Source organism: Nonomuraea cavernae (genome assembly GCF_040655715.1).
Classification (GTDB): domain Bacteria; phylum Actinomycetota; class Actinomycetes; order Streptosporangiales; family Streptosporangiaceae; genus Nonomuraea; species Nonomuraea cavernae_A.
The window spans coordinates 452,534-508,663 of record NZ_JBFAKL010000001.1; the positions used below are offsets into that span (position 1 = coordinate 452,534).

General features: G+C 69.7%; 55 protein-coding genes and 2 riboswitches (2 of these 57 only partly in view). Of the genes, 20 read left to right on the forward strand and 35 right to left on the reverse strand.

Going from position 1 to position 56,130, the window contains the following annotated elements:
* The 4 genes from AB0I38_RS02075 to AB0I38_RS02090 form a co-directional block, all read left to right on the forward strand.
* On the forward strand, positions 1–694 hold the 3' portion of the coding sequence (locus AB0I38_RS02075; protein WP_358460397.1) for a dienelactone hydrolase family protein. The gene continues 11 nt to the left of window position 1, outside the view; the window shows 694 of its 705 coding nt (coding positions 12–705); its start codon lies off the left edge, out of view; it ends in the stop codon at positions 692–694.
* Positions 691–1,284, forward strand: a complete 594-nt coding sequence (locus tag AB0I38_RS02080) for a VanZ family protein (RefSeq protein WP_358460400.1) — start codon at positions 691–693, stop codon at positions 1,282–1,284. Before AB0I38_RS02075 ends, AB0I38_RS02080 begins: the two co-directional genes overlap by 4 nt.
* Positions 1,285–1,435: 151 nt before the next feature.
* Positions 1,436–2,188, forward strand: a complete 753-nt coding sequence (locus AB0I38_RS02085; protein WP_358460403.1) for a GntR family transcriptional regulator — start codon at positions 1,436–1,438, stop codon at positions 2,186–2,188.
* A gap of 139 nt (positions 2,189–2,327) precedes the next feature.
* Positions 2,328–2,576 (forward strand): hypothetical protein, encoded by a 249-nt coding sequence (locus AB0I38_RS02090; protein ID WP_358460406.1) that lies wholly within the window; start codon positions 2,328–2,330, stop codon positions 2,574–2,576.
* 247 nt (positions 2,577–2,823) lie between these two features.
* On the opposite strand, the gene AB0I38_RS02095 is transcribed toward AB0I38_RS02090, so the two are convergent.
* Positions 2,824–4,086 carry a hypothetical protein gene (locus AB0I38_RS02095; protein ID WP_358460409.1) on the reverse strand — a complete coding sequence of 421 codons (1,263 nt, stop codon included), beginning with the start codon at positions 4,084–4,086 and terminating at the stop codon, positions 2,824–2,826.
* Positions 4,087–4,224: 138 nt separating this feature from the next.
* On the opposite strand from AB0I38_RS02095, the gene AB0I38_RS02100 reads away from it, so the two are divergent.
* Positions 4,225–4,755 carry a gamma carbonic anhydrase family protein gene (locus tag AB0I38_RS02100; RefSeq protein ID WP_436838702.1) on the forward strand — a complete coding sequence of 177 codons (531 nt, stop codon included), beginning with the start codon at positions 4,225–4,227 and terminating at the stop codon, positions 4,753–4,755.
* Here the strand turns inward: AB0I38_RS02100 and AB0I38_RS02105 are convergent.
* Entirely contained in the window at positions 4,727–5,617 is an 891-nt protein-coding gene (locus AB0I38_RS02105) for a hypothetical protein (protein ID WP_358460415.1), read from the reverse strand. The genes AB0I38_RS02100 and AB0I38_RS02105 overlap by 29 nt on opposite strands.
* A 66-nt stretch (positions 5,618–5,683) precedes the next feature.
* Between AB0I38_RS02105 and AB0I38_RS02110 the strand changes: the two genes are divergently transcribed.
* Positions 5,684–7,090: a hypothetical protein gene (locus AB0I38_RS02110; protein WP_436838703.1), complete on the forward strand. Its 1,407-nt coding sequence runs from the start codon at positions 5,684–5,686 to the stop codon at positions 7,088–7,090.
* Between the two features lie 482 nt (positions 7,091–7,572).
* On the opposite strand, the gene AB0I38_RS02115 is transcribed toward AB0I38_RS02110, so the two are convergent.
* The 6 genes from AB0I38_RS02115 to AB0I38_RS02140 all read right to left on the reverse strand — a co-directional run bounded on the left by AB0I38_RS02115 (position 7,573) and on the right by AB0I38_RS02140 (position 13,594).
* On the reverse strand, positions 7,573–7,854 hold the full coding sequence (locus AB0I38_RS02115; RefSeq protein WP_189122168.1) for a metal-sensitive transcriptional regulator: 282 nt from the start codon (positions 7,852–7,854) through the stop codon (positions 7,573–7,575).
* 29 nt (positions 7,855–7,883) lie between these two features.
* Entirely contained in the window at positions 7,884–8,954 is a 1,071-nt protein-coding gene (locus AB0I38_RS02120) for a glycosyltransferase (protein WP_358460422.1), read from the reverse strand.
* Positions 8,951–9,706: a hypothetical protein gene (locus AB0I38_RS02125; protein ID WP_358460424.1), complete on the reverse strand. Its 756-nt coding sequence runs from the start codon at positions 9,704–9,706 to the stop codon at positions 8,951–8,953. The genes AB0I38_RS02120 and AB0I38_RS02125 overlap by 4 nt, the downstream gene beginning before the upstream one ends.
* A 191-nt stretch (positions 9,707–9,897) precedes the next feature.
* The gene (locus AB0I38_RS02130; protein WP_358460427.1) at positions 9,898–12,021 is read right to left on the reverse strand and encodes a (Fe-S)-binding protein; all 2,124 of its coding nucleotides are present in this window, start codon (positions 12,019–12,021) and stop codon (positions 9,898–9,900) included.
* Positions 12,022–12,171: 150 nt separating this feature from the next.
* Complete coding sequence (locus tag AB0I38_RS02135; RefSeq protein WP_358460430.1) at positions 12,172–12,756, reverse strand: TetR family transcriptional regulator; 585 nt, start codon at positions 12,754–12,756, stop codon at positions 12,172–12,174.
* Positions 12,757–12,784: 28 nt separating this feature from the next.
* Entirely contained in the window at positions 12,785–13,594 is an 810-nt protein-coding gene (locus AB0I38_RS02140) for a sugar phosphate isomerase/epimerase family protein (RefSeq protein WP_358460433.1), read from the reverse strand.
* Between the two features lie 56 nt (positions 13,595–13,650).
* Here AB0I38_RS02140 and AB0I38_RS02145 point away from each other — a divergent pair, with 56 nt between their 5' ends.
* The 6 genes from AB0I38_RS02145 (at position 13,651) to disA (ending at position 19,995) form a co-directional block, all read left to right on the forward strand.
* Positions 13,651–14,439: a class I SAM-dependent methyltransferase gene (locus AB0I38_RS02145; protein WP_358460436.1), complete on the forward strand. Its 789-nt coding sequence runs from the start codon at positions 13,651–13,653 to the stop codon at positions 14,437–14,439.
* Between the two features lie 34 nt (positions 14,440–14,473).
* On the forward strand, positions 14,474–14,848 hold the full coding sequence (locus tag AB0I38_RS02150; RefSeq protein WP_358460439.1) for a MerR family transcriptional regulator: 375 nt from the start codon (positions 14,474–14,476) through the stop codon (positions 14,846–14,848).
* Positions 14,845–15,150, forward strand: a complete 306-nt coding sequence (trxA, locus tag AB0I38_RS02155; protein ID WP_358460442.1) for a thioredoxin — start codon at positions 14,845–14,847, stop codon at positions 15,148–15,150. The genes AB0I38_RS02150 and trxA overlap by 4 nt, the downstream gene beginning before the upstream one ends.
* 103 nt (positions 15,151–15,253) lie before the next feature.
* Entirely contained in the window at positions 15,254–17,407 is a 2,154-nt protein-coding gene (locus AB0I38_RS02160; protein WP_358460446.1) for a M20/M25/M40 family metallo-hydrolase, read from the forward strand.
* A gap of 57 nt (positions 17,408–17,464) precedes the next feature.
* Entirely contained in the window at positions 17,465–18,871 is a 1,407-nt protein-coding gene (radA, locus tag AB0I38_RS02165; RefSeq protein WP_358460449.1) for a DNA repair protein RadA, read from the forward strand.
* Between the two features lie 41 nt (positions 18,872–18,912).
* A complete protein-coding gene (gene disA / locus AB0I38_RS02170; RefSeq protein ID WP_358460452.1) occupies positions 18,913–19,995 on the forward strand; it encodes a DNA integrity scanning diadenylate cyclase DisA in 1,083 nt (360 codons plus the stop codon).
* Positions 19,996–20,070: 75 nt separating this feature from the next.
* On the opposite strand, the gene AB0I38_RS02175 is transcribed toward disA, so the two are convergent.
* Positions 20,071–20,757 (reverse strand): hypothetical protein, encoded by a 687-nt coding sequence (locus AB0I38_RS02175; protein WP_358460455.1) that lies wholly within the window; start codon positions 20,755–20,757, stop codon positions 20,071–20,073.
* A 78-nt stretch (positions 20,758–20,835) separates the two neighbouring features.
* On the opposite strand from AB0I38_RS02175, the gene AB0I38_RS02180 reads away from it, so the two are divergent.
* Positions 20,836–21,711, forward strand: coding sequence for an A/G-specific adenine glycosylase (locus AB0I38_RS02180; RefSeq protein WP_358460458.1), 876 nt, complete (start codon positions 20,836–20,838; stop codon positions 21,709–21,711).
* On the opposite strand, the gene AB0I38_RS02185 is transcribed toward AB0I38_RS02180, so the two are convergent.
* Positions 21,705–22,121, reverse strand: coding sequence for a cupin domain-containing protein (locus AB0I38_RS02185; protein ID WP_358460460.1), 417 nt, complete (start codon positions 22,119–22,121; stop codon positions 21,705–21,707). The two genes, AB0I38_RS02180 and AB0I38_RS02185, sit on opposite strands and share 7 nt — an antisense overlap.
* Before the next feature lie 59 nt (positions 22,122–22,180).
* On the opposite strand from AB0I38_RS02185, the gene AB0I38_RS02190 reads away from it, so the two are divergent.
* Positions 22,181–22,651, forward strand: a complete 471-nt coding sequence (locus AB0I38_RS02190; protein WP_358460463.1) for a MarR family winged helix-turn-helix transcriptional regulator — start codon at positions 22,181–22,183, stop codon at positions 22,649–22,651.
* Between the two features lie 167 nt (positions 22,652–22,818).
* Here AB0I38_RS02190 and AB0I38_RS02195 read toward each other — a convergent pair whose 3' ends face one another.
* The 5 genes from AB0I38_RS02195 to AB0I38_RS02215 all read right to left on the reverse strand — a co-directional run bounded on the left by AB0I38_RS02195 (position 22,819) and on the right by AB0I38_RS02215 (position 29,645).
* Positions 22,819–23,751, reverse strand: coding sequence for a TIM barrel protein (locus AB0I38_RS02195; RefSeq protein WP_358460466.1), 933 nt, complete (start codon positions 23,749–23,751; stop codon positions 22,819–22,821).
* A 335-nt stretch (positions 23,752–24,086) separates the two neighbouring features.
* Positions 24,087–26,591, reverse strand: coding sequence for an ATP-dependent Clp protease ATP-binding subunit (locus AB0I38_RS02200; RefSeq protein WP_358460472.1), 2,505 nt, complete (start codon positions 26,589–26,591; stop codon positions 24,087–24,089).
* Positions 26,592–27,345: 754 nt separating this feature from the next.
* A complete protein-coding gene (locus tag AB0I38_RS02205) occupies positions 27,346–27,678 on the reverse strand; it encodes a histone-like nucleoid-structuring protein Lsr2 (RefSeq protein ID WP_358460475.1) in 333 nt (110 codons plus the stop codon).
* Positions 27,679–28,195: 517 nt separating this feature from the next.
* Positions 28,196–28,681, reverse strand: coding sequence for an RDD family protein (locus AB0I38_RS02210; protein WP_358460478.1), 486 nt, complete (start codon positions 28,679–28,681; stop codon positions 28,196–28,198).
* A gap of 439 nt (positions 28,682–29,120) precedes the next feature.
* Positions 29,121–29,645: an RDD family protein gene (locus AB0I38_RS02215; RefSeq protein ID WP_358460481.1), complete on the reverse strand. Its 525-nt coding sequence runs from the start codon at positions 29,643–29,645 to the stop codon at positions 29,121–29,123.
* A 63-nt stretch (positions 29,646–29,708) separates the two neighbouring features.
* On the opposite strand from AB0I38_RS02215, the gene AB0I38_RS02220 reads away from it, so the two are divergent.
* Entirely contained in the window at positions 29,709–30,626 is a 918-nt protein-coding gene (locus AB0I38_RS02220; protein ID WP_358460484.1) for a hypothetical protein, read from the forward strand.
* 22 nt (positions 30,627–30,648) lie between these two features.
* On the opposite strand, the gene AB0I38_RS02225 is transcribed toward AB0I38_RS02220, so the two are convergent.
* Positions 30,649–31,206 carry an amino-acid N-acetyltransferase gene (locus tag AB0I38_RS02225; protein WP_358460487.1) on the reverse strand — a complete coding sequence of 186 codons (558 nt, stop codon included), beginning with the start codon at positions 31,204–31,206 and terminating at the stop codon, positions 30,649–30,651.
* A 258-nt stretch (positions 31,207–31,464) separates the two neighbouring features.
* Positions 31,465–31,613: riboswitch (cyclic di-AMP (ydaO/yuaA leader) on the forward strand.
* A gap of 5 nt (positions 31,614–31,618) precedes the next feature.
* Between AB0I38_RS02225 and AB0I38_RS02230 the strand changes: the two genes are divergently transcribed.
* Positions 31,619–32,659 (forward strand): C40 family peptidase, encoded by a 1,041-nt coding sequence (locus tag AB0I38_RS02230; protein WP_358460490.1) that lies wholly within the window; start codon positions 31,619–31,621, stop codon positions 32,657–32,659.
* 40 nt (positions 32,660–32,699) lie between these two features.
* Here the strand turns inward: AB0I38_RS02230 and AB0I38_RS02235 are convergent, their stop codons facing one another.
* Entirely contained in the window at positions 32,700–32,912 is a 213-nt protein-coding gene (locus tag AB0I38_RS02235) for a LuxR C-terminal-related transcriptional regulator (protein WP_043615366.1), read from the reverse strand.
* A 205-nt stretch (positions 32,913–33,117) separates the two neighbouring features.
* Here AB0I38_RS02235 and AB0I38_RS02240 point away from each other — a divergent pair, with 205 nt between their 5' ends.
* On the forward strand, positions 33,118–34,278 hold the full coding sequence (locus AB0I38_RS02240) for a cytochrome P450 (RefSeq protein WP_358460493.1): 1,161 nt from the start codon (positions 33,118–33,120) through the stop codon (positions 34,276–34,278).
* A gap of 72 nt (positions 34,279–34,350) precedes the next feature.
* Here AB0I38_RS02240 and lysX read toward each other — a convergent pair whose 3' ends face one another.
* The 5 genes from lysX to AB0I38_RS02265 form a co-directional block, all read right to left on the reverse strand.
* A complete protein-coding gene (gene lysX, locus AB0I38_RS02245) occupies positions 34,351–35,832 on the reverse strand; it encodes a bifunctional lysylphosphatidylglycerol synthetase/lysine--tRNA ligase LysX (protein WP_358460496.1) in 1,482 nt (493 codons plus the stop codon).
* Between the two features lie 136 nt (positions 35,833–35,968).
* Complete coding sequence (locus tag AB0I38_RS02250) at positions 35,969–36,751, reverse strand: type III pantothenate kinase (protein ID WP_358460499.1); 783 nt, start codon at positions 36,749–36,751, stop codon at positions 35,969–35,971.
* A gap of 3 nt (positions 36,752–36,754) precedes the next feature.
* Positions 36,755–39,268, reverse strand: coding sequence for an L-aspartate oxidase (locus AB0I38_RS02255; RefSeq protein WP_358460502.1), 2,514 nt, complete (start codon positions 39,266–39,268; stop codon positions 36,755–36,757).
* A gap of 72 nt (positions 39,269–39,340) precedes the next feature.
* Positions 39,341–40,174 (reverse strand): pantoate--beta-alanine ligase, encoded by an 834-nt coding sequence (panC, locus tag AB0I38_RS02260; protein ID WP_358460505.1) that lies wholly within the window; start codon positions 40,172–40,174, stop codon positions 39,341–39,343.
* Positions 40,175–40,222: 48 nt separating this feature from the next.
* A complete protein-coding gene (locus tag AB0I38_RS02265) occupies positions 40,223–41,113 on the reverse strand; it encodes a Rossmann-like and DUF2520 domain-containing protein (protein ID WP_358460508.1) in 891 nt (296 codons plus the stop codon).
* 403 nt (positions 41,114–41,516) lie between these two features.
* On the opposite strand from AB0I38_RS02265, the gene AB0I38_RS02270 reads away from it, so the two are divergent.
* On the forward strand, positions 41,517–42,518 hold the full coding sequence (locus AB0I38_RS02270) for an SAM-dependent methyltransferase (protein WP_358460511.1): 1,002 nt from the start codon (positions 41,517–41,519) through the stop codon (positions 42,516–42,518).
* Positions 42,519–42,583: 65 nt separating this feature from the next.
* Here AB0I38_RS02270 and AB0I38_RS02275 read toward each other — a convergent pair whose 3' ends face one another.
* Together AB0I38_RS02275 and AB0I38_RS02280 are read right to left on the reverse strand one after the other, a co-directional pair.
* Complete coding sequence (locus AB0I38_RS02275; protein ID WP_358460514.1) at positions 42,584–43,771, reverse strand: cytochrome P450; 1,188 nt, start codon at positions 43,769–43,771, stop codon at positions 42,584–42,586.
* Positions 43,771–44,511, reverse strand: coding sequence for a TerC family protein (locus tag AB0I38_RS02280; RefSeq protein ID WP_358460517.1), 741 nt, complete (start codon positions 44,509–44,511; stop codon positions 43,771–43,773). Before AB0I38_RS02280 ends, AB0I38_RS02275 begins: the two co-directional genes overlap by 1 nt.
* Positions 44,512–44,620: 109 nt before the next feature.
* Positions 44,621–44,736: riboswitch (SAM riboswitch) on the forward strand.
* A 43-nt stretch (positions 44,737–44,779) separates the two neighbouring features.
* Here AB0I38_RS02280 and AB0I38_RS02285 point away from each other — a divergent pair.
* A complete protein-coding gene (locus tag AB0I38_RS02285; protein WP_436838704.1) occupies positions 44,780–46,138 on the forward strand; it encodes an aminotransferase class V-fold PLP-dependent enzyme in 1,359 nt (452 codons plus the stop codon).
* 5 nt (positions 46,139–46,143) lie between these two features.
* On the opposite strand, the gene AB0I38_RS02290 is transcribed toward AB0I38_RS02285, so the two are convergent.
* The gene (locus AB0I38_RS02290; RefSeq protein WP_358460520.1) at positions 46,144–46,833 is read right to left on the reverse strand and encodes a DoxX family protein; all 690 of its coding nucleotides are present in this window, start codon (positions 46,831–46,833) and stop codon (positions 46,144–46,146) included.
* Between the two features lie 105 nt (positions 46,834–46,938).
* Between AB0I38_RS02290 and AB0I38_RS02295 the strand changes: the two genes are divergently transcribed.
* Positions 46,939–48,084: an NADH-quinone oxidoreductase subunit D gene (locus AB0I38_RS02295; protein WP_358460523.1), complete on the forward strand. Its 1,146-nt coding sequence runs from the start codon at positions 46,939–46,941 to the stop codon at positions 48,082–48,084.
* 43 nt (positions 48,085–48,127) lie between these two features.
* On the opposite strand, the gene AB0I38_RS02300 is transcribed toward AB0I38_RS02295, so the two are convergent.
* From AB0I38_RS02300 to AB0I38_RS02345, 10 genes are all read right to left on the reverse strand, one after another.
* On the reverse strand, positions 48,128–48,562 hold the full coding sequence (locus AB0I38_RS02300; protein WP_358460525.1) for a DUF3180 domain-containing protein: 435 nt from the start codon (positions 48,560–48,562) through the stop codon (positions 48,128–48,130).
* Positions 48,563–48,579: 17 nt separating this feature from the next.
* Positions 48,580–49,092 carry a 2-amino-4-hydroxy-6-hydroxymethyldihydropteridine diphosphokinase gene (gene folK / locus AB0I38_RS02305; RefSeq protein WP_358460528.1) on the reverse strand — a complete coding sequence of 171 codons (513 nt, stop codon included), beginning with the start codon at positions 49,090–49,092 and terminating at the stop codon, positions 48,580–48,582.
* A complete protein-coding gene (gene folB, locus AB0I38_RS02310; protein WP_358460531.1) occupies positions 49,089–49,454 on the reverse strand; it encodes a dihydroneopterin aldolase in 366 nt (121 codons plus the stop codon). The genes folK and folB overlap by 4 nt, the downstream gene beginning before the upstream one ends.
* Positions 49,444–49,890: a nuclear transport factor 2 family protein gene (locus tag AB0I38_RS02315; protein WP_189122206.1), complete on the reverse strand. Its 447-nt coding sequence runs from the start codon at positions 49,888–49,890 to the stop codon at positions 49,444–49,446. Before AB0I38_RS02315 ends, folB begins: the two co-directional genes overlap by 11 nt.
* Positions 49,887–50,750 (reverse strand): dihydropteroate synthase, encoded by an 864-nt coding sequence (gene folP / locus AB0I38_RS02320; protein WP_436838705.1) that lies wholly within the window; start codon positions 50,748–50,750, stop codon positions 49,887–49,889. The genes AB0I38_RS02315 and folP overlap by 4 nt, the downstream gene beginning before the upstream one ends.
* 104 nt (positions 50,751–50,854) lie before the next feature.
* Positions 50,855–51,436, reverse strand: coding sequence for a GTP cyclohydrolase I FolE (folE, locus tag AB0I38_RS02325; RefSeq protein ID WP_358460534.1), 582 nt, complete (start codon positions 51,434–51,436; stop codon positions 50,855–50,857).
* Entirely contained in the window at positions 51,433–53,427 is a 1,995-nt protein-coding gene (gene ftsH / locus AB0I38_RS02330) for an ATP-dependent zinc metalloprotease FtsH (protein ID WP_358460537.1), read from the reverse strand. Before ftsH ends, folE begins: the two co-directional genes overlap by 4 nt.
* A gap of 237 nt (positions 53,428–53,664) precedes the next feature.
* A complete protein-coding gene (hpt, locus tag AB0I38_RS02335) occupies positions 53,665–54,204 on the reverse strand; it encodes a hypoxanthine phosphoribosyltransferase (RefSeq protein WP_436838707.1) in 540 nt (179 codons plus the stop codon).
* A gap of 25 nt (positions 54,205–54,229) precedes the next feature.
* Entirely contained in the window at positions 54,230–55,231 is a 1,002-nt protein-coding gene (gene tilS, locus AB0I38_RS02340; protein ID WP_358460543.1) for a tRNA lysidine(34) synthetase TilS, read from the reverse strand.
* Between the two features lie 37 nt (positions 55,232–55,268).
* Positions 55,269–56,130, reverse strand: the 3' portion of a protein-coding gene (locus tag AB0I38_RS02345; protein ID WP_358460793.1) for a zinc-dependent metalloprotease. The gene runs 215 nt beyond the window's last position; only the last 862 of its 1,077 coding nucleotides appear in the window; its start codon lies beyond the right edge, outside the window; it ends in the stop codon at positions 55,269–55,271.

Below are 56,130 nucleotides of genomic sequence, written 5' to 3' on the forward strand. Positions count from 1 at the left end.
CATCGATCAGGTCACCGCCCATGACGGCTCCTTCGACGTCCATGTCTGGCTGCCTCCCGGCGGCAGCGGCCCCGGCATCCTGCTGATCCAGGAGATCTACGGCGTCGGCCCGTACATCACGAAGGTGGCCGAGCAGCTCGCGGCTCGCGGCTACGTCGTCGCCGCGCCCGACCTGTTCTGGCGCCTTCAGCGCGACTGGGTCGGCGAGCACACCCCGGAGGGCACGGCGGCCTCGCTCGAACTGGCCCACGGCTTCGAGTTCGCGCAGGGCGTGGCCGACTGCGCGCTGACCCTCGGCCACCTGCGCCGGCTGCCCGAGGTGACCGGCGGCGCCGGCGTGCTCGGGTTCTGCCTGGGCGGCTCGCTCAGCTTCATGCTCGCCACCCAGACCGAGCTGGACGCGGTGCTGTCCTTCTACGGCTCGGCCGTGCCCGATGCGGCCGGGCTGGTGGAGCGCATCGGCTCTCCCCTGCTGCTGGTCTTCGGCGGCAGTGACGCCTTCATCCCGCGCGAGCAGGTGGCCAAGGTCGAGCAGGCCGTCGAGGGCAGGCCCAACGTGCGCCTGCACGTGGACGAGGAGGCCGGGCACGCCTTCCACAACAGCGAGGCGCCGATGTTCCACCAGCCGGAGGCGGCCGGCCGCGCCTGGCGGATCGCCCTGGACTTCCTCGGGGAGCACCTGCCCGTACGGTGAACCACCCTGTCCGCGAGGACACCTTCCCGTACCTCATCATGGTGCGCGTGACGCGAACCTGGGAGTTATGGGGCGGAGTGATCGTCGCCGCGGTTCTGGCGATTCCGCTGTCCGTCGCGGTGATTTCGCTGCTCGCGCGCCGCCGTGCCCGCGCCGGTCACCCGGCTCCGGTGCGCACCGCCCTGGCCGACGTGGGCATCGTGACCGGCACGCTGCCCTGGCTGTGGATGATCCTGACCCCGTCGAGTGGCCCGACAGGGATCGGCCTGGTCCCGTTCGGTGACCTGGCGACGCTCGCGAACGCGCCGTGGAGCGTGGTGTTGACGCAGGTGGGCGGCAACCTGCTGGTCTTCGCGGCGCTCGGCGCGCTGCTGCCGGTGCGCACCCCGCACCTCGCCTCCGCCGCCCGCGTCGCCGCCGTCGCGGCCACCGCCTCGGTCACCGTCGAGGCCCTTCAGTACGGCTTACGGCTGGGCAGGTTCGCCTCGATCGACGATGTGCTCGTCAACACCCTGGGGGCGGTACTGGCCGCACTGGTTACTCGCCGCTCGTGGGCCCGCCGAACAGCGGACAGGGCCGTTTCACCATAACGGCCGACCGAAACCCATCACCTATCACCACATAGGCCCGATCTGCTGAAAAGAAGCTCGGGACCAACCTCCGTATCTGTGCGATCGTGGACAAGACGGGGCAAGTTCTCTGGAGACGCCAAACCCGGTTGGTGACAGAGGGTGGTCAAACGTGTCTGAATCCCCGGTACCCCACGATCCCCCAATCTACCGACGCATCGCCGACGGCCTCCGCGCCCGGATCCTGTCCGGCGAACTGCGCGACGGGGACCGACTACCGGGCGAGAACACACTCATGGCCGACCACGCGATCGCCCGCGCCACAGCGAGGCAGGCGCTCGCCGTACTCATCAACGAAGGGCTGGCGGTGCCCAAGCGAGGTTCGGGGGTCTACGTGAGGCTGTTCAAACCGATCCGCAGGCACGGCTCCCGCCGCCTGTCACGCGAGCAATGGGGCGGCGGACGGGCCATCTGGGACGCCGACGCCCGCGGCCGGCCGTTCAGCGTGGACGAGGTGGAGGTGGTGCGCGAGGAGGCGTCCGAGGAGATCGCCGGGCTGCTCGCGACCGGTGACGCGTGGGTCCGGCGCCGCCGCTACTCGGTCGACGACCGCCCGGTGCAGCTGGCGACCTCCTACTTTCCCGCCCCTTTGGTCGACGGCAGCCCCATCACGCTGCCCGACACCGGCCCCGGCGGGGTCTACGCCCGGCTGCGCGACCTCGGACTGTCGCCCGCGCACTTCACCGAGGAGGTACGCGCCCGGATGCCGGCCCCGCGCGAGACCCGGTTACTCGGCCTGCCGGGCGGCACGCCGGTGATCGTGATCACCCGCACCGCCTACACCTCGGAGGGGCGGCCCGTGGAGCACAACGAGATGGTGCTCGACTCCGCCGCCTACGTACTCCAGTACGACTTCGATGCCTAGTTCACTTCAGCCTCTAGTTCAAGGGGATATGTCAAGCGATAGGTTGACCTGTCCTTCCCGATCATAGATTTCTCTAGAGAGGTGACGGATCCTTCAGAGAGACGGAACCTCGTAAAGGGGGCCCCGGAAGGATGACCAGATGTCCTTTGACCGGCATCTCGCCGAAATCGCCCGGGAGTTCCCGCAGTGGACCATCTGGCGTAGCGACGCCGGACGCTGGTGGGCCACCAGGCACCACCCGCTCAGCGCCGGGCAACGCGATGCCGGATGCGCGATGACCATCGACGCCGACGACCCGGACGACCTGCGCGAGCAGCTCCGGGACCAGGAGAGCAGGGCGGCGGCGCGGGAGGGACCGCGACGCCGCACCGGCCCCGCTCCGCCCTAGCGCGGGCCGCCGGCCGTCACGAGACGGCCGGCGGCAGGCGCACACGAACAGCCCGGTGCCGGGTCCAGCGTCTCGGCGGCCCCGGTACCGGGCCCCCAGGGGGCCGCACACGCGGAAGCCTCCGACCCAATCGGGGGCGGAGGCTTCCGCTCACGGAACGTCCACCCGGGGAGGCTGTCCCGGGTTCTCTCCTGGGAGGCTTTTCCAGGGACGTGTTCTCGTCAGGAGACCGTCCCGGGGACGCGTCCTACTTACGGATGTCGGACAGGTGGCCGAGGTTCACGTCGGTGTCATCGGAGACCGCGGGCCGGACCCGTGCCTCCTCGTCCTCCCCGACGATGACGCGGACGTCGTCCTGCGCGTTCGCCGGCAGCGTCAGGTCGCGCGTCTGAGGCTCCTCGTAGGGGGCCTCCCCCGGCTGAGGGTCCAGCGACTCCGAGCGGGGCTCGACCAACGTGACGTCCTCGGTCCGCGACTCGTCGTAGCGGGCGTTCTCGGTCGGCCGCTCGTCGTAGCGGGCCTCCTCGGTCCGCGACTCGTCGTAGCGGGCCTCCTCGGCCGGCCCTTCGTCGTAGCGGGTGTCCTTGGCCGGCCCTTCGTCGTAGCGGGCGTCCTTGGTCGGCTGCTCGTCGAGGCCGGCTTCAAGGGACCGGACCTCCTGCGGCTGCCCGAGCTGCGGCACGGGCGCCTGCTCGACCAGCAGCGGGCCTGCCGCCTTCTCGGCGTGCATGAGGTCGCCGAGCACCGAGCTGATCTCGGTCAGCCGGCGCACGACCTCGGTGTGGGTGTTGCCCAGGTATTCGACCCGCCGGCCCGCGTGCTCGTCGAGCGCGGCCACGCGCTGCTGCGCCGCCGCGAGGGTCGACTCCGCCTCCTCCCGGGCGGCGGCCAGCCCCCGCGCGGCCTCGGCCTGGGCGCTCTCGACCAGCCGCTCGGCCTCGGCCTGGGCGGAGGCGACCAACTGCTCGGCCTCCTCGCGCGCCTCAAGCCGGGTGGCCTCGGCCTCCATGCTGGAACTGGTCAGCTTCTCGTCGGCGTCGGCGCCCGCCTGCGCCAGCATCCGCTCGGCCGCCGCCGTGGCCTCGCTCACCCGCCGCTCGGCCTCCGACTGGGCGGAGGTGAGGATGCTGTCGGCCGTCTCGCGGGCCGAGGTGACCAGCCGCTCGGCCTCCGACTTGGCCGCGTCACGCACGCTGATGGCCTCGGCCTCGGCGTCCTCCTTCTTGGAGGCGGCCTCCTCCTCACCCAGCTTGAGAATCTGCGCGAGCCTGGGGCTGAGGTCCTCGTAGCTCTGTGGCGCCTCGACCATGCGCCGCCTGGCCTCGGCGAGCTCCAGCCGGCCCTGCTCGGCCTGGTCGATCGCCCGGACCAGCCGTTCCTCCAGATCGCGGATCTGGTTGCGGGTGCGGTTGACGTAGTCGTTGACCTGGGCACGGTTGTAGCCGCGGAGCGCGACCTCGAAGGTGTCCTCTTGCATCAGATCGGGAAAGCTCTCGTGCTGGTTTGTCATGGGGGTTACCTAAGGGTTTGCGTGAGGCGGGGGAAAACTGCGGCTTGTTAGGGTCTGGCGACGAGACGTCAGGAAACGACTTTCCTGCCATCTGCCCACGTCCGCAACCGGAACACCAGACCTCGGGCGGGAATTACGATGAGACGGGTGTACATCGCTGCATTGAACAACGGAGCAGTCCCGGACATTCATCCCGAGGCGTACATCGCCCCTGGCGCCGTCGTAGTCGGGCGAGTACGAGTGGGCCGGGCGTCCAGCATCTGGTACGGCTCCGTTCTCCGGGGAGACGACGAGCGGATCGAGATCGGGGAGGAGTGCAACGTACAGGATCTCTGTTGCCTGCACTCCGATCCGGGCGAGCCGGCGATCCTGGAGTCGAGGGTAAGCCTGGGCCACAAGGCGATGGTGCACGGCGCCCACGTCGAGACGGGCGCGCTGATCGGCATCGGCGCGATCGTGCTCGGCGGGGCCCGCGTCGGCGCGGGCACGCTGGTGGCGGCCGGGGCGCTCGTCGGGCCCGGCAAGAAGATCCCGGCCGGCGTGCTGGTCGCGGGAGTGCCCGGCCGGGTCGTGCGCGAGCTCACCGACGACGACCGCGAGTCCTTCGCCCGCACGCCCGACAACTACATGGCCAAGGCGATCAGGCACGGGCAGGCGTCAGTGATTTGATCAGCACCGGGTCCGGCACCGAGGCTGGGTTGAGCGGGTCGGCGTAGTCAGGCAGCTCCGGACGCAGAAACCTGACGAAGTCCAAGGTCAGCTTCACGTCCGGCACCCCCTTGACCTGTTTGGCGTTGCCCTTCGTGGCGTCCTTCTTCAGCGTGCTGTAGCTGTCCCAGTCGGTGTAGGCCGTGATGCCCCACTGCAGCACCTCGGGAAGGTTCGACTCCCAGCGCTTGCCCACCTTCCAAGTGCCGCCGTCCTCCTTGTAGAGGGCCACGGCGGCGCGGCCGACCCTGGCCAGGACGAGGTCGACCCAGCCGCTCTTCACCGCCAGCTCCTGCGGCTTGGAGCTGCCCTCCTTGGTGTACTTCACCTCGACCTGGCTGCTCTTGTCAGCCGTGCCGGTGGTGACCGACACCCAGTTGGGGACGGCGTACGAGCCGGGCTGGCGGGCCATCAGGCCGCCGAGCGAGAACTTCCGCTTGGGCGCGCCGCCGGCCTTGCCCTCGACCTTGACCCGGGCGTGCATGACGATGTCTCCGGCCAGCTCCTGGAAGACGAACGGGCCGCGGAAGCCGTCGAACCAGGCAGAGGTCCTGGGCTCCAGGTACATCGCGCCCTTCGCGGTCTTGTTGACGTCGAGCTTGGCGATGCGGTCGAGGTCCTTCTCGACCTCGCTCAGCTTCGTCCACATCGCCAGGTCGGTGGCCGTGGCGAACTCGGTGGAGGCCGCGCCCACCTCGCCTCCCGGCGTGGGCGGGGTGGCCGCCTCTAAGGTGAGCAGGCCCGGTCCTGTGGACGAAGGTTGCGCCGACGTCGCCGTCCCGCAACCGGCGAGCATGCCCGCGACCGCCACGATTGCTGCCATCTTCGCCCTCATAGTGGACATTCTGCCGTGTCATGGTCACTGCTGATTTCGGACTCGGACAGTACGATGGCCGCCGTGCGCACCTGGGACGCGTTCGCCGCGGCGGAGGCCGAGGTCCGGGCGTTGGTCGCCGACCACCGCTGGCCCGGCCTTCCGATGCCGGCGCGCGCCCACGCGATCGCGGCGCGCACCCTCGGGACACCCGGCGGCGACCGGTGGCTGTTCGGCGCGCACGCGCGATGGCACCTGCACGACCCGGCCGACGGCCGCTGGCATCTGTCCCCGCCGCCGGGAGGTATGCGGGCCCGGCGGGCCGGGCATGCCGCCGCGGTGCTGCCCTCCTGGATGATCCCCCACGGCCCCGACTTCGCCGCCGAGCCCGGCTCCACTCAGGCGTTCATCGGTCCCGACGTGCCGGCCGCGCTGACCGACCAGGTCCGGGTGCTGCTGCGGGCCCAGGGCCGCAAGTCCGAGCACGACTTCCCGCTGACCGCCTTCGGCGAGATCTTCGCGTCCGACGTGCCCGGCACGGTCGCCGCCGTCTGGGGGACGGTGATGTGGTGCGCCTACGCGCCCGCGTTCGACGGCAACGAGGGCCTGATCACGATCTTCGGCGAGTACCTGCGACGGCCGCTGCCGGGTGACGAGTGGGTGCGCTGGCTGCCGGCGCCGCCGCTGCTCGACCTCGTCACGCTCGTCGCCGAGCGGGTGCGCTCTGGCCGCTCGCGCGAGGCGCTCCGCCTGACCGCCGTGATGGCCGACACCGCCCAGGTCCTGCTCGCCGACTCCCGCTTCCGGCCGCGCGCGCTCGCCCTGCTGACGATGGTGGAGCCCGCCCTCGACCGGCCGGGCCTCGACGACCGCGCGGCGCTGCGCGACGACGAGACCGTACGACAGGCATGGCTGGAGCGCTGCCCCGCCCGGCTGGCCAGGGCGGTGCTGGCGGAGACCGATCCCTCGGCGCACTTCTGCCACACCGTCTACGAGCTGTCCGAGGCGCTGGCCTTCACCCGCGACCCGGCCCACGCGGCAGCGACGCTGCTGGCCGATCTGTCCGATTCCAGGGGCATGCTGCCCGGCCGGCTCGACCACCGGCTCAGGCGGGCCTACGGCGAGCTGGCCCGTGCGGGCCTCACCGGCACCTCGGCCGCCGAGTCGACGGAGCCCGACGGGTTCCCGGTGCTGGGGCCGGCCCAGCCGCTGCCCGCCGACCCGCACGGGCGTCATGGGCAGGTGGCGCGGGAGGGCGAGGGGTGGCACGTGCTCGTCCGGGCACCGGGTCAGCACGTGGTGTCCGGGTTCGAGATCGAGCCGCCCGACCGGGCGAGCGCGGCGGCGGTGCTGGGATCCGCGTACGCCGCCGGGCTGGCGTGGGCTCGGGTGAGCGGGGCCAGGGTGCCGGAGCGCGGGTTCGCGGGGCAATCGGCGCTCGTGCGACGGGTGGCCCACGAACGCGACGATGTTCCCTCTTAACCCACTAATACCGTTATTAACCCTTGCTCCTTCCGTATCGTTCCAGCACTTCAGGTAACAGATAATTCGCTGAATTGTGATCTCGGTTTCGGGAAACGATCCTGAAGGGGCCCGAGTGACGCCGAAAGGAATGACTCCGATGGGCCATGTCGCCGGAAGGTCCTCAGCCGTAACCTCGTAGAGGGTGTGGGCTGCGGAAGGAAGGACGACGCGGTGGGGCACGATGACCTGGACTCTCGGGTCCACGACCGTGTCGCGTTGGACGAGATTGCGCTCTACGCCGAGGTGCTTACCGCTGTCGCAGTCAGTGAGCGGCGGCTGACCTTGGACGAGCTCGACGACGCGCTCGGATTGCGGACTTCGGCGAGCCGCTGAAGGACCATCACTGGACCTGGTCCCGGACTCCTCAGGGGTCCGGGACAGTCATTTTGGGGGGTGTGCCGCTTCCCACAATATGACTAGTCAGTCAAGCCGCTGATCTCCTACGAACGGACGAGACGCGCGATCGCGGCCGACGCCTCCTTGACCTTCGCCTCGGCTTCGGGGCCGCCGGTGTTGATCGCGTCGGCCACGCAGTGGGAGATGTGGTCCTCCAGCAGCCCGAGCGCCACCGCCTGAAGCGCCCGCGTCGCCGCGGAGACCTGCGTGAGCACATCGATGCAGTAGGAGTCATCATCGACCATCCGCTGCAGGCCCCTGATCTGGCCCTCGATCCGCCTCAGCCGGGTCAGATAGGCCTGCTTGTCTCCGCTGTACCCATGCATGACTCCACGATACCCGTATCAGGTATCTCTCAGCGGAGGCCGGAAATCAGCGTCTCCCACTGCTGGGCCATCTCGTCGGCCGAATGGCGGACCGCCGTCTCCAGCGCTCCCGCCGCCAGCGAACGCCGCCTGCGCTCATCGTCGATCAGCGCCAGCAACGCCGCGGCGAACAGCTCCAGCTCGTCCTGGACCTCGGGCACCAGCACGCCGTTGTAGCCGGTCGCCACGAACTCCATCGGCCCCCTGGCGCCCTCGACCGCCACCACGGGCACCCCGCAGCCCATGGCCTCCAGCACGGTCATGCCCAGGTCGCCGGTGTGCGAGGTGTTGGCCACGATCGACGCCTTGGCGAACTCACCGGGCAGGTCGGGCGTGGTGCCCATGAAGTAGACGTGGTTGTGCAGGTCGAGCTCGCGCACCAGGGCACGCAGCCGCCTCTCCTCGGGCCCGCCGCCGTAGAGCCGCAGCCGCCAGTCGGGCCGCTTGTCCGCGACGACGGCGAACGACCTGATCAGCCGGTCGTACCCCTTGACGGGCACCCACCGGCCGCCCGCCGCCACGATGCGGTTGTCCATCCGGGAGCGCGGCCACGGCCCGTGGGGCAGCGCGTCGGCCACGGTGTGCACGACGGGCCCCTCGTCCTCCAGCAGCTCGGACCACTCCGCCTCGGCCGTCTCGGTGGCCGTGACGACCGCGTTGAGCCGCGGGTAGAACCGCTGCACCGGGCCGGGAACGGCGGGCCGGCTCCACTCACGGGCGATCTTGAGCATGCCGCGTGGCGCGTGCTTGGCCACCTGGACCCCGAGCCCGGGCCGGGTGGTGATGATCACGTCGGACCTGAGGCCGCGGAGCAGTCGCCACAGCGCGACCTCGGCGCGTACCTGGCCACGCGGGAACAACCGCCTGCTCCCCGGCCGGGCGTCGATCACCGAGCGCATCGTCACTCCGGACGCGACGGGGAAGAACGGTTTCTCCTTCGGCCGCCGGACGCTGATCACCTCGACCTCGTGCCGCTCCGCCAGCGCGTTGGCCAGGTTGAGGGTGGAGCGGACGTCGCCGCGCATGCCGTACGCGGAGGGGAGGACCAGGGCGATCTTCACCCGCCCACCTCGATCCGCAGCTCGTCGTCGGCGGTGTAGCAGGGGCGGATCGGCACCCCGTCGATGCGGGCCGACGGATAGTGCAGACGGCGGCGTTTGCCGTCGATGTCGTCGAGGCGCGAGCCGAGCTTCATCGTCGTCGGCACACCCTCGACCTTCAGCGACGGCTCCCAGGTGCCGGCCCCGTCGGGGTCGGCCGCGAGCACGTCGACCAGCGAGAACGCGGCGTGGAACCGGACTCCCTGCACGGTGGCGGAGGTGCGGGTCATGAAGTCCTCGGACTGCCTGCGGTGCAGCGCCAGCCGGGCCTCGTGGCGGCAGTCGTCGTCGTCCAGCCCGGTGAACGCGAGCAGGCCGGTCACCTCGAACCGGCCCTCGCGGAACCAGATCGCGCGCACCTCGGCGGACGGCGAGGCGTCGTCGATCTTCAGGGCCAGGAACCCGTTGCGGGTCCGGTAGGACCGGTAGGCCAGAGTGCGCCTGCACAGCGCGTAGGCGTCGAGATGGTCGAGCGAGAAGCCCGGGTCGACGCTCCGCAGCCGCATGCGCTTGCCATCGTGGCGCAGGTAGGCGTCCCAGCGCCCGGCGGTGAGCACGAGCGGCGCCAGCGAGACCGCCAGTGTGGCCTCGCTGGCCCTGGCGCCCGGCGTGCCGAGCAGCACACCTCGTTCGACCCCCGTCGCGCGATGCCGGAGCACCAGCTCCGTGCCGTCCACCAATGGCTCCTCGATGGCGAGTCGCAGGGAGAGCACGTCTGCGAGCGTGACTTCCGCGTCTGTGACAACGACGCGCATCGCGAGCCCCCTCCCCGTCGAATGAAGCCATGCGACGTTGAGGTTACCGTGATTTTCCCGTTATGTGGATGGCAGATTTCCGGCGAGAAGCGCTCCTGACAAGCGGAACTCCCCCACAGAAATCCGTGGAGGAGTCCGACTTTATCCGGTCAAGATGCGCTTTTAACCGATTTGATCAAGAGCTGTGCGACGTCCACGACCTCCAGCGACTCCTTGGCCTCGCCGCTGTTCTTCTTCTCGTTGATGGCGTCGCCGAGCATCACCATGCAGAAAGGACAGGCGGTGGAGACGGTGTCGGGATTCGTGGTGAGGGCCTCGTCGACGCGCTCGGTGTTGATGCGCTTGCCGATGCGCTCCTCCATCCACATGCGCGCGCCGCCGGCGCCGCAGCAGAAACCGCGGTCCTTGTGGCGGTGCATCTCCTGGGTCTGCACGCCCGGCACCTTCGACATGATGTCGCGGGGCTGGGAGTAGACCTTGTTGTGGCGGCCGAGGAAGCACGGGTCGTGGTAAGTGATCTTCTCCTCGATCGGCGTGATCGGGGTGAGCAGCCCCTCGTCGACCAGCTTGGCCAGCAGCTGCGTGTGGTGGACGACCTCGTACGTGCCACCGAGCTGCGGATACTCGTTGGCCAGCGTGTTGAAGCAGTGGGGGCAGGTCGCGACGATCTTCTTGACGCCGGCCTCGTTCAGCGTCTCGATGTTCTGCTGGGCCAGCATGTTGAACAGGTACTCCATGCCGAGCCGGCGGGCCGGGTCACCGGTGCACGCCTCCATCGGGCCGAGCACGGCGAACTTCACGCCCGCGATGTGCAGCAGCTCCGCGACGGCCTTGGTGGTCTTCTTCGCCCGGTCCTCCAGGGCTCCCGCGCAGCCGACCCAGAAGAGGTACTCGGTGTCCTCGGGCATCTTCTCGTCGACGACCTCGACCTCGAAGTCCAGCTCCTCGATCCAGTCGGCCCGCTTCATCTCGGACATGCCCCACGGGTTGCCCTTGTTCTCCAGGTTCTTCACCATCACCCCCGCCTCGGACGGGAACGACGACTCCACCATCACCTGGTAGCGGCGCATGTCGAGGATGTGGTCGATGTGCTCGATGTCCACCGGGCACTGCTCGACGCAGGCGCCGCAGTTGGTGCACGCCCAGAGCACGTCGGGGTGGATCACACCCTCCTCGCCGACCAGCGGCTTCTCCAGGAGGGCCAGCACATCGGTGTCGGCGTGGGGGTTGGCCTCGGCCGTCGAGCCGCCGTTGGCGGCCGCCATCAGGTACGGGGCCACCTTGAACGCGTGGTCACGCTGGTCGAGGATGAGCATCTTCGGCGACAGCGGCTTGTCGGTGTTCCATGCCGGGCACTGCGACTGGCAGCGACCGCACTCGGTGCACGAGTAGAAGTCGAGGAAGCCCTTCCACGTGGTGTCGGCGATCTTGCCGCGGCCCAGCCGTTCGGCGTCGAGGTCCTCGTCCTCGAAGTTGACCAGCTTGCCGTCGATGCGCAGCTCGGAGGCGGCGCCGAGGCCGTCGGGGCGGCGCGAGAAGAGCACGTTCAGCGGCGCGGTGAAGATGTGCAGGTGCTTGGAGTGCACCACGATGACCAGGAACACCAGCATGAAGCCGATGTGCAGGAGCAGCGCGATCTCCTCCAGCAGGGTGCTCTGCGGCAGCACGTCGCCCAGCGGGATCGACACGAAGGCGCCCGCCGAATAGGGCAGGTTGCCGTTGGCCGACGCCGCGCCGCGCGCCAGGAAGAGCGTCCAGATGATGTTGAAGATCATGAACAGGACGAGCCACGCGCCGCCGAGATGCGAGCCGGAGAAGCGCGACTTGCGGCCCAGCGTCTTGGGTGAGTTCTTGACCCGGATGGCGGCGAACGCGACCAGGCCCAGGAGACAGGCGACGGCGATGAAGTCCTGCAGGAAGCCGAGGATCGGCCAGGTCCCGACGAGCGGGATGTGGAAGTCGGGGGTGCCGGTGATCGCGCCCTGGATGATCGCGCCGTACGCCTCGATGTAGACGGTCAGCAGGATGAAGAACGCCCACATGACGAAGAAGTGCGCGACGCCGGACGGTGTCCACTTGAGCAGCTTCTTCTGCCCGAGCACCTCGACGAGTTGCGCCTTGAGCTCGTCACCCGCGTTGTCCTTGGCGTACTCGATGCGCTCGGGCGCGGGTGGGCCCACCGTCGCGAGCTTGAAGAGGAAGAGCGCCCTGCGGCCCGCGACGGCCACCGCCAGGACGGTCATGACGAGCCCGATGATGGCTACCCAGAGCACGGGGTCCTCCCACAGACGACGTTGGCTGCCAGCGTACGGTCGCCGGTCATCCACGTAATGACCAGGTGTCCTCTAAATCCTACCTATCGGTAACATCGCCGAGGTTACGCGACCTTACCCTATGGTCAGGACTCATTCTAGAACAATGCTCTACTCGGTGAAGTATCGCTGCAGGGTCGGAGCCAGCAGTTCGACGAGTTCCTCCGGGTCGGCGCTGGCCATCGGTTCGAGTTTGAGCACGTAACGAGCCATCAGCACGCCGAACATCTGGCTGAACGCGGCCTCGATCCGCAGGTGGGGGACGCTGAGCGCGTCCGCGACCCGGTAGAGGAGAGCATTGGTGACGAAGTCCCTGAACATCGACGCGGCATGGTCATGCGTCATGGCCGAACGGATCAGGGCGAGCATCGGCTCCCGGGTCTCGGCAGCCGCCGTCACTGTCAGGATCAACCGTACCAACCGCTCTCCGATGCCCTCGCGCGGGCCCTCCAGCAGCGTCGACACGACGAGCTCGGGATTGAGCGGCAGTCGCAGAGCCTCCGCGAAGATGCCCTCCTTGGTGTCGAAGTAGTGGTGCACGAGAGCGGGGTCGACCTGGGCCTCCCTGGCGATGCCCCGCACCGTGGCCTTGTCGAACCCCATCTCGGCGAAGACCCGCCTGGCCGCGGCCAGGATCTCGCCGCGGGTGTCGGCCGAACCGGGCCTGCGGCCGGGCCGCCGCTTGATGGTGCTCACGGTCTCACTCCGCGCATCGGGCCGGCGCTCATGTGGACGCCGCCAGGTGGAGCCGGGCGAACGCCAGCCCCTCGGCGAGATCGTCGATGCGCTCGCTGCGGCTGGCCGCCTTGCGCGTGTTGACCTCCAGGACGACCAGCCCGCCGTAACCGGAGCGCGCCAGCCGTTCCAGCATCGGCGCGCACGGCTGGTTGCCGCGGCCGGGCACCAGGTGCTCGTCCTTGTTGGTCACGCCGAGGCCGTCGGCCAGGTGGAGGTGGGCCAGCCGGTCGCCGAGCTTGGTGGCCAGCTCCATCGCGTCGGTGCCCGACACGGCGGTGTGCGAGAGGTCGAGCGTCACCTGGGGGAAGTCGTAGTCGAGCGGGTTCCAGTCGGGCGAGTAGGGCACCACGTCGTTGCCCCTGGCGCGCAGCGGGAACATGTTCTCCACGGCGAACGTGACGCCGGTCTCATCGCGCATGCGGGCCAGCCCGGCCTCGAAGTCGCGCGCGTAGTCGCGCTGCCAGCGGAACGGCGGGTGCACCACGACCGTCGAGGCGCCGAGCCGCTCGGCCGCCTCCCGCGCCTTGACCAGCTTGGCCCACGGGTCGCGCCCCCAGACTCGTTGCGTGACGAGCAGGCAGGGCGCGTGGATGGCCAGGACCGGGATCTCGTAGTGATCTGAGAGCCGCTCGATCACGTCGATGTCCTGGCTCACGGGATCGGCGCCGACCATGATCTCGACACCGTCGTAGCCCAGGCGTGCGGCCAGTTCGAACGCGTCTGGAGTGCGCTCGGGATATACCGAAGCGGTGGACAATGCGATCTTCGCATTGGGCACACGGATGACGTCAGCCACATTGCCAGCCTAAGCCGGTGAAGCCGTTCTGGCGCGCGAGCCCCTACGGTTGGGGCATGTCCCGGATCGCCAAGGGCGCCATCCCGAGCCCCAACATCTGGCACTCTCCGCAGGTCTACGAGCTGGAGAATCGCGCCGTCGATCCGGACGGCGCCGCCAACGCGGCCATGTGGGCGCTGCGTCCGTGGGCCGGCGCCACGGTGCTCGACATCGGCTGCGGCACCGGCTACCACCTGCCCGGCCTGGCCACGGGCGCGGCGAGCATGACCGGGATCGCCACGGGCGCGGCGCGGGTTACCGGAGACGCCACGGCGCGGGTGATCGGGGACGTCACGGGCGCGGCGCGGGTGATCGGGGTCGAGCCACATGGCGACCTGGTCGCGCTGGCCCGCCGCCGGTGCGCCCAGCTGGCCAACGTCACCGTGCACGCCGGCACGGCGCAGGACCTCCCGCTGCCCGACTCTTCGGTGGACGTCGCGGTCGCCCGCTGGGCCTACTTCTTCGGCCCCGGCTGCGAGCCCGGCCTGCGCGAGCTGTCCCGGGTGCTGCGCCGAGGCGGCACGGCGTTCGTCATCGACCTCGACGCCGGGCGCGGATCGTTCGGCCGCTGGTTCTCGCGTACCGTGCCCACCTACTCCGCGCAGCGGGTGGAGGACTTCTGGCTGCGGCAGGGCTGGCAGCGGCAGCCGCTCGACCTGCGCATGGTCTTCGAACGCAGGGCCGACCTGGAGGCGGTGCTGCGCATCGAGTTCGCCCCGCGGGTGGCCGAGGAGGCGATCGCCGAGACGCCCGGCCTGGAGCTGGCCTACCCCAACGTGCTGCGCTGGTGCCACTTCCCGGCTTGACCCTGACGTCAGTGTCAAGGATTACCGTGGCCGCATGCGCATCGGAGAGCTGGCCCGCCGGACCGGGGTGAGCAGCCGTTCCCTCCGCTACTACGAGCAGCACGGCCTGCTGACGACCCGGCGGGGGACCAACGGCTACCGGCAGTACACCGAGGACGACGTCAGGCTGGTGGACGAGATCCGGGCACTGCTGTCCGTGGGCTTCACGCTCGAGGACACCCGGCCGTTCGTCGACTGCCTGCGCGCGGGCAACACGACGGGCGGCTCCTGCCGCGAGTCGGTCGCGGTCTACCGGCGCAAGCTGACCCAGATCGACGACGAGATCCGCGTCCTGCTCGCCCGCCGCGCGGAAGTGGCCGCCCAGCTGGCCGAATCCTGTCCAGGTTGCGTCCTCAAGGGAGAGACATGATCACGTTGACCACGGAGAACTTCACCGAGCAGGTCCTCGGGAGCGACAAGCCGGTGCTCGTCGACTTCTGGGCCGAGTGGTGCCCGCCGTGCCGCATGATCGCCCCGGTGCTCGCCGAGATCGAGACCGAGCACGGCCTGGCCGTCGGCAAGCTCAACACCGACGAGCACCCCGAGCTCATGGCCCGCTACGGGGTCATGAGCCTGCCCACATTGCTGTTGTTCGAGAACGGCGAGCCGGTCAAGCAGGTCGTGGGGGCCAGGCCCAAGCGCATGCTGGTCGCCGAGCTCGGCCTGGCCTAGTCAGTGCCAGGCCGGGCTCGGCCTGGCCTAGTCCCTACGGCTGACCCATAGATCATGCTCAGGGCTGATCACAGACGGCATCCGGCGGCCTAGCGTGGTGCCCATGACCCGCAACGCCCTCGTCGGGCTCGTCGCGCTCGCGGCGTTGCTCGCGGTCACCATGCTCGACCTCGCACCCCCCAGCCCGAGCCCGGCCGGCGCGCCCGCCGGCTCCTTCAGCGCCACCCGGGCCTTCGAGCACGTCGAGGCCATCGCCCAGGCTCCCCATCCGCCCGGCTCGGCCGAGCACGACCGCGTCCGCGAGCAGTTGGTCTCCCGGCTGCGCGCGCTCGGCCTGGAGACCCGAGTCCAGGACGAGGTGGGTGTGCTGCCCCTCGACCACGACGGCGTGACGCCGATGGGCCGGATGCGCAACATCGTGGCGATCCGGCCCGGCACCGACCCGACCGGCCGGGTCGTCCTGGCCGCCCACTACGACTCGGTGGCCGCGGGCCCCGGCGCCTCCGACGACGGCGCGGGCGTGGCCACCATGCTGGAGGTCGCCAGGGCGCTGCCCGGGCCGCTGCGCAACGACGTCGTCCTCCTCATCACCGATGGCGAGGAGCTCGGCCTGCTCGGGGCCGACGCCTTCGTCAGGCACGACCCCCTGGCCAAGGGCACGGCCGTCGTGCTCAACAACGAGGCCCGCGGGGTGCGCGGCACCGTGCAGATGTTCCGCGGCTCACCCGGCGCCGTCGAGGTGTACGGCTCGGCCGCGCCCCATCCGTCGGCCGACTCGGCCTTCGCCGCGCTGCTGTCGCTGCTGCCCAACAACACCGACTACCACGTGTTCGACAAGGCCGGCTGGATGGGCCTCGACTCGGCCTTCATGGGCGGAGGGGCCTACTATCACACGCATCTCGACGACCCGGCCCACCTCGACCTGGGCAGCCTGCAGCAGATGGGCGACAACGCCCTTGCCCTGACCCGCGCGCTCGGCGGGGCCGACCTGGCGACGCTCGGATCCGCCGGGGAGTCCGTCTACTTCACCCTGCCCGGCCTGTTCGTGCGCTATCCGGCCTGGCTGGAGCTGCCCGTCGCGCTGGGCGCGCTGGTGGCGGCCGGCGCGCTGGTGTGGGCGCTGCGCCGGCGGGCGCTGCTCACCCTGCCCCGCCTGGCCGGGGCCACCGGGCTGGCCCTGCTGCCGGTGCTGGCCGCCGGTGCCGCCGGCTACGCGATCATGCCGCTGCTCGGGCTGATCAGGCCCGAATACACCGAGCTGCTCACCGGCGACCCCTACCGGCCGTTGCTTTACCAGGCCGCGCTGCTGGTGTTCACGGCGGCGATCGTGGCGGCCTGGCGGCTGCTCGGGCGGCCCGTCGAGCTCGCGGCCGGCGCGGTGCTGCTCGTGGCCCTGCTCGGCGCGGCGTCCGCGGCGGCGTTGCCCGGCGGGTCCCACACTCTGACCTGGTCCGCGCTGTTCGCCGCGCTCGGCTGGCTGGTCTCGCTGCGCGTGCGCCGCCCCGTGCTCGCGCTCACGGTCGGGCTGGCTCCGGCCACCGTGCTGCTCGGCGGCACCGCGCTGGGCTCGCTCGACGTGGGCCTGCGGATCGGCGGCATGCTGTCCGCTCCGCACCTCGCCCTCCTGGTGCTACTCCTGCTGCCACTGGCCGGTTCACGACCGTCCGCACGCGGCCGAGCACTTCTGCCGCCGGTGACCGGTCTGGTCGCGGCCGTGGCGCTGCTGGGCGCGGGCCTGGCCGTCGACCGCTTCGACGCCGGACATCCGCGCCAGACGCGCGTGGCCTACGCCATGGACACGGCGACGGGCACGGCCGTCTGGGGCTCCCGCTCAGCGCAACAGAGCGCGGAGAGCGAGAGGTTCTTCGATGACGGAGGCTGGGCCACCACTCCCGCCCAGGCGTCCACCCATTTACGGGCGCCCTCGGTGGACGTGCTGAAGGACGAGACGTCCGGCGACCGCCGCACGCTCACGCTCAGGCTGACGCCTGGAGCGGGCGGGCCGGTCACCGGGCTCAGCCTGGCGGAGCCGGTGCCCATCACGGTGGACGGGAGGGAGCTGGGCGGCCGCAGCGGCTTCGCCTACCACGTCCCCGCCGGGCCGCTGGAGGTCACGCTCGTGCTGCCGCCGGCCAAGACCCAGGTTCGCGTCTTCACCCGCGGCCACGATCTGTCGGTCGTCCCGGGCTTCACCCCTCAGCCGGACACCGCCTACCTGGCGCCGCAGACGACCGCCTTCCAGACGCACACGTTGTGAGCGACGGCACGACGGGGAGGTCGAAGATTGTCGGCAGGGCCCGCTAGCCTGCTCCGCATGGCCAAGTCAGCGCAGAAGCCCGGTTACCGCTGTGCCGAGTGCGGGTGGCGCACCACCAAGTGGGTGGGCCGGTGTGGCGAGTGCCAGGCGTGGGGCACGGTCGACGAGGAGGGCGCGCGGGCCGGCGCGCACGTCGTCCAGGCGGGTGCCACGACCGCCCCGGCCATGCCGATCGGCCAGGTCAAGGCCGAGGTGGCGACCGCCCGCACGACCGGCGTCGCCGAGCTCGACCGCGTGCTGGGCGGCGGCCTGGTGCCCGGCGCGGTCGTGCTGCTGGCGGGCGAGCCGGGCATCGGCAAGTCGACGCTGCTGCTGGAGGCCGCCGCCCGCATCGCCGAGCGCGACACCGTCCTCTACATCACGGGCGAGGAGTCGGCCGCCCAGGTGCGGCTGCGCGCCGACCGCATCGGCGCGATCGAGAACGATCTCTACCTCGCGGCCGAGACCGAGCTGTCGGCCCTGATCGCCCATGTGGAGAAGGTCCAGCCCAGGCTGCTCGTGGTCGACTCGGTGCAGACGATCGGCTCCGCGCAGGCCACCGGCGTGCCGGGCGGGGTCACCCAGGTGCGCGAGGTCGCGGCAAACCTGGTGCGCCTGGCCAAGGAGCGCAACATGGCGACCGTCCTGGTGGGCCACGTCACCAAGGAGGGCTCGATCGCCGGCCCGCGCACGCTTGAGCACCTGGTCGACGTCGTGCTCAGTTTCGAGGGCGACCGGCACTCGCGGCTCCGCATGGTCCGCGCGATCAAAAACCGGTTCGGCCCCATCGACGAGGTCGGCTGCTTCGACCTGCACGAGCGCGGCATCGAGGGCATCACCGACCCGAGCGGTCTGTTCGTCTCGCGGCGCAGCGAGCCGGTGCCCGGCACCTGTGTGACCGTGACCGTCGAGGGCACCCGGCCGCTGCCCGCCGAGGTGCAGGCCCTGGTCGCCCGCACCGAGGCGCAGCAGCCCAGGCGTTCCTCCTCCGGGCTCGACACCTACCGGGTCCAGATGATCCTCGCGGTGCTGGAGCGCCGGCTCAACGCCAAGCTCGGCGGCTGCGACGTGTTCACCGCGACCGTCGGCGGCATCAAGCTGGCCGACCCCGCGATCGACCTGTCGGTGATGCTGGCCGTGGCGAGCGCCGCGGGCGACAAGCCGCTGCCCGCCGGGCTCGTCGCGCTCGGCGAGGTCGGGCTGGCGGGCGAGCTGCGACCGGTCAAGGACGTGCGGCGGCGGCTCGCCGAGGCCGCCCGGCTCGGGTTCAAACGCGCGCTGGTGCCGGCCGGTTCGCTCGACGAGAGCACCCGCAAGCGCGGCGGCGGGCGCAGCCTCGTGCCGGTGGGGCCGGTCGCCTTCGCCCCCGGCTTCGAGGTCGTGGAGGCGGAGAACGTCTGGGACGCGCTCACGCACGTCACATAGCACGGCTAAGCTGAGCTTGACTAATCGGACTCGGGGGTCAGGTGGCAAACGACAGGAGTCTCGACGACCGTCGTCGCATAGCTCTTGCTTCGGTGGCTCCGGGCACACCACTGCGCGACGGGCTCGAGCGGATCCTTCGCGGGCAGACCGGTGGGCTGATCGTGCTCGGCTACAACAACGTGGTCGAGCAGGTGTGCAGCGGCGGATTCGAGCTCGAGGTCGACTTCTCCGCGACCCGGCTGCGCGAGCTGGCCAAGATGGACGGCGCGATCGTGGTCAACGGCGAGCACAAGATCATCCGGGCGGCGGTGCACCTCGTGCCCGATCCGGCCATCCCCACCGACGAGTCCGGCACCCGTCACCGCACCGCCCAGCGCGTCGCCCGGCAGACCGGCCTGCCGATCATCGCGATCAGCAAGTCGATGCGCATCATCGCCCTCTACCTCGACGGCATCCGCTATGTCCTGGAGGAGTCGGCGGCCATCCTGTCCAAGGCCAACCAGGCCCTGGCCACCCTTGAGCGCTACAAACACCGCCTCGACGAGGTCTCCGGCACGCTGTCCGCCCTGGAGATCGAGGATCTGGTCACGGTCCGCGACGTGGCCGCCGTGGCGCAGCGGCTGGAGATGGTCAGGCGCATCAGCGACGAGATCAAGGGCTACGTGGTCGAGCTGGGCACCGACGGCCGCCTGCTCTCGCTTCAGCTCGACGAGCTGGTGGCGGGCGTCGACTCCGAGCGCGAGCTGGTGGTGCGCGACTATCTCCCGTCTCCCATGGGCCGGCGCACCCGGCGGTTCGCCGAGGCCATGCACGATCTCGACCAGCTCTCGGGTAGCGAGCTCCTCGACCTGTCGGCGGTCGCCCATGTGCTCGGCCACGACGACGGCGAGACGCTCGACAGCGCGGTCAGCCCGCGCGGTTTCCGCCTCCTGGCCAAGGTCCCCCGCCTGCCCGCCACGGTCGTCGACCGCCTGGTCAACCATTTCGGCGGTCTGCAGAAGCTCCTCGCGGCCAGCATCGACGACCTGCAGGCGGTCGGCGGCGTCGGCGAGTCGCGCGCCCGCAGCGTCCGCGAGGGCCTGTCCCGCCTGGCCGAGTCGTCGATCCTCGAGCGCTACGTCTAAGCCCCCACGGGCTAGCGCGGACGAGCTCTCACGGGCTAGCACGGGGCCGGGCTAGCGCAGGTGAGCCCCCACGGGCTAGCGCAGGTGGAAGACCCTCTTGGGGCTCCGCAGCCCGCCCATCCGCACCACCGCCACGTACGTCCCCGGCAGCGCCGCCGACGACTGGACGCCGCAGGTCTCGCTCGAACGGCGGCGGTCCCACTCCATGGAGCGCACGTAGGGCACGCCCCGCTGCAGCTCCTTCATGTCGGTGCCCGGCCCGCTGACGCAGTCGACCGTGGACCAGATCCGATCGTCACCCGAGGTGATGCGGATCTCCATCGCCCTCGGCCCGACGTCGGCCTTGCACATCACCGGCCCGGTGTTGACCACGGTGACGAGGAAGGTGGGCCGGGCGCCGCCCGCATAGACCTCCTGCTCGCCCTGCAGGCTGAGCACCAGGTCGCCCTCCGCGCAGGGCTGTCCCGCCCGTTGCGACGGCTTGGCGGACGGCGTGGCCTTGCTGACGCTCGGCTTGGGCGTCGGGGTGGCCGTCCCGAGGGCCAGGGTGCGGAGCCCGGCCAGCAGCGGGTCGGTGCTCGGGGAGGCGGACGGCGAGGTCTCGGCGTTGGAGGTGCGCTCGGGCCCGTCGGCCCCGCTGGAACACGCCCACGCCACCACGGCCACCACCACCAGGACCGCGATGAGCACGCTCATCCGCCGTCGCCAATAGACGTCGCCGTCTCCATCGCCGCCGTCGCCACGCATCGCTTCCGGATCCATACACACAGCATGGTAATTCGTTGGCTACTTAGGGTGACGACACGCCGCTGTTGGCCATCTCGGCATACGCTGGGGCGCGTGGTTGAGCCGAACCTCCTGCACCTACCCATTCTGGAGTGGTACGACTCCAACGCCCGGGATCTCCCGTGGCGCGCCGCCGAGGCGACGCCGTGGGGCGTGCTGGTCAGCGAGATCATGCTCCAGCAGACGCCCGTCGCCCGCGTGCTGCCCATGTGGCACGAGTGGATGGACCGCTGGCCGACGCCCAAGGCGCTGGCCGCCGAGCCGCCCGGCGAGGCCGTCCGCCACTGGGGCAGGCTCGGCTACCCTCGCCGGGCGCTCCGGCTGCACGCGTGCGCCCGGGCCATCACCGATGACCACGGTGGCGAGGTCCCGTCAGACCACGCGACGCTGCTGGCGCTGCCCGGCATCGGCGAATACACCGCCGCCGCGGTCGCCAGCTTCGCGTACGGCGGCCGGCACGCCGTGCTCGACACGAACGTGCGCAGGGTGTTCGCGCGGGCGGTGCGAGCCGAGGAGTATCCACCGACGGCCACGTCCGCGGCCGAACGCCGGCTGGCCGAGGCGCTCCTGCCCGAGCTCGGCGCCGCCCGCTGGGGCGTGGCGGTCATGGAGCTGGGCGCCCTGGTCTGCACGTCCCGCGGCCCGAAATGCGCCGACTGCCCGATCGCCCACGCCTGCGCCTGGCGCCTGGCCGGAAAGCCACCGCACACCGGTCCCGCCCGCAAGGGCCAGACCTATGCGGGCACGGACCGCCAGTGTCGTGGCCGCCTGCTGGCGGTCCTGCGCGCCGCCCACGGCCCGGTGCCCAAGGAGGCGCTGGACACGGTGTGGGACGACGCCGTGCAGCGTGAGCGCGCCCTCGACGGCCTCATCACCGACGGCCTGGCCGAACACCTCGACGACGGCACCTACCGCCTACCCGGTCACTGAGCCCACGGGAGCGGCATTCGTACGGTCCCCTCGGGGACGAGATCGCAGGCGCCTGGAGCCGCCAATCCTTCCTGGTTGTAGACCTGGATCCCGGCCGGCGCCGTCACGATCGCCGCGAAACCGTGCTCCCGGTCCGCGAACATGCGCCGCGTCACGTTGGCGGGCAGCACCATCGTGTCCCCCGCCGTCAGCTCGAACCGCTCGCCGCCCACGTCCACGGTGCCCGCCCCGGCGAGCCAGGTCCACACCGACTCGCCGTCGAAGGCGTGCACGGGCCCTTCCATGCCCGGCGTGGCGTCGACGCGCCACATGGCCTGCCCGGCCGCGCCCTGGGTGGGCGAGGCGAGAGTGGTCATCACCCCGTTGGGCGTCTCGATTCGGCGCGCCTGCGCGTCGCGAATGACAGCCATGACTGCCTCCCCTAAGATAGACAACACATTTGTCTATATAGTGAACCAGGTTGTCTATCATGTCAAGCGCGTCCCCGGGTTTCGAGCTGCCACTCCGTCTCCTCCTGGCCTTCCGGGGCCTCATCGACGAGCTTCACGCCGAGCTCGGACGGCAGGGCCACCCGGACATCCGGCCCATGCACGGCTTCGTCATGCAGGCCATCGGCCCCCGGGGCACGACGGCGGTGGACCTCGGCCACACCCTCGGCGTCACCAAACAGGCGGCCGGCAAGACCATCGAAACCCTCGAACGCCTCGGCTACGTGGAACGCACACGCGACCCCGAGGACACTCGGCGCAAGATCGTCCGCCTGACCCCTCACGGCATGGACGCCCTGGCCCGCTCCGCCCAGATCTTCGACGAGCTCCGCGCCCGCTGGTCCGTCACACTGGGCGAGGACCGCCTCCAGGCACTCGAGTCCGACCTCCGCAAGGTGACACCGGCCAACCTGTGGCGCCTCGACGCCCCGGGCTGGTTCGGCACCCTGTGACGGCCGTACCGCACGAGAAAGACCCACCGCTTGGGCTCACCTAGGAACGCGCCGCCGGGCGCGTTCGGACTCAGGGTCGTGCGCGCTCCCGGAAACGGCGACGAAGAGGTCAGTACGCGCCCTCTACGCCGTACCCAAATGGCGATGAAGAGGTCTGCACGCGCCCTCTACGCGGCGAGCTGGAGACCCAGGCCCGTGAGGTTGCTGCGAGCCCAGTCGAGCTCCTCCGCCAGCACGGAGACCAGAGCGCCCGGCCCCTTGGCCCGGCCCGGGACCGACAGGTTGTGCGTCTCGACCTCGATGTGCGCGGTGCCACTCACCGCGCCCGACAGCATGGCCGTGAGCGTGTCGTGCAGCACCGCGCCCGTGCCGGGCGTCTCGTGACTGTGGACGTGGCCCAGCTTGACCACGGGAGCACCCGCGGCGGCCAGGCCGCGCAGCGCCGCACCGGCCTCCTCGGCGCCGCCGGCCAGGTGGCAGGCGTCGAGAACGACGCCCAGATGCTCGGAGTCGATGCCGCAGACCCGCTCCAGCGCCTGCTCCGTGGTCTCCAGAACGCAGCCGGGCCACGGCTCGAAGCCGACGCGGATGGTCTTGCCGGTCACGCTGTAGATGCCGCGCAGCTCTCTGGCCAGCCGCTCCAGGCGGCGCGTGGCGATCGAGTGGAGATCGGCGGGCCAGTCACGCCGCCAGCCGATCGGGATCGTGGAAATGCTGCCGAACCGCACGTCGTCGGGCAGCAGGAACGCCAGGATCTTGGCCAGCGCCATCGTGTAGCGGTAGCGCTCGGGCTTGGCCCAGTCGGGGCCCGGCACTTCCTGGTTGCGCCCGCCGGTGCCGTTGAGGCTCACCACCTCCAGGCCGCGCTCCTCCAGTGAGCGGCGCAGGCGGACGAGCTCGATGCGGTCGGCCGTGAGGTGGTCGGCCACGCTGGACGAGAGCCACAGCCCGACCCCCATCCGCTCGACGCCGAGCCGCTTGCGCACCGGCACGGCGTAGCGGGTCAGGTGGGCGATCAGGTTCTCCAGGTCTTCAGCGGGGTGGACGCCTGCGTTGTAGGCGAGGTGAACGAGCGTTCCGTCGTAGTGACGCAGGCGCATCGGTTTCCTCCACGGCTTTTGCATTGAGATCGATCTCGTCGCCCGCCTCAGGGATCACACGGGGGCCCTGCCGAGCATGCCTGCTCCGGGCGGGCACACGCGTCCCCCCTGAGTTGATGGCTCACTACTCCCCTGGGAGCAGTGACACCCTAGGCACTCGATCTTGTGGCTTACTTGGAGCAGGCTGAACGTACTCTACGCAGTGTAGTACTACTTATGGTGGCGATACACCTCGCTGACCAAGAATTCAGCAACAACCACTGGCCAGGTGGCTGGGATACGCGAAAGCCCCCGTGTGATGACTCACACGGGGGCTTGGACGAGCCTGGTGGCTGTTAGTGCTGGATCGGCGCGGCGATCGCAGCGGCCGAGTCGGGAACCTGGGAGACCGCGTCCTCACCGACGAAGACGAACTTGGCGTTGTCGCCCTCGCCCTCGATGGTGACCTTGACGACCTGCCCCGGGCGGAGCTCGCCGTAGAGGATCTTCTCCGACAGCGAGTCCTCCAGCTCACGCTGGATCGTACGCCGCAGCGGACGGGCGCCCATGACCGGGTCGTAACCGCGGTCGGCCAGCAGTTGCTTGGCCTCGGGCGAGACGTCGAGACCCATGTCGCGGTCCTTCAGGCGGGAGTCGACCATGGCGAGCATCAGATCCACGATCTTGATGATCTCGGCCGGCGTCAGCTGGTGGAAGACCACGATGTCGTCGACACGGTTGAGGAACTCGGGCCGGAAGTGCTGCTTGAGCTCTTCCTGGACCTTGGACTTCATCCGGTCGTAGTTGGAGTCGGCGTCGTTGGACTTCGCGAACCCGACCCCGATGCCCTTGGAGATGTCCCGGGTGCCGAGGTTGGTGGTCATGATGATGACCGTGTTCTTGAAGTCGACCACCCGGCCCTGGGCATCGGTCAGGCGACCGTCTTCCAGGATCTGCAGCAGCGAGTTGAAGATGTCGGGGTGGGCCTTCTCGATCTCGTCGAACAGGACCACGGAGAACGGCTTGCGCCGCACCTTCTCGGTGAGCTGGCCGCCCTCCTCGTAGCCGACGTAGCCGGGAGGCGAGCCGAACAGCCTGGAGACGGTGTGCTTCTCCATGAACTCGGACATGTCCAGGCTGATCAGAGCGTCTTCGTCGCCGAAGAGGAACTCCGCCAGAGCCTTGGACAGCTCGGTCTTACCGACACCGGACGGACCCGCGAAGATGAACGAGCCGCCGGGACGCCGCGGGTCCTTCAGACCGGCGCGGGTGCGCCGGATGGACCGCGACAGGCCCTTGATGGCGTCGTCCTGGCCGATGATCCGCTTGTGGAGCTCGTCCTCCATGCGGAGCAGGCGCTGCGACTCCTCCTCGGTCAGCTTGAAGACCGGGATGCCGGTGGCCGTCGCCAGGACCTCGGCGATGAGCTCCTCGGTGACCTCGGCCACGACGTCCATGTCGCCGGCCTTCCACTCCTTCTCCCGGCGCTCGCGCTTGAGCTGGAGCTGCTTCTCCTGGTCGCGGAGGGCAGCCGCCTTCTCGAAGTCCTGCGCGTCGATCGCGGACTCCTTGTCGCGACGGACGTTGGCGATCTTCTCGTCGTATTCGCGCAGGTCCGGCGGAGCGGTCATCCGGCGGATGCGCATCCGCGAACCGGCCTCGTCGATGAGGTCGATCGCCTTGTCGGGAAGGTAGCGGTCGCTGATGTAGCGGTCGGCCAGCTGCGCGGCGGCGACGAGCGCGCCGTCGGTGATCGACACGCGGTGGTGCGCCTCGTAGCGGTCGCGCAGACCCTTGAGGATCTCGATCGTGTGGCTGAGCGAGGGCTCGGCCACCTGGATCGGCTGGAACCGGCGCTCCAGCGCGGCGTCCTTCTCGAGGTACTTGCGGTACTCGTCGAGCGTGGTCGCGCCGATGGTCTGCAGCTCGCCGCGGGCCAGCATCGGCTTGAGGATGCTGGCGGCGTCGATCGCGCCCTCCGCGGCGCCCGCACCCACGAGCGTGTGCAGCTCGTCGATGAACAGGATGATGTCACCGCGCGTGCGGATCTCCTTGAGCACCTTCTTCAGGCGCTCCTCGAAGTCACCGCGGTAGCGGGAGCCGGCGACCAGGGCACCGAGGTCAAGCGTGTAGAGCTGCTTGTCCTTCAGCGTCTCGGGCACCTCGCCCCTGACGATCTTCTGCGACAGGCCCTCCACGACGGCGGTCTTGCCGACGCCGGGCTCGCCGATGAGAACGGGGTTGTTCTTGGTCCTCCGGGAGAGGACCTGCATGACCCGCTCGATCTCCTTCTCGCGGCCGATGACCGGATCCAACTTGCCCTCGCGGGCCGCCTGGGTCAGGTTGCGGCCGAACTGGTCGAGCACCAGGGAGGTCGACGGGGCCGACTCCTGCGGGCCTCCCGCGGCGGCCGGCTCCTTACCCTGGTAGCCGTGGAGCAACTGGATGACCTGCTGCCTGACACGGTTGAGATCTGCTCCAAGCTTGACCAGCACCTGCGCCGCCACACCTTCACCCTCACGGATGAGCCCGAGCAGGATGTGCTCGGTGCCGATGTAGTTGTGACCCAGCTGCAAAGCCTCACGGAGCGACAGCTCAAGAACCTTCTTGGCCCGCGGGGTGAACGGAATGTGCCCCGACGGAGCCGACTGGCCCTGGCCGATGATCTCCTCGACCTGCTGGCGCACTCCTTCAAGGCTGATGCCGAGGCTCTCCAGAGCCTTGGCGGCCACGCCCTCACCTTCATGGATCAAACCAAGAAGAATGTGCTCAGTGCCGATGTAGTTGTGGTTGAGCATCCTGGCCTCTTCTTGGGCCAGGACGACAACCCGCCTCGCTCGGTCGGTGAACCTCTCGAACATCTCGTCGCTCCTCACAGAGCGGTCAGTCAGGCCGGTTAATCCGGTCCCGTCATCCCGCATGCTAGCCCTGGCTCGGCGAACCGCGCCGACTGCCGCTGACACGCTCTATAGCAGAGACGTTCCCCGAGAGCAGGGCGTTCACCCTCTATCCAACTACCGTTCGGGGGTGGCGTGTTCCCGATACGCCGCAAGCGAACGATGTTTAGCGGGCCTGCGGGAAGCGCCTCGGAATGACCGCCGCAGCGGGGGCAGATCGACACAGATCGCCGTCGGGCGCGGGAGCGAGTGGACCTGGGGAGGCCGTCGCGGATGTCGCGCCCGAGACTCATACGCAAACATCTTATGTCGCACCTCAAACCATGCCAAACCGCCCGGGACCCGGCCCGGGGTCACGCGGAAATCCGCAGACTGGTCAGCCCGGTTACCGAAGGCCCCTTGAGCCTCCGGTCTCCCGCCGGCGGCGGGTGGGCGCCGGCATTCGGCGCGCACGGCCGGATCGGGGCCGTGGAGCGCACTGTGGAACGCGCCAAGGCGGAGAAACCCGCATTCGTGGGGGGCATCACAAAAGGCTTTGCGTTCGTGGCATTCAGTAACGGGAGCGACACGGGCCCAAATGTCCCCATACGGAGCAGCCGGAAGATCGACAAACCGAACCGTCCAGCATTTGAGAACGACGGTAAAATGATCATGCGCTTATGGCGTTCGCCGGGGTCCTAGGCGAACGGCATAAGCGCATGGTCGGGAGACGGGTCGCTCAGTGAGCGGCTTCGTACTTCTCCACGACGGTGGAGGCGATGCGGCCTCGCTCGCTGACCGGCAGGCCGTGAGCCTTGGCCCACTGCCGGATCTCCGAGCTCTTCTCGCGGCTCATCGCACGCTGCCCACCACGCCCACGTCGCCGCGGAGCCACGGCACCGGCCCGGCGAGCGTGCTGTACGAAAGGTGTGAGCGCGTCCCTCAGCTTCTTGGCGTTAACGTCGCTGAGGTCAATCTCATAGGAGGAGCCGTCAATAGCGAAGCTGACCGTCTCATTGGCCTCGCCCCCATCGAGGTCATCGATGAGAATCTCCTGGATCTGCTTGGCCATCTACGCAATCCTTTCGCGGAGCATTGTTTCATTCGCTGAGGCCAAACATATACCCGAAAAGGCGCGGAGACAATTCAACGCTACGGGGATTCGGCTGACTCGCCGGTCAGTTCTGGTTCTCGACCTGATCCTCGGGGTTTGGACCGCGCCGGGGACCGTCCGCGCGGACCAACTTCACAACGCCAAAGATGAAGGCGCCGGCGACCACCACCGGAGGGATGAGCGCTGACAATACGTCTGTTACGGCTTCCATTCGTCCTCGCTTCCACAGCGGACGGGCTTTCAGAGGCGTCTTTTCGGATCGCCGATGCGGCGAGCAGGAGCAGGAGCGGCTCTCACGCCGCACGGGATGACATCCTCCGCACCTGACCATAGCGGCACACAGACGCACTCGGTGTGTCAGGGGCCCCAACGTCCGACATCAGGGACGCCCATAGCCTAATGGCAGTCTCTCCAGGCTCCTTACCGGATCAAGGGAAAACTTTGCGGAAAGACCTCAGCCGAGGCGCCTCGCGGGTCAACCAAGATCTTTGACCACCCGGGTTCGCCCCAGCCTGTCGTGCGGGCCACGTTCGAGCGGTTTGTCCACCAGGATCAGCAACCCCACAGCGAACACGAAGATTCCGGCGAGCACATTGACCACCGGAATGCCCATCAGCATGACCGGACCGGGATAGACCAGGGCGCGTTTCAGCAGGGCCTTCCGAGGAAGACCGCCTGGCGTCACGTGAATCTTCATGATCGCCTTGCCGAAGGTGCGACCGCGCGTGGAATGCGCGACCCAGTCATAGACCGTATATCCCAGACCTGCCAGCAACCAGGCGAACACGCCCGGCAGGCGGCCGTCGAACGCGTCCAAGACCCCGACAGTTCGGAAGACGCCCCACAACGTAATGAACAGAATGTAATAGAAGACCCCGAAGACGAGGCCTTCAATGAGTCGGGCTAGGAGTCGTTCCCACCATTCCGCGGGCTTCGTGCCCGCCGACGTCGCTGCCGTCATCGGATTTCCTTTGCTGGGGACCCCGGGCTTCAGCCCTGGGGAGGAAAGCGAACGTGCCGCGGAGCGGCGCGGGGATCGACGATCGGCCGCCGAGGCGGACCGCCGATTGGGGAAACGGCGGCGCACCTGCGTGCGGGCCGGGTATGGGTGCCTGCCTGGGGGTGAGGTCCAAGCCTCCGGGCCGGCGGGACGTGAGCCTGTGGAGGCCACGTAGGACCGTTGGGCGGCTCTCTGCCCCGCGCCTTGACCGGGACGGCTGTCGCCTGTGAGGCAGGAAGGTCCACCCCGCGAGGGTTGGCATCCCCCGCCTTCAGACGTGGGGAGGAAGTCAAAACCCCACCTCGCCCCATCGGCGATCCGGTCGACTCCATACGGGTACGGGACGTACACGCAAAACAGAGGCCGGCCAGCTGCCGACCTCTGTTGGCGTCGACGACTACTACTTGATCTTCACCACCACGGTGTTGGCCACCTTGTCGGCGAAAGTCTGCTGCAGCGGCTTGTCCCACAACTGGGATGCGCCGTTCAGACCCACGGCGAGCGCGCCGAGCAGAGACCCGAACGGCAGGAAGACAAGGAGGTAGCCGCCCCACGTCACGCCGGCCCGCTTGAGCGCGACGTCATTGGGGATGCCCTCCAGCGGTACCGGCCCGCCGACCTGGGCGATCTTGATGCCCATGACCATCTTGCCGAGCGTCTGCCCCTTGGCCTTCGTCATGAAGAACTCGTAGGCGACGTAGATGCCGGTCATGATGATGGCCATCACAAGGCCGAACACGAACGGGCTCATCAGGCCCGTCGTCCGGCCGGTGTTCCAGTCGAAGCTGGCGAGGAGGAGACCCGTCAGCACCAGCGTCAACACGGTCGAGACCACGCCGAAGAGGACGCCGTCGATCAACCTCGCCACCAGCCGCTGCCACCACTCCGCGAGCGGCGCCGGCGCGCCCGGCGGCTGCACGCCCACCGGCTGCCCGTAACCGGGCTGCCCGTAGCCCTGCTGGCCATAACCGGGCTGCCCGTAGTCCGGTTGCTGCGGCTGGCCGTAGCCGGGCTGGCCGTAGCCCTGCTGGGGCTGCGCGTAGCCGGGCTGCCCGCCGTACTGCTGCTGGCCGTACTCCGGCTGGCCGTAACCGGGCTGGCCGTAACCGGGCTGGCCGTACTGCTGCCCCGAGGGCTGCTGCTGGCCGTAGCCGGGCTGGGACTGGCCCTGCTGGCCGTAACCCTGCTGGCCCGAAGCCTGCTGCTGGCCGTAGTCGGGCTGCTGGCCGTAACCCTGCTGGCCCGAAGCCTGCTGCTGGCCGTAGTCGGGCTGCTGGCCGTAACCCTGCTGGCCCGAAGCCTGCTGCTGACCGTAGTCGGGCTGCTGGCCGTAACCCTGCTGGCCCGAAGCCTGCTGCTGACCGTAGTCGGGCTGCTGACCGTACTGCGGCTGCTGACCATAGCCCGGCTGGGACTGCCCCTGCTGGCCATAGTCGGGCTGCTGGCCATACTGCGGCTGCTGGCCGTACTGGGGCTGCTGGCCATAGCCGGGCTGGGACTGGCCCTGCTGGCCATAGCCCTGCTGGCCGTACTGGGGCTGCTGCTGGCCATAGCCAGGCTGCCCCTGCTGGCCGTAGTCAGGCTGCTGGCCGTACTGCGGCTGCTGACCATAGCCCGGCTGGGACTGGCCCTGCTGGCCGTACTGGGGCTGCTGCTGGCCGTAGCCGGGCTGCCCCTGCTGCTGGCCGTAATCGTCGGCGCGGTAGCCCACGACCGTCACATCGGGGTCGGGCTCGCCATGGGGACGACCCTGGTACTGCTGTCCGTATTCAGGAGATCCAGGATTCTCGCCGGATTCGTCCTGAGGATACGGTGGCTGTCCTGTGCTCACCGTGTCACCTCGCTTCGAGTGCGCATGTGGCACGTGTCAGGACACATGCCTGTGTCGCCCAACGTATCGACATAGGTATCAACAATCACCTTTCGCCTTAGTCAAGATCCGAGTCATCTGTTGTCAAGTGCAGCAACATGCGAGTGTTGCCCAAGGTGTTCGGCTTGACATGTTCGAGATCAAGGAACTCCGCCACACCCTCGTCGTACGAGGCCAGGAGTTCGGCATAGACCTCGGGGGAGACAGGCGTGCCCTGGATGGGGTGGAATCCGTGCCTGCCGAAGAAGTCGACTTCGAACGTGAGACAGAAGACCCGCTGCAGGCCGAGCTCTCGGGCCGTGCCCAGCAGCGCGGAGACGATGCGATGGCCGATCCCGAGCCCGCGGTGGTCGGGGTTCACGGCGACCGTGCGGATCTCGGCGAGGTCCTCCCAGAGCACGTGCAGCGCCCCGCAGCCGACGACCTCTCCTGACCGCTCGGCCACCCAGAACTCCTGAACGTCCTCGTACAGCGTGACCGTGGCCTTCTGCAGCAGGCGGGGGCCGGCACCCGCGTAGGCGGCGACCAGGCGCCCGATGGTCCTGACATCGGTGGTGCGGGCACGGCGCACGAGGATGCCGGTGTCCTGGACCGTCAGTTCGGTGGCCTGTTCCATGGCTCTCCAGAGTACAGATCGCATTACGGCTCGCCCGTAAATCTCCTCTCTTGCCCTTCTCCCGACATGTCACTCCAGGAAGGACAAGCCCAGCTCAACCCGGGACAAACAAGACGTAAAATCAGTCCGGGTCGCCTGAGCCCGACATCACCTTGTGACACATCAGTGGCGCAATCTCTACCGAGTTGGCAGTTCTGGTTGAGCAAGAACCCAAGGTGCACTAATGTCCAGCGACGATGTCACCCATGCGATCGCCGCGTGAGTGACGCGCCCAATCCCCCGCGGGGGAGCCGGGGATCCACAGGTGGCCGCCGACCACCACTGGGGTGAGTCCGAGCGCCATGCTCGGTAGGGCTGCTCCGGCCCGAACCCGTCAGCTAACCCGGTAGGCGTCGATGAGAGGAGCTGGTCGGTGAAGCGCACGTGCGAGCGCGGAAGGAAGATCGCGGGCGAGCACGCCCGCCCCCCGGAACATTCCGGGCTCCGCCGGTTCGCCGTCCTCGGCGCCGCCATCGCCGCGCTCGTCTTAGCCGCCCCCGCGGCTCCGGTCGCCGCCGACCCCACGCCATCCCTCAACGAGCTGTCCAAGCAGGTCGAGGAGATGCACACGCGGATCGAGACGCTGACCGAGGAGTACAACGGCCAGCGCGAGAAGCTCAAGAGCGCCCAGAAGTCGGCCGCGGCCGCGAAGAAGACCCTGGCCGCCAGCGAGAGCGACCTGGCCACCAAGCGCGCCAAGGCCAGCCTGCTGGCCCAGAACGAGTACATGACCGGCGGCCTCGGCCGCGCCATGGCCCTGATCAGCTCCAACGACCCCGAGCGCTTCCTCGACCGCGCCGCCACCACCTACGCCCTGGAGCAGCAGCAGGGCGAGCAGGTCAACCAGGTGAACCGGGCCAGGGCGACGGCCGAGCAGGCCAGAGACAGCGCGGCCACCCGCATCGACGAAGTACGCAAGCTCGTCGACGACCTCGGCACCAAGCGCGACAAGATCGTGACGTTGGTCGCCAAGGTCGAGAGCAACCTGTTCAACCGCGCGCTCGGCGAGGCCGGCCGTCCCGGCACCCGCGCCGTGCGGGTCAACCTGCCGATCGCGGGCGGCGGCAAGGCCGCTGAGGCCGCCAGGTGGGCGCTGACGCAGCAGCTCAAGCCGTACATCTGGGGAGCCGACGGACCGACCGGCTACGACTGCTCCGGCCTCGTCATGGCCGCCTACCAGCGGGTGGGCATCTCGCTACCGCACTACACGGGCAGCCAGTGGACCTCGGGCCGTCATGTCTCCAAGGAGGAGATGCGGCCGGGCGACCTGGTGTTCTTCTACAGCGACCTGCACCATGTCGGCATCTATCTCGGCGCCGGCATGATGGTCCACGCGCCCCGCACCGGCGACGTCGTGCGCATCGCGTCGATCGCCCGGCGGCCGTTCGCCGGCGCCGTGCGCGTCGCCGACTGAGCGGGAGCACCAGAGCCACCGATCGAGCGCCGGATTTCGGCTAGATCAGCTGGCGGCGTGCCGCCCAGGCCACGGCCTCGATCGCCGTGGCCACCCCGATCCGGTCGCAGATCCCCCGCAGCCTGCGGCGAACCGTACGGCCGCTGATATCCAGCCGTCTGCCGACCCGATCGACCGTGACTCCCTTGGCAAGCTCCGCCAGCAACGCTAAGTCGGCATGGCTCAGCTCAACACCCTCGGTGAGCACATCCATCGGGAGCCCTCCCCCCAACAGCGATTCTCCCCGAACACCTGCTCGTCCCGCAGACGGTAAACGCATATCTGAAAGGCCGTCAAGCGCGACAATCGCTGCACTTGACCCTGCGCATTGACATGATCCGTTATATATGAAGTACTCGTGATATGTCGCTACACTTCGGAGCGCGATGAGCGGCCACAGTGACCCTTACAGCTCGTCGATGAGCGCAACCGACGTCCTGGGTTTCGATCCGTTCGATCCGGAGTTTCTGCGCGATCCATACTCGCGCTACCGGGAAATGCGGCAGCAGGGCGCGCTGCTCCGCACCCGTGGCGGGCTCCTGGTGGCGACCACGTACGAGCACTGCTCGGCGCTGCTGCGCGACCCGGCCTTCGGCCACGACTCCAACCCGCTCAGGCCGGCCGATCCGGAGCAGCGCGTGCCGTCGTTCCTGCGCATGGACCCGCCCGACCACACACGCCTTCGCGGGCTGGTCAGCAGAGCCTTCACCCCGCGAATGGTCGAACGGCTGCGCCCGCGGATCGAGGCGATCACCGCCGGGCTGATCGCCGCGCTGCCCGAGGAGGGCGATCTGGTCTCCGGGTTCGCCTACCCGCTGCCGGTCATGGTGATCACCGAGATGCTCGGCGTGCCCGCCGAGGACCACGAGCGCTTCCAGGGCTGGAGCGAGGCGCTGGCCCGTGGCCTTGACCCGCTGCTGTCCACCGAGCTGATGTCGGAGAGTGAGCACGCCCGGCTGGAGTTCGGCGACTACTTCCGGGGGCTCATCGAGGAGAGACGCAGCCGGCCGGGCGACGACCTGCTCAGCGCGCTCGCCCGGGTCGAGGAGCTGACCGAGGCCGAGTTGCTCGCCACCTGTGTTCTCCTCCTCGTCGCCGGTCACGAGACGACCGTCAACCTCATCGCCAACGGCGTGCTCGCCCTGCTGCGGCACGGCGCGCTGCCCCTGGCCGCCGAACGCCCCCGGGAGATCGTCGAGGAGGTGCTGAGGTACGACCCGCCGGTCCAGCTGACGCTCAGGTCCGCGCTGCGGGACACGGAGCTGGGCGGCACGCCGACGCCGGCGGGCACCCCCGTGCTCGCGCTGATCGGCGCCGCCAACCGGGATCCGGCCGAGTACGCCGCCCCCGACCGGTTCGACCCCTCGCGTGGCCCGGGCAGGCACCTGGCCTTCGGGCTCGGCATCCACTTCTGCCTCGGCGCGACGCTGGCCCGGCTGGAGGGCGAGATCGCGCTGCGCGCCCTGGCCCAGGCGGCACCCAAGCTGGAGCTCGTCGACGCCGACCCGCCGTACAAGGCGAACCTGGTGTTGCGCGGCCTCGCCGGCCTGCCGGTGCGGGCGCTCAGGGTGCGGGCCTGAACGCTCAGCGTGCGGGCCTGAACGCTCAGCGTGCGGGCCTGAACGCTCGTACGGGGCCTGACGCCCTGACGCTCAGCGTGTGGGCTTGACCAGCGGGAACAGGATGGTCTCGCGGATGTTGCGGCCGGTGAAGGCCATGATCATCCGGTCGATGCCGGCGCCCATGCCGCCGGTGGGCGGCATTCCGTACTCGAGGGCCTGCAGGAAGTCCTCGTCGAGCTGCATGGCCTCGGGGTCGCCGCCAGCAGCCAGCAGCGACTGCTCCACCAGGCGCCGGCGCTGCTCGATCGGGTCGATGAGCTCGGAATAGGCGGTGCCGAGCTCGCTGCCGAAGCCGATGAGGTCCCACTTCTCGGTCAGCAGCGGGTTGTCGCGGTGCTGACGGGTCAGCGGGGAGGTCTCCAGCGGGTAGTCCATGACGAACGTGGGCTGGATGATCGTGTGCTCGACGAGCCCCTCGAACAGCTCCTGGACGAGCTTGCCCTGGCCCCACTTGGCGTCCCAGTGGACGTCGTGCTTGTCGGCCAGCGCGCGGACCCGCTCCAGCGGGGTCTCGGTGGTGATCTCCTCGCCCACCGCCTCGGACACCGAGCCGTAGAGGGTGACCCGCGGCCACTCGGAGATGCCCAGGTCGACCTCGACGCCCTCGTGCACGACCACGCTGGTGCCCAGCGCCGCCACCACGGCCTTCTGGTACATCCGCTGGGTCAGGTCGGCCATGTCGTTGTAGTCGAGGTAGGTGCCGTAGGCCTCGAGCATGGTGAACTCGGGGTTGTGCGTGGAGTCGGCGCCCTCGTTGCGGAAGGTGCGGTTGATCTCGAAGACCTTCTCGATGCCGCCCACCACGAGCCGCTTCAGGTAGAGCTCGATCGCGATGCGGAGGTAGAGCTCCATGTCGTAGGCGTTGATGTGGGTGCTGAACGGCCGGGCCGCGGCGCCGCCGTGGATCGGCTGCAGCATCGGCGTCTCGACCTCGAGGTAGCCCTCCTCGTGCCAGAAGTCGCGCACCGCGCGCACGGTGGCGCTGCGGACGCGGGCCATCTCGCGGGCCTCGTCGTTGACGATGAGGTCGACGTAGCGCTGGCGCACCCGCGCCTCGGGGTCGGTGAGGCCGACGTGCTTCTCCGGCAGCGGGCGCAGGCACTTGGCGGTGATCTGCCAGGTGTCGGCCAGGATCGACAGCTCGCCGCGCCGGGAGGTGATGACCTCTCCCGTCACGCCCACGTGGTCGCCGAGGTCGACGTCGCGCTTCCAGGCGGCCAGCGACTCCTCGCCCACCTTGTCGAGCGAGATCATGACCTGTAGGTCGCCGCTGCCGTCGCGCAGCGTGGCGAAGCACAGCTTGCCGCCCACGCGGTTGAGCATGACGCGGCCCGCGACCGCCACCTCGTCACCGGTCGCCGTGTCGGCCTCCAGGCCCTGGTATCGGGCCCTGACCTCGGCATTGGTGGCCGTACGCGGGAAGTTCACCGGGTAAGGGTCGACGCCCTCGCTGCGAAGGCGGTCGAGCTTCTCCCTCCGGATGCGCATCTGCTCGGGAAGTTCGTCGCTCACAGCATCAAAGCGTAGGGGATATGGCGAACTGCAAGGACTCGTCGGGTCGCTGCAGGAACGCTGCAAGAACTCTCCGTTACCAATGTTCCACGAGCTCAAGCGGCCCCCTTCCCGAGCGGGGGCCGCTTGTTCGGTTTCAGGCGGTGTTGCGGTGGTAGACGATCCGCAGGCCGATCAGCGTCAACCACGGCTCGTGCACGTCGATCGAGCGCGACTCCCCCACCACGAGCGCCGCGTGGCCGCCGGTCGCGACCACGGTCACCTCGTCGGGGTCCTCGGCCAGCTCGGCCGCCATCCGCTCGACGATGCCGTCGACCTGGCCCGCGAAGCCGTAGATGATGCCGGCCTGAAGCGCTTCGACGGTGTTCTTGGCGATCACCGAGCGGGGCCTGACCAGCTCGACCTTGTGCAACTGGGCGCCCGCCGCGGCCAGCGCGTCGACCGAGATCTCGATGCCGGGCGCGGTGACCGCCCCGATGTACTCGCCCTTGGCCGACACCGCGTCGAACGAGGTCGCGGTGCCGAAGTCGACGATGATGCAGGGGCCGCCGTACTGGTCGATGGCGGCCAGCGCGTTGACGATGCGGTCGCTGCCGACCTCCTTGGGGTTGTCCATCCGGACCGGCACACCCGTGCGCACGCCGGGCTCCACGATCACCGCTGTCACGTCGCCGTAGTAACGGCGGCACATCTCACGCATCTCATTGAGCACGCTGGGCACCGTCGAGCAGATCGCGATGCCGCTGACGTCGGCTCCCTTGAGCAACGGTGACTGGGCGAGCAATCCCTGAAGCACGACCGCGAGCTCGTCGGCGGTGCGGCGGGCATCGGTGGCCAGCCGCCAGTGCTCGATGACCTCCTCGCCCTCGAACAGGCCGAGCACCGTGTGCGTGTTGCCGACGTCGATCGTGAGCAGCATCGATTACCCCCGTAGATCAAGTGCGATGTCCAGGGCCGACGCCGAGTGCGTGAGCGCTCCCACCGCAAGGTAGTCAACGCCAGTTTCAGCCACATCCCGGGCCGATTCCAAGGTCAGTCCGCCACTCGCCTCCAGTTTCGCCCTGTTTTTCACAATTTGTACGGCCAGTGCGGTCTGCTCGACCGTGAAGTTGTCCAGCAGGATCAACTCGGCCCCCTCGTCGAGCACCGGCTCGAGCTGGTCGATCCGGTCGACCTCCACCTCGATCGGCAGGTCCGGATGGCGCTCCCGCACCGCGCGGAACGCCTCGGCCACGCCGCCCGCGGCCACCACGTGGTTGTCCTTGATCAGGGCCGCGTCCGACAGGGACATCCGGTGGTTGACGCCACCTCCGCAGCGCACCGCGTACTTCTCCAGCGCCCGCAGACCCGGCAGCGTCTTGCGGCTGTCACGCACCCGCGCGCCGGTGCCGCTGACCGCCTCCACCCACCTGCCGGTCAGCGTGGCGATGCCGGACAGATGGGTGAGCAGGTTGAGCGCGGTGCGCTCGGCCGTCAGCAGACCCCGCGTCGGCCCCTCGACCGTCATCAGCACGTCGCCCGCCCGGACCCGCTCGCCGTCCTTGGCCCGGCGCTCGGCGCGGACGCCGAACCGCAGGAACACCACCTCGGCCACGCCCAGGCCCGCGACGACGCCGTCCCTGCGAGCCACCACGTCGCCCGTGGAGCGCTGCCCGGCCGGGATGGTCGCCTCGCTCGTGACGTCGCCGGCCTCGGTGAGGTCCTCGGCGAGCGCCCGGTCGACGACCGCGCCTACCTCGGCCGGATCCAGCCCCGCCGCGGTGAGCTCCTGAGCCAGGCGCGGTGGTGTGGCGTCGCCGTGCGGCGTGTAGGTCATCGTCAGGCCCTCCTCGGTCAGGGCCACGTCCAGGTGCCCCAGCCATTCGTTGTCGTCGCGATCGGGGAAGTCCTCGCGCCAGTGCGAGCCGCGCGTCTCCAGCCGCGCCACGGCCGCCCCGGTGAGGACGGTGGCGACCGTGAGCAGGTTGGTCGCCTCCCAAGACTCGGTGCACGGCGGCACGTGGACGGGCGTCCAGCGGGCGTCGCGCAGTGCCCTGGCGGTGGCCGTGAGCGACTCACGGCCGCGCAGCACGCTCGCTCCCGTGCTCATGTGGGCCTGGATCCGGGTCCGCGCCCGTGGGTCGACCAGTCCGCTGGTCGTCCGGCCGGCCACCGGCTCGCCGGGCGCGGGCCGTACGGCGTGGATGTCCTCGGCGATGCGCTCGGCGAAGACCAGCCCTTCGAGCAGGGAGTTGGACGCGAGCCGGTTGGCGCCGTGCACGCCGGTGCAGGCGACCTCGCCGCACGCGTAGAGGCCTTCGATGGACGTACGGCCCCGCAGGTCCGTACGGATGCCGCCGCTGGCGTAGTGGGCCGCCGGGGCGACGGGGATCGGCTCGGTCGCCGGGTCGATGCCGTGGTCCCGGCAGATCGCGTAGATGGTGGGGAACCTGGCCCGCCACCTGTCCTCGCCGAAGTGGCGGCCGTCGAGGTGGACGTGGTCGCGCCCGGTGGCCCGCATCGTACGCATGATCGCCTTGGCCACCACGTCGCGCGGGGCCAGGTCGGCCAGTTCGTGCGCGTCGCGCATGAACGCGTTGCCCTCGTGGTCGACCAGGAACGCGCCCTCGCCCCTGACCGCCTCGGAGATCAGCGGCTGCTGGCCGGTCGAGCCCTCGCCGAGCCAGAGCACCGTCGGATGGAACTGGACGAACTCGAGGTCGCGCAGCTCGGCCCCGGCCCGCAGCGCGAGCGCCACGCCGTCGCCCGTGGAGACGACGGGGTTGGTGGTGGCCGCGTAGACCTGCCCCATGCCACCGGTGGCCAGCACCACCGCCCTGGCGTGCACCGCGCCGACGCCGTCACGCGCGCCTTCGCCCATGACGTGCAGCGTCACGCCGCGGGCCCGGCCGCGGGCGTCCTTGAGCAGGTCGAGGACGAGCGCATGCTCGATCACCTCGATCGCGCCGGCGGCCCGCACCGCCTCGACCAGCGCGCGCTGCACCTCGGCGCCGGTGGCGTCGCCGCCCGCGTGCACGATGCGGTCGCGGCGGTGGCCGCCCTCCCTGGTGAGCTGGAGCTCTCCGCCGGTGGTCCGGTCGAACCGCGCGCCTCGGCCCATCAGCCGCCGCAGCGCGCCGGGGCCCTCGGTCACCAGCGTGCGCACGGCCCCCACATCGCACAGGCCGACCCCGGCGACCAGGGTGTCGTTCAGGTGCTCGTCAGGCGTGTCGTCGGGGGCGAGCACGGCGGCGATGCCCCCTTGCGCCCACCTGGTCGAGCCGGACGAGAGCACGTCCTTGGTGACGACCAGGATCTTGGCCATGGGATCGAGCTCGGCATGACGCAGGGCCACCGTCAGCCCGGCGATGCCGGAGCCCACGACGACCACGTCCGCCTCGACGATCCAGCCCGGTGCCGGAGCCGTCAGCCGCAGGGGAATCGCCGGTGCGCTCATGGAGTCTCCTCATCGAGGCGATTTCGTCAGTATGACGATAACGCCTGCCGGCTCATGCGCCATGCCCGGGGGTCATCCGCCGACGGAGACGACGACGTTGTCGATCAGCCGGGTGGCGCCGACCCGGGCGGCGACCGCGAGCACCGCGGCGCCGGAGTAGGACTCGCCGACCTCGGCGAAGGTGGACGGATCGACGAGCACCAGGTAGTCGAGGTCGAGCGCGGGCGCCGCCGCGTCGAGCACCGACCGCGCGGCCCCGAGGATCTTCGGCGCCGCGCCCTGCGCCGCTCCCGCCGCAAGGGCCCGGGAGAGCGCGAGCGCTACCTGCCGGTCGGCGGCCGACAGGTAGCGGTTGCGGCTCGACAGAGCCAGGCCGTCGGGCTCGCGGACCGTGGGGGCGCCGATGATCTCGATGTCCAGGTCGAGGTCGGCGACCATCCGCCGGATCATCGCGAGCTGCTGGGCGTCCTTCTGGCCGAAGACCGCGAGGTCGGGCTGGACCAGGTTGAACAGCTTGAGCACGACCGTCAGCATGCCGTCGAAGTGGCCCGGCCGGGCGGCGCCCTCGACGATCCGGCCCATCTCGCCGGAGCGGAGGCTGACCTGGCGGTCGGGAGCGTACATGTCCTCGGCCGACGGGGCGAAGACCACGTCGGCCCCCTCGGCCGCGCAGACGGCCAGGTCCGCGTCGAAGGTGCGCGGGTATCGCGAGAAGTCCTCGTGCGGGCCGAACTGCAGCGGGTTGACGAAGATGCTGACCACCACCTGGGCGGCACGGGCACGGGCGTCGCGGATCAGCGAGCGGTGCCCCTCGTGCAGCGCGCCCATGGTGGGAACCAGGGCGACAGGTCCGTCACCGCGTGCTTTACGCAGGTCGGCGCGGTCGCGGGCGACGATCAGGTCCATGTGGTGCCTCCGAGGGGGGCGGTCGGATCCGTGCCATGCGGGTCACGGTCAGGTCCATATGTTGCCACCCAGCGCGTCGAGCAGGCGTTCGGCCTCCTCGGGCTTGAGCAGCCCCGCCGCGAGCGCGCGGTCGGCGGTGAGCCTGGCCAGCGCGATGTAGGCGTCGGCCGCCTCGGGGGCCGCCAGGATGAGGGCGTCGACGTGCTTGCGCACGGTGCCCGCGTCGCCGCGCACGACGGGCCCGCTGAGCGCCGCGATGCCGAGCCTGAGCACGTTGTCGAGCGCCGCGCCGAGCAGCGGGCCGAGCATCCGGCCCGGATGGTCCACGCCGATGCGCTGCAGCAGCTCGGAGGACTCGGCGATGAGGGTGACCATGTGATTGGCGGCCCCGGCCAGCGCCGCGTGGTAGAGCGCCCGGTCGGAGTCGGCGATCCAGACCGGCTCGCCGCCCATCTCGATGACCAGGGCCTCGGCGATGGGCCGGAGCGGGTCGGGCGCGGTCACCCCGAACGAGCAGCCGGTGATGCGGTTGAGGTCGTCGTCTCTGCCGGTGAACGTCATCACCGGATGCAACGCCAGCGGCAGAGCGCCGGCCCTGGCGGCCGGATCGAGGACCGACAACCCGTAAGCGCCGCTGGTGTGCACCAGCAGCTTGCCCTTGAGGTCGGCGCCGGTCGTCGCCAGCCCGTTGACGAGATCGGGCAGCGCGTCGTCGGGCACGGTCAGCAGGATCAGATCCGCGGCGGTGACGACCTCCTCGGGGCGCGTCGGCGTGACGCCGAGCCGGTCGGTGGCCCAGCGATGCGAGGCGTCGGACACCCCGCTCGCGGCGACGATCCGGTGCCCCGCCTGTGCGAGCGCCGCGCCCAGCGCGGAGCCCACCTTTCCTGCCCCCAGCACGCCGACGGCCAGCCGTGCCGGGCGATCACCTGCGTCCATGACGTCCCACCCCTGTCGACCCGATGGCACTGCCGACCAGCGTAACGACTGTTGGGAGTTGCGTACGTGACTGGGGTTTTGCCGCATGTTGAGTTAGTGATATATCGGGCAAGGGCAGACAAAAGGTGCACCCCTGTCGGAAGAGATGAGGAGAGGGGCATCGCGAAGAAGCGGGCGCCGAGTCCCCGAACCGGACCCGACGCCCGCACCGTGCGAACCCCTTGGAGGTGCGCACCTGGGCCGGCCATCCGCCGACTGACCGGCCGGGAATCGGAACTCGGGCCGGCTGGACAGGGCCGGCCCGAGCTCTCACGAACGCGTACACGGTAGCGCAATGGCGTGACCAAGAGTGTTCGCTCGACGACTTCACGTCTCCAACGATGGGTCATGAGATAGTCCAGGAATGTGGCTCACCTGGCGCGTCGCGACGCGAAACGCGCTTTACGGCGAGGGCGGCTTCTACCTCCGCGAACGGCCATCGGGCCACTTCCGCACCTCGGTCGCCGCCTCGCCGGTGTTCGCCGAGGCGGTCCTGGCGCTGCTGACCGAGGTCGACGCCGAGCTGAAGACACCGCCCATCCTCGATCTCGTCGACCTCGGCGCCGGCGAGGGCATCCTGGTCAGCCACGTCCTCGACGCCGCCGAGCCCGCCCTGCGCGACAGGCTGCGTGTCACGGCCGTCGACCTCTCCCCCCGGCCCGCCGGGCTGGACGAGTCGATCACCTGGACCACCGCCATCCCGTCCGGGATCACCGGCCTGGCGATCGCGAACGAGTGGCTCGACAACATCCCCGTCGACGTGGCCGAGCAGACTCCCGACGGGCCGCGGCTGGTCATGGTCGACGTCCGCACCGGCGCCGAGCGGCTGGGCGAGCCGGTCGGCGCCGCCGACCGCGAGTGGATCGACCGGTGGTGGCCGCTGTCCTGTGTGGGGTCCCGCGCCGAGATCGGCCGCCCCCGCGATGCGTCCTGGGCGGCGGTGATGCGGCGGCTCGCACGTGGCCGGGCGGTCGCCGTCGATTATGCACACCCTGTGGATAACCGTCCGGCCCATGGCACGCTCACCGGATACCGCGATGGCTCCGTCGTGACGCCCATCCCCGACGGCACCTGCGACATCACCGCCCACGTCGCCCTCGACGCGTGCGCCGCGGCCGGCGAGCGGGCCGGCGCGATATCCACAGCCTTGTCCACACAACGCGACGAGCTGCGCTCCCTCGGGGTCACCGGCGCGCGACCGCCGCTCGACCTGGCCGAGCGCGATCCGCGCGGCTACCTCCGGGCGCTGGCCCGCGCCTCGGAGGAGGCCGAACTGATCGACCCTCGGGGTCTCGGCGGCTTCGGCTGGCTCAGCCAGACCCGCCAGACGGCGAGCTCCGGGGAGCCCCGTCGCCAGAACCGCTAGACGTTCCGCGGCGCCCAGTTCCCAGACCCGCCAGACGTTCCCGTGGTGCCCAGTCACCAGACCCGCTAGACGGCGAGCTCCAGGGAGTCGAGGCCGCGGATGACGTAGCCCGGCTTCCAGACCGGCTCGCGCACCAGTTCCAGCTTGGGCGCCCGGTCCAGTAGCGCCCCGAACGACTCCAGCAGCTCGATGCGGGCCAGCGGCGCGCCAAGACAGAAGTGGATGCCCGCGCCGAAGGAGATGTGCGGATTGTCCACCCGGCCCACGTCGAGCCGGTCCGGGTCGTCGAACACCTCCGGGTCGCGGTTGGCCGAGCCGAACAGCAGCGCCACCTCGACCCCGCGCGGAATCTCCACGCCGCCGACCTCGATGTCCTCCAGCACCCACCGCTCGAACATCTGCAGCGGGGTGTCCCACCGCATCAGCTCCTCGATCGCCGTGGGCAGCAGGCTCCGGTCCTCGCGCAGCCGTACGAGCTCGGCGGGGTTTCTGAACAGCGACCACCAGCCGTTGCCCGTCACGTTCACGGTGGCCTCGTGACCCGCGTTGAGCAGCAGCACGCAGGTGCCGATCAGCTCGTCCTCGGTGAGCTCGTCGATCGCGGCCAGCGCGCTGATCAGATCGTCACCGGGGCGGGCGGCTCGCTCGCGGGCCAGGTCCTTGAGGTAGCCGGCGAACTCGTCGGCCGCCCGGACCGCCGCGTGCTGGGCCTCCGGCGAGGGGTTGAGCTCGTACATCCCGCAGATGTCGGCCGACCAGGGGCGCAGCAGGTGACGGTCGGCCTCGGGGATGCCCAGCATCTCGGCGATGACCGTCACCGGCAGCGGCTCCGCCACCTCGGCGATCAGGTCGCCGCCGCCCTTCTCCACGAACGTGTCGATCAGCCCGCCGGCGATGGCCCGCACGCGGGGGCGCAGCGACTCGACCATGCGGGGGGTGAACGCCTTGGAGACCAGACGGCGCAGCCGGGTGTGCACCGGCGGCTCGACGTCCAGCATGCCCGCCCTGACCACCCGCCAGAACGGCTCCTGGAACTCCGGCTCGGCCTCCTGGCCGAACTCCTCGTGGGTGGCCACGTGCAGGTAGGAGCGGCCCAGCCGGCGGTCCCGGAGCAGGGCGTTGACGTCGGCGTGCCGGGAGATCAGCCACTGCCCGGTCGGCTCGAAGAAGCTGACCGGAGCCGCACTCCTCAGGTCTGCGTAGGCGTCGTAGGGGTAGGCCACAAAATCCGGATTCCAAGGATCAAAGCGCACTATTTCATCTTAGAAGGAAGTTCTTCCTGCTTGGAGTGCTTGCCACGCATCCGGATGTTCAGCAGCTCGACGATGACCGAGAACGCCATCGCGAAGTAGATGTAGCCCTTCGGGATGTGCTGGTCGAGACCCTCGGCGATGAGCACCACGCCGATCAGCACGAGGAACGACAGCGCCAGCATCTTGATGCTCGGATGCTGGTCCACGAACCTGCTGATCGGCCCCGAGGCGAACAGCATCACCAGCACCGCCACGATGACCGCCGCCACCATCACGCCGAGCTCGTCGACCATGCCCACGGCGGTGATCACCGAGTCGAGCGAGAACACCACGTCGAGCACCATGATCTGCGCGATCACCGAGGCGAACGAGGTGACGGCCCGCGTCTTGCCGTCCTGGTGCTTGGGCTCCATGCTGTGCCCGATCTCGGTGACGCTCTTGGCCAGCAGGAACAACCCGCCGAACAACAGGATCAGGTCGCGTCCGGAGATCTCGTGGCCCAGCACCTCGAACAACGGCTCGGTCAGCCGCACCACCCACGACAGCGCCAGCAGCAGGAGCAGGCGGCTGATCAGGGCCGCCGCGAGGCCCAGGACACGCGCTCTGTCGCGCTGCTCGGGCGGGAGCTTCCCGGCCAGAATGGAGATGAAGATGATGTTGTCGATGCCCAGAACGATCTCCAGGGCCACCAGGGTGAAGAACCCTATCCAAATCTGTGGGTCGGCCACCCAGTCCAGCATCTGCTTGCCTCCGCGCCTCCGGGGATGTCGGGGGTACCAACGAGCCAGCTGTCTCAGAAGTTCGCCGGATTGCCAACGAATGTGGCGGTTCGGTTATAGTGCGGGCGTAGGTCATGAGTGCCAGCGCCAAGCCCCGGCTCGCTGGCCGGCAACCCTCGCGTCCGCGGCGGGGTGCCCCGGGTGAAGACCTGGTCCGTCACGAGGTGTGGCGGGCAAGCGCGGGCTCCATGGCTGCTCCAGGGGTCCGACGGCCCTCAGGAGGTTCGCCGTGTCCACCTTGACGATCTTTGATTCCGTGCCCGCCCAGACCGCCGAGGCGGCCGTCGAGGACGGCCGCCGCCCGATCCCGGCCGTGCTCGGCGCCGACCTGGAGGTCCCGGTCAGGGGTGGCAGGCTGGTGGGCTACGCCAACCTCGACTACGCCGCGAGCGCCCCCTGTCTGGAGCCGGTCAACGCGGCCGTCGCCGCCGCGCTCCCGGCCTACTCCAGCGTGCATCGCGGCGCGGGCTACGCCTCCCAGCTCACCACCACCCGCTATGAGCAGGCCCGCCACACCGTACGAGCCTTCGCCGGCGCCCGGCCCGACGATGCCGTGATCTTCACCCGCAACACCACGGACGCCACCAACCTGCTCGCCTCCTGCCTGCCCGCCGGCACGACCACCGTCGTCTTCGACACCGAGCACCACGCCTCGCTCCTGCCCTGGCCGCACACGGTACGGCTGGCGCCCCCCGCCTTCCCCGGCGAGGCCGTGCGCGCGGCCGACGAGGCGCTGGCCGCCATCGACGGGCCGAAGCTGCTCGTGGTGACCGCCGCCTCCAACGTCACCGGCGAGCTCTGGCCGATCGCCGCCCTGGCCCACGTCGCGCACCGCCACGGCGCCCGGATCCTGGTCGACGCGGCCCAGCTGGTGCCACACCGGCGGCTCAACCTGACCGCCCTCGACCTCGACTACGTGGTCTTCTCCGGGCACAAGCTCTACGCGCCGTTCGGCGCCGGGGCGCTGATCGGGCGGCGCGACTGGCTGGCGGCGGGCGAGCCGTACCTGAAGGGGGGCGGCGCGGTGCGTTCGGTGGCCGGCGAGCCCGAGTGGCACGACGACCCCGAGCCGCGTCACGAGGCCGGCACCCCCAACGTGCTGGGCGCCATCGCGCTGGCCGCCGCCTGCGACGCGCTGACCGCCACGGGGTGGACCGCGCTGGTCCGCGAGGAGGAGCGGCTCATCGCCCGGCTCCGCTCCGGGCTCGCCTCGATCGAGGGCGTACGCGAGCTGTCACTGTGGGGGCCCGACCACCCGCGCGTGGGCATCGTCTCGTTCACCGTGGACGGCCACTCCGCGCGGGAGGTCGCCGAAACGCTCTCCAACGACTACGGAATCGGCGTACGGGACGGCAAGTTCTGCGCGCACCCGTTCGTCCGCCACCTGCTCGGCAGGCCGGAGCGCGGGAGCTCGGACGGAGTGGGCGACGCGGGAGCCGGCGAGGGCCGAAGCGGGCGCGACCAGGAGCCCGACGGCGGCTGCCAGGACGGCACAGCCGCCGCGGTGCGCGCGTCGATCGGCATCGGCAGCACCGAGGAGCACGTGGACCGCCTCATCGGAGCACTGCGCGACCTCGCCGGCCGCTAGGCCGCTCAGCGGTTGGGCGGCCGTCGCTTCGTCGGCTCGTCGATGATGGCGTCGATGTCCCGCATGTCCTGGTCGCTCAGGTCACCCGACCTGGGCGCCCTCGTTTGTCTGGGCACGTTCATCGGACGCGTCGCGGTCTCACCGGATGTGGTCCCACCGGATGTGGCCCCACCGCGTGTGGTCTCACCGGGTGTGCTCTCACGCGATGTGGGCGCGGGCCTGGTCGTCGCGGACGAGGTCCGCTTGGTCGTGCCGCTCTCGGCGAGCTCGCGTTCGGCACGTCTGCGGTGGATCCGGCGGAGCAGGCCGTCCAGGCCGAGCCGCCCGCCGCTCACGGCGAGGAACAGCAGGCAGATCGCGGCCAGCGAGCCGACCAGCTCCCATTCGAAGATTCCCTGCGAACCGTGGACGAAGACGAGCGCGCCGACGCTGACGACCAGCAACGCCAGGGCCGACACCCGGACGAACAGGCCGAGGATCAGCAGGGCGCCTCCCACGATTTCCGCGACCATCGTGAACCCGGCGGCCAACTGCGGGACCGGCACCCCTGTCTGCGCGAAGTGCTGTGCCGTGGCGCCGAGACCGGCCTGCCACTTCTGCCATCCATGAGCGATGAAGATCACGCCGATTGTCACCCGCGAGATCAAGGCAGCTAGATCGAAGAGAGATCGTTTCATGGTGATTTCTCCCCCCATTTCCGTTTATCATCCCCATGTCCGACTCTGCGATGCACCCCCATACCGTTCCTTGACCATCCGCCCGGCTGGCCCCCCACCGCGGCCGGTGGCAGCATGGGCCCTATGACGGAACGCGTGGTGGGGATCGGTGCGGGCGCCAAGGAGCTGGCGACCGAGGACATGATCCTCAACATCGGCCCGCAACACCCGTCCACACACGGCGTCCTGCGACTGCGGCTCACGCTCGACGGCGAGCGCATCGCCACGGCCGAGCCGATCATCGGCTACATGCACCGGGGCGCGGAGAAGCTGTTCGAGGTCCGCGACTACCGGCAGATCATCATGCTGGCCAACCGGCACGACTGGCTGTCCGGCTTCGCCAACGAGCTGGGCGTGGTCATCGCCGCCGAGCGCATGCTGGGCATAGAGCCGCCGGTCCGGGCCGTCTGGGCCCGCACCCTGCTGGCCGAGCTCAACCGCGTGCTCAGCCATCTGATGTTCCTCGGCTCCTATCCCCTGGAGCTGGGCGCGATCACTCCCCTCTTCTACGCCTTCAACGAGCGCGAACGCATCCAGGGCGTCATGGAGGAGATCTCCGGCGGCCGCATGCACTACATGTTCAACCGGGTCGGCGGCCTCAAGGAGGATCTCCCGCTCGGCTGGCTCGACCGGGTGTCGGAGGCCGTCACCGAGACCCGCCGCCGCGTCCCCGACATCGAGGACCTCATCCTGGGCAACGAGATCTTCCGGGCCCGCACCAAGGGCGTCGGCGTGCTCGGCCGCGAGCAGATCATGCAGTACGGCGTGAGCGGCCCCATCGCCCGGGCCTCGGGCGTCGACTTCGACCTACGCCGTGACCAGCCCTACCTCGCCTACCCCGAGCTGCCCGTCAAGGTCGTCACCCGCACCGCCGGCGACTGCCACGCCCGCTTCGAGGTGCTGCTCGACCAGCTGAAGGTCTCGCTCGACCTGGCCGACGCCTGCGTCGAACGCCTCCGCTCGCTGCCTCCCGGGCCCATCAACCAGCGCCTGCCCAAGGTGCTCAAGGTGCCCGAGGGCCACACGTACGCCTGGACCGAGAATCCCCTCGGCATCAACGGCTACTACCTCGTGTCCAAGGGCGACAAGACCCCGTGGCGGCTCAAGCTGCGCTCGGCCTCCTTCAACAACATCCAGGTGCTGCGCGAGATGCTGCCCGGGCACGTGGTGGCCGACATGGTGGCCATCCTCGGCTCGATGTTCTTCGTGGTGGGTGACATCGACAAGTGACCCATGGAAGAAGGCGAGCCCAGGTCGAACATGCCGTCGCGCGTTACCTGGGCCTCTGATCCTCCGGGTCCTTCGGAACGCGGCAGGCGTGCTCCAGCATCAGCGCGGCGCAGACGAGCGCCACGCAGGACAGGAACGACCCGAGCGAGATGAAGAACTCGACCCGCGGCGTATCCCGGGTGAGCAACTGGACCGTGTGGAGGGCGAACCCGGCGAACAGGCCACCGCACACCGCTCCCACGTAGGCCGACGCCTTGGCCAGGGCCGCCAGCCGCGCCACCGCCATCGGCTCGACCGGCTTGGTGCCGGGCTTGCGGTCGATCCTGGCCTTGGTCATCCACGCGGTGTAACCCTCGCCGACGGCCAGCAGCAGCACGGTGGGGATGGCGGTCCACGGCAGGATCGGCAGCCCGCCGTAGACCTGCCTGACCACCAGCCAAGTGATCAGGGCGGCGACCAGGACCAAGCCGACCAGCACGCCGGGACGGGTGGGCCTCAATCGGGGCTCTGCAGGTTGAGGTCGGCCCGCAGCCGAACGCCCTGCTCGTCGGGCTCGGCCAGCCCGGCCAGCAGCGCCGAGATCCGGCCGCGCCCGGGCAACTCGCCCTCGGGGTCGACATCCGCCCAGGGCGCGAGCACGAACGCCCGCTCGTGCGCCAGCGGGTGCGGCAGGGTCAGCTCGGGGTCGTCGCAGACCGTGTCACCCACCATGATCAGGTCGATGTCCAGCGTGCGCGGCCCCCAGCGCTCCAGGCGCTCGCGGCCGAACGCGTTCTCGACCCCCTGCGCCCGCTCCAGCAGCGTGCGCGGCTCCAGCGTGGTCTCGGCGATCACGATCGCGTTGAGGAACGGCCGCTGCCCGGCCGGACCGCCCACCGGATCGGTCTCGTAGACCGGCGAGGCCCGTACGAACTTCAGGCCGGGAGCGTCGAAAAGCGTGTCGATGGCACCCTGCAGCGTGTCGAACCGCTGGCCGAGGTTGCTGCCGAGAGAGAGGACGGCCTTCATGGGCGGCTCCGCTCGATCGTCACCGTGATGTCGTCGAAGGGTAGCGGGATCGGCGCCGACGGCTTGTGCACGCTCACCTCGACCGAGCGCACCAGCTCGTCGGCCAGGCACACGTCGGCGAGGCGCTGCGCCAGCGTCTCGATGAGTTGGACGGGCTCCCCCTCCACGACCTTGACCAGTGCTTGGGCGAGCTCTCCGTAGTGGACGGTCTTGCTGAGATCGTCGGCCAGTGCGGCGGGCCGGGTGTCGAGGAACAGCGTCGCGTCGATCACGAACTCCTGCCCCAGCTCACGTTCGGCCGCCAGCACGCCGTGCCGCCCACGGGCCCGCAGGCCCGTCAGCGCGATGCGATCAGCGCTCAAGCTCGCCTTCCTCCTCCTCGTCCTCGTCGCCCTGGAGCACCGGAGAGCCGTGGTGCATCCACAGCCGCCAGCCCTGGGCGGTCCGGATGTAGACGTTGCTGGCAACCACCTTGCCCGCGGCGAAGCTGGACTCACCCTCCTCGCCGGCCGTCAGAATGTTCTCGACGCAGGTCAGGACGGCCACGTCGCCCAGCACGGTCGTGTGGACGTCGGTCAGCACGAACTGGATGTAGGTGGTGTTGGCCATGATGAGCGCCCACGAGCGCAGCACCTCGGACCGCCCGGCCAGCAGGGTCCAGCCCGGGTGAACACAGCTGACCTGCTCGTCGCCGGTGTCCTCGGCCCAGATCTCGGTCATCCTGTCGAGGTCGGCGTCCTCGATCGCGGTGTAGAAATCCTGGTTGACCGTCTCGATGGCAGCGGTGTCGACGCTCATGTATTGGCTCCGGCTCTCTTCCATGCGGCGGCCACGCGCACGGCATCGGCGTTGGGACCTACCTGGTGAACCCTGACGCACCAGGCGCCGGCGTGCGCGGCCAGCGCCGTCACGGCCACGGTGGCGTCGTCGCTGCGACCGAACGGGCGGGGGCTGCCGTCGGCGTCGGCCAGCAGCCTCCCCAGGAACCTCTTGCGCGAGGCCCCGATCAGCAGTGGGTAGCCGAGCTCGGCCAGCTGGGAGGCGCCGGCCAGCAGTGCCCAGTTGTGGGCGGCGTTCTTGGCGAAGCCCAGCCCCGGGTCGATCACGATCTGGTCCTCGGAGACGCCCTCGGCGAGCACCAGATCGACCCGCTTGGTCAGCTCCTCGCGCACCTCGGTGACCACGTCGGTGTAGACGGCCCGGTTGTCCATGTCGTGGCTGTGGCCGCGCCAGTGCATCACCACGTAGGGGACGCCGGTGGCCGCGACCACGCGGGGCATGGCGGGATCCGCCAGACCGCCGCTCACGTCGTTGACCAGCTTGGCCCCGACGGCGACGGCCGCCCTGGCCACCTCGGCGCGCATCGTGTCGACGCTGACCGCCACGCCCTCCGCGCTGAGCGCCCTGATCACGGGCACCACCCTGGCCAGCTCCTCGTCGAGCGGCACCCTGGCCGCGCCGGGCCGGGTGGACTCGCCTCCCACGTCGACGATGTCGGCGCCCTCCGCGACCAGGTCGAGCCCGTGCTGGATGGCGACCGTCTCGTCGAACCACTCACCGCCGTCGGAGAACGAGTCAGGCGTCACGTTGACCACGCCCATGACGAGACACCGCTCCTCCGCGGCCAGTCCCGGCACGCTAGTCGGCAGGCTTGTCATGGGCCAAGCCTAGGCTCTTGTTCACACCCGTTGATGTCATGGGTCCCCCAATGTGGATAACGAATCCCACGCGGCCATCAGGAGGCCGGCCGAGCATCGCCGCGTCAGCTGTGGAGGATGAGGGACATCGCCTCGGCCCGGGTCTTGTCGCTGGTGCGGAAGTCGCCGCGGACCGCCGAGGTGACGGTCTTGGCGCCCGGCTTGCGGACTCCGCGCATCGTCATGCACAGGTGCTCGGCCTCCACCACGACGATGACCCCGCGCGGCTCCAGCACCCGCATCAGGGCGTCGGCGATCTGCGAGGTCATCCGCTCCTGCACCTGCGGCCTGCGGGCGTAGACGTCGACCAGCCTGGCGAGCTTGGACAGGCCGGTGACCTGCCCCTTCTCGTTGGGGATGTAGCCGACGTGGGCCTGCCCGTGGAAGGGCACCAGGTGGTGCTCGCAGGTCGAGTAGACCTCGATGTCCTTCACCAGCACCATCTCGTCGTGGTCGACGTCGAAGACCTTGGTGAGAACGTCCTCGGGCTGCTGACCGAGGCCCGAGAACTGCTCCGCGTAGGCCCGCGCGACCCGCGAGGGGGTGTCGAGGAGGCCGTCACGGTCGGGATCCTCGCCGATGGCGTAGAGGATCTCCCGGACGGCCTTCTCGATCCGGCCCAGATCGACCTCGTGCTGAGACGTCACGCACTGTCTCCGGACGGCAGCGCGTCCTGGTGGCCCGTGGTGAGCGAGCCGTTGCCCGACTGCTCCTTGGGGGTCAGGATCGGCGGCCGGTCGGACGGGAGCCGCTTGCCGTAGCCCGCGTAGGACGGCCGGTGTTCCTTGACCACCACGGGGGCGAAGACGCGCAGCACCTGGTCGCGGGAGAGCGTCTCCTTCTCCATGAGCTCGAGCACCAGGTTGTCGAGCACGTCGCGGTATTCGACCAGGATGTCCCACGCCTGGTCGTGCGCCGACTCGATCATCCGGCGGACTTCCTCGTCGATCGTCGAGGCGATCTTCTCGGAGTAGTCGCGCTCGTGGCCCATCTCGCGGCCCAGGAAGACCTCGGCGTTGCCGGTGCCGAACTTACGGGCGCCGAGCTGCTCGCTCATGCCGTATTCGGTCACCATGCGACGGGCGACGGCCGTGGCCTTCTCGATGTCGTTGGAGGCGCCGGTGGTGGGCTCGTGGAAGACGAGCTCCTCCGCCGCGCGGCCGCCGAGCAGCATCGCGAGCTGGTCCATCATCTCGGACCTGGTGGCCAGGAACTTGTCCTCCATCGGCAGCGTCATCGTGTAGCCGAGGGCGCGGCCGCGGGACAGGATCGTGATCTTGTGCACCGGGTCGGAGTTGGGCAGCGCGTGAGCCACCAGCGCGTGACCGCCCTCGTGGTAGGCGATCATCTTCTTTTCCTTGTTGGACATGACCCGGGTCTTGCGCTCGGGCCCTGCCATGACGCGGTCGATCGCCTCTTCGAGGATGTCCATCGTGATCAGCTTCTGGTCGGCCCGCGCCGTCAGCAGCGCGGACTCGTTGATCACGTTGGCCAGGTCGGCGCCGGTGAACCCCGGCGTGCGGCGGGCGATGACGTCGAGGTCGACGTCGGACGTGAACGGCTTGCCACGACCGTGGACCTTGAGGATGCCCTTGCGGCCCTCGAGGTCGGGACGGTCGACGGTGACCTGACGGTCGAACCGGCCGGGACGCAGCAGCGCCGGGTCGAGGATGTCGGGCCGGTTGGTCGCGGCGATGAGGATCACGCCGCCCTTGACGTCGAAGCCGTCCATCTCGACGAGCAGCTGGTTGAGCGTCTGCTCACGCTCGTCGTGACCGCCGCCCAGGCCGGCGCCGCGGTGGCGGCCGACGGCGTCGATCTCGTCGATGAAGATGATCGCCGGGGCGTTGGCCTTCGCCTGCTCGAACAGGTCACGCACCCGGGAGGCGCCGACGCCGACGAACATCTCGACGAAGTCGGAGCCGGAGATCGAGTAGAACGGCACGCCCGCCTCACCCGCGACCGCGCGGGCGAGCAGGGTCTTGCCGGTGCCGGGCGGGCCGTACAGCAGCACGCCCTTGGGGATCTTCGCGCCGATCGCCTGGAACTTGGCCGGGGCCTGCAGGAACTCCTTGATCTCCTGGAGCTCCTCGATGGCCTCGTCGGCGCCCGCGACGTCGGCGAAGGTGGTCTTGGGGGTGTCCTTGGTGATCAGCTTGGCCTTGGACTTGCCGAAGCTCATCACCCGCGAGCCGCCGCCCTGCATCTGGTTCATGATGAACAGGAAGAGGAGCACGATGATGACGATGGGCAGGAAGCTCACCAGAATGCTGACCAGGATGCTGTCCTGGGGCACCTCGGTCGCGAAGCTCTTGGTCTTGCCGGCCAGGACCTGCGTCTGCAGCTCCTCGGTCAGCTTGGGCCCGTAACCGGAGACCCAGTCGGACTGGATCGTCTTGGTCGGGGTGTCACCCGGCTTGACCGGGATCGCGTTGTAGAGCGTCAGCTCTATGCGCTGGTCCTTGTCAACAATCTTCGCGTTGCTAACGTTTCCAGTGCGAATTTGCTGAAGGACCGTGGACGTGTCGGCCTGCTTGAAATTACCGCCGCCGCTCCAGAGCTGGGTGACGAGCAGGAGCAGCACGACGATGCCCAGGATCCACAGCAGTGGCCCACGTGTAAATCGCTTGAGATCCATCCGATGCGGAACCCCCTTGCGGGCCCGTCCCTTCCTGACCATGGCCTGGAACCCCGGGGAGCGCCCCGGGGCCGCGACATCCGGCGCCGCGACTTCTGACTACCCGAAGGGGACACGCGGTCACCCTTCCGGAGTCAGAAGGTACACCGGCACAGCGTGCGACGGCACCGCCCGCTGGACCAGCCTTGCCCTACCAACGTACGTCAGGGTGCCCGGTGTTCCCGGCGGCCGGCGGTATCAGGACTTGTACACATGGGGCGCGAGAGTCCCGATGAACGGCAAGTTACGGTAGCGCTCGGCGTAGTCGAGGCCGTATCCGATGACGAACTCACTGGGAATGTCGAAGCCGACGTACTTGACGTCGATCGGCACCTTCAGGGCATCGGGTTTGCGAAGCGCGGCGCAGATCTCAAGGGACGCGGGGTTGCGCGACTTGAGGTTTTCGAGCAGCCAGTGAAGGGTCAATCCGGAGTCGATGATGTCCTCGACGATCAGCACATGACGGTTCATGATGTCGGTGTCGAGGTCTTTCAGCACCCGCACGACGCCCGACGACTTGGTGCCCGCCCCATAGGACGACACCGCCATCCAGTCCATCTGCACGGGCACGTGCAACGCTCTGGCCAGGTCGGCCATCACCATGACGGCGCCTTTGAGCACCCCCACGAGCAACACGTCCTTGCCCGCGTAGTCAGCGTCGATGCGCCCGGCGAGCTCCTTGATCCTGGTCTGGAGATCGTCCTCTGAGATGAGGACCTTCTCCAGTTCCTTGCCCATGTCGGCAGCGTCCACGTGTGGTTCCTTACGGGATGGGACGGGTGGCGAGTATCAGGGTCCCATACCGCCGAACGGCCGACAGACCTCCGGGCAGGTCGACGGCTTTCTGCCCGTGCCAGTGCGTGATCAGCCGGTCCACGGCGACCACGTGCGTCGCCGACAGCGCTCCGGACGGCGCTCCCGCCGCGATCGCCGCGCGCCGCAGCACCCTTCGGCGCACCGCGCTGGGCAGCCCGTCGAGCCCCGCCACGGCGAGCGTCACGGACCCGCCGATATCGCTAAGAGCGCAATCGTCGTACGCCTTCGCGGCCCACTCGTCGAGGGCGTCGGCGTCCTCCCGCGCCATCGCGGCGGTGCGGGCGAGCGCCTCGGCCACTCCGGGACCGAGCTCCTCCTCCAGCACCGGCAGAATCCTGGCGCGCACCCGCACCCGGGTGTAGCGGGGGTCCTCGTTGTGCGGGTCGTCCCACGGCGTGAGACCGAGCGCGCGGCAGGCGGCGACGGTCGTGGCCCGCGAGAGCTCAAGGAACGGCCGCCGATAGCGGCCGCTCCGGGCGGCCATCCCCGAGATCGACCTGAGGCCGCTCCCCCTGGCGAGGCCGAGCAGCACGGTCTCTGCCTGGTCGTCCCTCGTGTGGCCGAGGAGCACGGCCGCCGCCTGGAGCCGGTCGGCCGCACCGGCCAGCGCCTCGTATCTGGCGTCGCGCGCGGCCGCCTCGGGCCCGCCGGCGGTGCCGACCTGGACGGTGAGGATCTCGGCGAGCTCCAGGTCGAGCCGGTCGGCCATCGCGGCCACCCGCGCCGCCCGCTCGGCCGAGCCGGGCTGGAGCCCGTGGTCGACGGTCAGCAGGCCCGCCCTGAACCCGGCCCGCCGGGCGACGAAACCGAGCGCCGCGGCCAGTGCCAGGGAGTCGGCACCTCCGCTGCAGGCGGCCAGCACGAGCCGGCCCTCGGCGACGTCGGCCAGCGACTCGCGGACGACCCGCCGGACGTCGGCTACGGCTGGTTGCGGACCCACGGGCTCCATTGTCGCCGAGATCGCGGGCCGGCGATCTCGGCGAGGCTCAGGCGGGCAGCGCCGGGGCGTCGGCGACGCGGCGGATCCAGGCGGCGGGGTCGGAGATCTCCGGGGTCGTCGGCAGCGTCTCCGGCGAGGTCCAGACCTTGTTGAACCCGTCGATGCCCACCCTGTCGACCACCGTGCGCACAAAGGCGGAGCCCTCGGCGTATTGCTTCATCTTCAGCTCGATGCCCAGCAGGCGGCGCATCGTGCGGTCGAGCCGGGAACCACCCTCGCGACGCTGGGCGAACTTGGACCGGATGATCGCGACCGAGGGCACCACGCTGGGCCCCACGGCGTCCATGACGAAGTCACCGTGGCCCTCCACCAGGGTCATCACGGCCGTCAGCCGGTCGAGGATCTCCTTCTGGCCGGGCGACTGGATGGCGTCGATGAGGTTGCCCTCGCCGCCGCGCACCACGTCGGCCACCGTGTCGGCGGCGCTGCGCAGCCGTTCGAGCACGGTGGGCAGGTCGAGGTCGGAGGCCAGCAGGAACTCGGTCATCTGCGAGCGGACGTATTCGCGCAGCCAGGGCACCCCGGTGAACTGCACCCGGTGGGTCTCCTCGTGGAGGCACACCCAGAGGCGGAAGTCCTGCGGGTTGACGTTCATCTCGCGCTCGGCGTGCACGATGTTGGGCGCGACCAGCGTCAGGCGCCCCGCGGGCTCACGGCCCGTGGGGTCGGGCGGCAGGAACAGCTCGTACTGCCCCAGCACCCGCGAGGCGAGGAAGGCCAGCACGGCACCCACCTCGACACCGGTGATGCGGGAGCCCACGGCGGTGACGATGGCCGGCGGCGGGGTGGCGGCGCTCGTCATGCGCTGGGTCAGCGGCTCGAGGACGACGCGGAACCCCTCGACGTTG

What these genes read in the sequence shown, in the direction of transcription:
- AB0I38_RS02090 (WP_358460406.1), top strand. Translation starts at nt 2,328, where the DNA reads ATGTCCTTTGACCGGCATCTCGCCGAAATCGCCCGGGAGTTCCCGCAG.
- AB0I38_RS02095 (WP_358460409.1), bottom strand. Translation starts at nt 4,086, where the DNA reads ATGACAAACCAGCACGAGAGCTTTCCCGATCTGATGCAAGAGGACACC.
- AB0I38_RS02100 (WP_436838702.1), top strand. Translation starts at nt 4,225, where the DNA reads ATGAGACGGGTGTACATCGCTGCATTGAACAACGGAGCAGTCCCGGAC.
- AB0I38_RS02105 (WP_358460415.1), bottom strand. Translation starts at nt 5,617, where the DNA reads ATGGCAGCAATCGTGGCGGTCGCGGGCATGCTCGCCGGTTGCGGGACG.
- AB0I38_RS02110 (WP_436838703.1), top strand. Translation starts at nt 5,684, where the DNA reads ATGGCCGCCGTGCGCACCTGGGACGCGTTCGCCGCGGCGGAGGCCGAG.
- AB0I38_RS02115 (WP_189122168.1), bottom strand. Translation starts at nt 7,854, where the DNA reads ATGCATGGGTACAGCGGAGACAAGCAGGCCTATCTGACCCGGCTGAGG.
- AB0I38_RS02145 (WP_358460436.1), top strand. Translation starts at nt 13,651, where the DNA reads ATGTCCCGGATCGCCAAGGGCGCCATCCCGAGCCCCAACATCTGGCAC.
- AB0I38_RS02150 (WP_358460439.1), top strand. Translation starts at nt 14,474, where the DNA reads ATGCGCATCGGAGAGCTGGCCCGCCGGACCGGGGTGAGCAGCCGTTCC.
- trxA (WP_358460442.1), top strand. Translation starts at nt 14,845, where the DNA reads ATGATCACGTTGACCACGGAGAACTTCACCGAGCAGGTCCTCGGGAGC.
- AB0I38_RS02160 (WP_358460446.1), top strand. Translation starts at nt 15,254, where the DNA reads ATGACCCGCAACGCCCTCGTCGGGCTCGTCGCGCTCGCGGCGTTGCTC.
- radA (WP_358460449.1), top strand. Translation starts at nt 17,465, where the DNA reads ATGGCCAAGTCAGCGCAGAAGCCCGGTTACCGCTGTGCCGAGTGCGGG.
- AB0I38_RS02175 (WP_358460455.1), bottom strand. Translation starts at nt 20,757, where the DNA reads ATGGATCCGGAAGCGATGCGTGGCGACGGCGGCGATGGAGACGGCGAC.
- AB0I38_RS02185 (WP_358460460.1), bottom strand. Translation starts at nt 22,121, where the DNA reads ATGGCTGTCATTCGCGACGCGCAGGCGCGCCGAATCGAGACGCCCAAC.
- AB0I38_RS02190 (WP_358460463.1), top strand. Translation starts at nt 22,181, where the DNA reads ATGTCAAGCGCGTCCCCGGGTTTCGAGCTGCCACTCCGTCTCCTCCTG.
- AB0I38_RS02195 (WP_358460466.1), bottom strand. Translation starts at nt 23,751, where the DNA reads ATGCGCCTGCGTCACTACGACGGAACGCTCGTTCACCTCGCCTACAAC.
- AB0I38_RS02200 (WP_358460472.1), bottom strand. Translation starts at nt 26,591, where the DNA reads ATGTTCGAGAGGTTCACCGACCGAGCGAGGCGGGTTGTCGTCCTGGCC.
- AB0I38_RS02205 (WP_358460475.1), bottom strand. Translation starts at nt 27,678, where the DNA reads ATGGCCAAGCAGATCCAGGAGATTCTCATCGATGACCTCGATGGGGGC.
- AB0I38_RS02210 (WP_358460478.1), bottom strand. Translation starts at nt 28,681, where the DNA reads ATGACGGCAGCGACGTCGGCGGGCACGAAGCCCGCGGAATGGTGGGAA.
- AB0I38_RS02225 (WP_358460487.1), bottom strand. Translation starts at nt 31,206, where the DNA reads ATGGAACAGGCCACCGAACTGACGGTCCAGGACACCGGCATCCTCGTG.
- AB0I38_RS02235 (WP_043615366.1), bottom strand. Translation starts at nt 32,912, where the DNA reads ATGGATGTGCTCACCGAGGGTGTTGAGCTGAGCCATGCCGACTTAGCG.
- AB0I38_RS02240 (WP_358460493.1), top strand. Translation starts at nt 33,118, where the DNA reads ATGAGCGCAACCGACGTCCTGGGTTTCGATCCGTTCGATCCGGAGTTT.
- AB0I38_RS02250 (WP_358460499.1), bottom strand. Translation starts at nt 36,751, where the DNA reads ATGCTGCTCACGATCGACGTCGGCAACACGCACACGGTGCTCGGCCTG.
- AB0I38_RS02255 (WP_358460502.1), bottom strand. Translation starts at nt 39,268, where the DNA reads ATGAGCGCACCGGCGATTCCCCTGCGGCTGACGGCTCCGGCACCGGGC.
- panC (WP_358460505.1), bottom strand. Translation starts at nt 40,174, where the DNA reads ATGGACCTGATCGTCGCCCGCGACCGCGCCGACCTGCGTAAAGCACGC.
- AB0I38_RS02265 (WP_358460508.1), bottom strand. Translation starts at nt 41,113, where the DNA reads ATGGACGCAGGTGATCGCCCGGCACGGCTGGCCGTCGGCGTGCTGGGG.
- AB0I38_RS02270 (WP_358460511.1), top strand. Translation starts at nt 41,517, where the DNA reads ATGTGGCTCACCTGGCGCGTCGCGACGCGAAACGCGCTTTACGGCGAG.
- AB0I38_RS02280 (WP_358460517.1), bottom strand. Translation starts at nt 44,511, where the DNA reads ATGCTGGACTGGGTGGCCGACCCACAGATTTGGATAGGGTTCTTCACC.
- AB0I38_RS02290 (WP_358460520.1), bottom strand. Translation starts at nt 46,833, where the DNA reads ATGGGGGGAGAAATCACCATGAAACGATCTCTCTTCGATCTAGCTGCC.
- AB0I38_RS02295 (WP_358460523.1), top strand. Translation starts at nt 46,939, where the DNA reads ATGACGGAACGCGTGGTGGGGATCGGTGCGGGCGCCAAGGAGCTGGCG.
- folK (WP_358460528.1), bottom strand. Translation starts at nt 49,092, where the DNA reads ATGAAGGCCGTCCTCTCTCTCGGCAGCAACCTCGGCCAGCGGTTCGAC.
- AB0I38_RS02315 (WP_189122206.1), bottom strand. Translation starts at nt 49,890, where the DNA reads ATGAGCGTCGACACCGCTGCCATCGAGACGGTCAACCAGGATTTCTAC.
- folP (WP_436838705.1), bottom strand. Translation starts at nt 50,750, where the DNA reads ATGACAAGCCTGCCGACTAGCGTGCCGGGACTGGCCGCGGAGGAGCGG.
- ftsH (WP_358460537.1), bottom strand. Translation starts at nt 53,427, where the DNA reads ATGGATCTCAAGCGATTTACACGTGGGCCACTGCTGTGGATCCTGGGC.
- hpt (WP_436838707.1), bottom strand. Translation starts at nt 54,204, where the DNA reads ATGGGCAAGGAACTGGAGAAGGTCCTCATCTCAGAGGACGATCTCCAG.
- tilS (WP_358460543.1), bottom strand. Translation starts at nt 55,231, where the DNA reads ATGGAGCCCGTGGGTCCGCAACCAGCCGTAGCCGACGTCCGGCGGGTC.